The sequence below is a fragment of the Serratia sp. Ae19-1 genome (assembly GCF_059801225.1).
In genome coordinates this window covers 56,428-111,560 of sequence record NZ_JBCHWD010000010.1, presented here as the reverse complement: position 1 = coordinate 111,560, position 55,133 = coordinate 56,428, and the positions used below count along the sequence as shown (strand labels likewise).

The following is a 55,133-nucleotide window of genomic DNA, read 5'->3' as shown; positions in this document are numbered from 1 at the left end:
GTTATGCGCGTTAAGCACGCGGTAACTGAAGCATCTCCGATGGTTAAAGCGAAAGACGAACGTCGTGGCGATCGCCGCGAAGACTTCGCTAACGAAACCGCAGATGATGCAGATGCTGGGGATTCTGAAGAGTAATTGCCGCCGTGACGGCTAATCGTCTGGTTTTGTCGGGCACTGTGTGCAAGGCGCCGGTTCGAAAAGTGAGTCCTTCCGGGATACCACACTGCCAATTTGTGCTAGAGCACCGTTCGCAGCAGATGGAAGCCGGATTCAGCAGACAAGCATGGTGCCGAATGCCCGTGGTTGTCAGCGGACAACAGTCACAAGCACTAACTCAAAGATTAACGGTCGGCAGTCAGATTACCGTGCAAGGCTTTGTAAGCTGCCATCAAGGGCGCAACGGGCTGAGCAAATTGGTTCTGCATGCCGAGCAGATTGAATTGATAGATTCTGGAGACTAGCCAAATGGCACGTTATTTCCGTCGTCGCAAGTTCTGCCGTTTCACCGCGGAAGGCGTTCAAGAGATTGACTATAAAGACATCGCTACGCTGAAAAACTACATCACCGAAAGTGGTAAAATTGTACCGAGCCGTATCACCGGTACTCGTGCAAAATATCAGCGCCAGCTGGCCCGTGCTATCAAGCGCGCGCGCTACCTGTCTTTGTTGCCGTACACTGATCGTCATCAGTAATCGGCCACTGTCCATTAACGACTTTGAGAGGATAAGGTAATGCAAGTTATTCTGCTTGATAAAGTAGCAAACCTGGGCAGCCTGGGTGATCAAGTTAACGTTAAAGCGGGCTACGCTCGTAACTTCCTGGTACCACAGGGCAAAGCTGTTCCTGCTACCAAGAAAAACGTTGAGTTCTTCGAAGCACGCCGTGCTGAACTGGAAGCCAAACTGGCTGACGTTCTGGCTGCTGCTGAAGCTCGCGCAACCAAGATCAACGAACTGGGTTCAGTGACCATCGCTTCCAAATCTGGCGACGAAGGTAAACTGTTCGGCTCTATCGGCACCCGCGACATCGCTGACGCAGTGACTGCGGCAGGCGTTGAAGTTGCCAAGAGCGAAGTTCGTCTGCCGAACGGCGTTCTGCGTACCACTGGTGAGCACGAAGTGCACTTCCAGGTACACAGCGACGTGTTCGCACAGCTGAATGTAGTTGTGGTTGCAGAAGCGTAATTTACGCTGCTGTTAACCCGGTTAAAACGCCAGCCTCACGCTGGCGTTTTGCTTTTCTGCGCCCGGCAAAACGCGCTACGCTTGAACTCGGGATGAAAAGGAGAGCGTGCGATGGCAAAGATTACTCTGCAACGGGTTTACGACTTCAGCGCGCCGGCGCCGGCGCATTGTTATCTGATAGATCGGCTATGGCCGCGAGGCGTCAGCAAGGAAAGGCTGGCGGGCGTGCAGTGGCTGAAACAGGTGGCGCCGGATGACGAGCTGCGCAAGTGGTTCCATCAGCATACCGACCAGTGGGCGGTCTTTGAGGCGCGTTACCGCCAACAGCTGGTGGCCAACGATGCCTGGCGGCCGCTGGTGGCGCTGTTGCGGCAGGGGGAGGCGCTGACGCTGCTGTATGGCAGCAAGGATACCGAGCACAATCAGGGCGTGGTGCTGCGCGAGTTTCTGCTGGCGCAGCTGTAGGGATTAGCGTTCCCGGCGGTAGCTGCCGTCGGCCTGGCGGCGGAACAGCACCTGGCTGTTGTCTGCGGTGGTGACCGACAGCGCGTTAATCACGCCGTTGGCGTCGCGTTCGATACGCACTTCCTGGCCGGCTTTCATGTTGCTCAGCGGCTTGTCGCCGCCTTCCACCTGCGCCATGGCGAACACTTCATTCACCGGCAGGTTGTTGTCGCGAAACAGCTGGGCCAGCGTCTGGCCGGGCTGGATCTGATAACGCTGCCAGTTGCCCGCCGGCGCAGTTTCGTTGGCAGACGTGGTGCCGCCGTTTTGCAGTTCGGCCTGCAGCGGCACGCTGGTTTCCTGCTGAGATACCGGGAACGGCTGTCTTTCGGGCGAGTAAGGCCACAGCAACGCCAACAGCAGAATGATGCCGAAGATCAGCACCCAGCGGCGGTGGAAGTAGGGCAGCGGCTCCATCCAATGGAAACCGTCCGGCAGATGCCAGACTTTGGCCAGCAGCGCTTTGACCTGTTGCATTTTGTCGTTGGCCGACGGCGGTTCCGATGGCGGCTCCGCGCCTTCAGACGCTGGTGCGGCGCCCGGTTTCAGGCGCTGGCTGACGTTCAGCCAGGTGCGCAGCAGCGGCTGGTAGATGCGGGTGGTTTTCCTTCTCCTGGGCGCGATTCTGCCCATGGTGACCTCTCTTCGACGGCGTAATAATTAGCGCGGCGCGACAAACGCGTCGCCTGCCCGATATCCTGCTTTCAGTATAGTCCGCTAACTGATTGAAGTGAAAGGCGGCTGAGCGGCAGAGCCGAGGTTTGCGGCTGCGGGCGTTAACAGAAGGTTATTGTTTCTTTTTCTACGACAAAAGTCATCATTCTCCACACAAGATTTTACCCGGCATTGACGCGCTGTTATGCTGCGCTTTCGACTTTTTACAGACTTAAGGAAAACCCCATGACAACCCCTTCTTTTGACAGCGTTGAAGCGCAAGCAAGTTACGGGATTGGTTTACAGGTCGGCCAGCAGCTGCAAGAGTCCGGGCTGGAAGGTTTGCAACCGGAAGCTTTGCTGGCGGGTCTGCGTGACGCGCTGGAAGGGAATGCCCCGGCGGTTCCGGTAGACGTGGTGCACCGTGCGCTGCGTGAAATCCATGAGCGTGCAGACGCGGTGCGCCGCGAGCGCCAGCAGGCGATGGCCGTTGAAGGCCAGAAGTTCCTGGACGACAACGCCAAACGCGACGACGTGACGCTGACCGAGTCCGGCCTGCAGTTCTCCGTGCTGGAGCAGGGCAACGGCCCAATCCCGTCCCGTCAGGATCGCGTGCGTGTGCACTACACCGGTCGTCTGATCAACGGCGACGTGTTCGACAGCTCGGTTGAGCGCGGCCAGCCGGCGGAATTCCCGGTCAGCGGCGTGATCCCAGGCTGGATCGAAGCGCTGACCCTAATGCCGGTCGGCTCCAAATGGCAGCTGTATATCCCGCACAACCTGGCCTATGGCGAGCGTGGTGCTGGCGCGTCCATCCCGCCGTTCAGCGCGCTGGTGTTCGACGTCGAGCTGCTGGAAATCCTGTAATCCCACCGAGGATTGCTCTGGGCGCCTTCGCGGCGCCCTTGTTTTATGCGCCGCGCAGCGCGCGCGGGAACAGCAGATTGTTCTCCAGACTGATGTGTTCCATCAGATCGCCGATGAACTCGTCGATGCCGTTGTACAGCGCTCGCCAGGTGGTGCAGGCGCCCTCCGGCGGCGTGACATTATCGGTGAGGAACTTCACCACCTCCAGTTGCTCGCCCGCCTCGTCATGTTCATGTTCCATCACCGAAATAGGTCCGGCGGCCTGTGGCCCCATCCCCTGTTTGATCAGCGGGAACAGGATCTGCTCCTCTTTCATCATGTGATTCTCCAGATCCAGGCGGATCAGGTTCAGCTGCTTCGCCAACCCGCGCGGGCAGGCGGGTTTGTCGCCGTGCACGCGTTCAACTTTTTCCGCCATCAGCACCAGTTCGGCCAGCTGTTCTCGGTGCCGCTGATGAAAGCGCGGCAGAATGTAGTCGATCACTTCATCGAGCGGGGCCGTGCGCCAGTCACGGTTTTGTACCGGCGTGGCGGCCAGAGCGGCCAGTTCGTTCTCCAATCTGTCGATATCCAGGCCTTTGCGCTCGGCGGCGCGTTCCAGCGACTGTCGGCCGCCGCAGCAGAAATCCAGCTGGTGTTGGCGAAAAAGACGGGATGCCCGGGGAATGGCGATAGCGAGCGCGCCAAGGGATTGGTTGCGGTAATCCATGGTAGTGCCTCTTTAAACGAAGGAATTTTATAACATGTATTTTAAATGCAATTTAAAGGGCGCGCCAGCGGGAAAATAGCGAAGATGGCCGGGGGATTGCCCCGGCCTGGCGATTATTTTGCGCTTAAATCGATGCGATAGACCGCGAATCCGATGCGGTCATTGCCTTCGGCGGTCATCGGGTATTGGGCGTGCTCTTTGATAAACGCCGTCGCTTTGTCCGATGGCGAGGTCTCGAAGCGGATATCCAGCGGCTGCTTGCTGCTGAAGGTCGCCAAACGCCAGTTGTTGTCTGCTTGCGGATGCACTGCGCCACGCCGTTTGGTTTCGGCGCTGATGTAGGCCGCCAGCACCGAACGATTCTCATCCGGCGAAGCGAAGGCGATATGTTGGTCGCCGGTACCGGCAAATTTGCCGCCGTAGGCGCGGTAGTTGTTGGTGGCGACCAGGAAGGTGGCGTTCGGATCGATCGGCTTGCCGTTGAAGGTCAGCTGCTTGATACGCTCCGCCTTATCGTTGATCAACTGGCATTCGCCGTCATAGCGCGCCGGCTGGCTGACGTCGATCTGGTAATTGACGCCGTCGATCACGTCGAAGTTATAGGTGCGGAAGCCGTCCCAGTTGATCAATCCTTGCGGCTTGGCGTTATTGACGTCTATCTGGTTGAACTGACCGGCGGAGCACTCCAGCCACTCTTTCACCTCTTTGCCGCTGGCCTTCACCACCACCAGCGTATTGGGATAGAGATAGAGATCGGCGGCGTTGCGGAAGGTGAGCTGGCCCTTTTCCACTTCGACGAAGCTGGCGGGATCGTTCTTGCGGCCGCCGACCTTGAACGGCGCCGCCGCCGACAACACCGGCAGATCGGCAAGATCCGGGTCGCCCTGGATGTAATGTTCGACGTAGGCCTTCTGCGCATTGTTGACGATTTGCACCGTCGGATCGCCCTGCACCAGCGCCAGATAGCTGTACATGTTGCCGTCGGATTTGCCGATCGGCTGGCTGACGAACTCGCGCGTGCCCTTGTGATCGTCCGCCAATACTTTCACCAGCGCGGCGTCTTCAGCCGCCAGCGATTTCTTGTTCTCTTTGTCGTAGATCGGCCGCGCTTCCGCTTTGGCGGCGGTCACTTTCCAACTGCCGCCATCGTTGTTGAGCTGCAGGTCGACCACGCCGAGATGATCGCCCCACTGGCCCGGCATGACCGCCGGTATGCCGTTCAGCAGGCCCTTATCGATATCCGCGCCTTTGATGTTGGCGAAGTCCTTGCTCGGGAACACCGCATGGGCGTGACCGAACATGATGGCGTCGATGCCCGGCACCTGGCTGAGGTAATAGACCGAGTTTTCCGCCATCGCCTTGTAAGGCTCGCTAGACAGCCCGGAATGCGGGATCGCCACCACCAGATCGGCGCCCTGTTTACGCATTTCCGGCACATAGCGCTTGGCGGTGGCGGTGATGTCGTCCACCGTCACTTTGCCCTGCAGGTTAGCTTTGTCCCATACCAGGATCTGCGGCGGCACGAAGCCGATGTAGCCGATGCGCAGCGTATGCGCCTTGCCGTCGCGGTCTTTCACCGGCGTATCGACGATGATGTACGGCGTGAACAGCGGTTTTTGCGTTTTGGCGTCGAGGACGTTGGCGTTGATATACGGGAATTTGGCGCCGGCGATGGCGTTCTTCAGGTAATCCAGCCCGTAGTTGAACTCATGGTTGCCGATGTTGCCGACCACATAGTCCAGGGTGTTCATCGCCTTGTAGACCGGGTGCACGTCGCCCGGCTTCAACCCCTTGGCCGCCATGTAGTCGCCGAGCGGGCTGCCCTGAATGATGTCGCCGTTGTCCACTAACACCGCGTTGGTGGCCTGCTGGCGCGCCTGTTGGATCAGACTGGCGGTGCGCACCAGGCCGAATTTGTCGGTCGGGGTGTCCTTGTAGTAATCGAAGTCCATCATATTGCTGTGCAGATCGGTGGTTTCCAGCACGCGCAGATCGACGGTCGCCGCCTGCGCCGAGGCGCACACCAGCAGCGCAAGCGCGGACAGCCTCAGTGGATGCTTCATCATTGGGGGTCTCTCCATTCCATTATTCGAGTGTTATCGCAGAGGGAAATGTAATTAACATTGCTTGCCACAGCAAACTGTGAAGTTTGACAGAAAACGGCGGTAGGTAACGCGGGGAAGTTCACAGTTGCGCCCTACAAGATCTGAGCAATTCCCGAGGCTTAGGCGGTTGAGATGGATATTCGGCGCAAAAAAAACTAGTCTGCTAGCAGAGACAGAGGGAAATTTCCCACGGAGATGCGGAGTTGAGGTGCATGATGTTAGAGCGAATTTGCCAACTGTCCCGCGAGGCGGGGGCGGCGATCATGGCGGTGTACGATGGTGAACAACCGCTTGATGTCGCACAGAAAAAAGATGACTCACCGGTGACGGCGGCCGATCTGGCGGCGCACCATATCATCAAGCGCGGCCTGGCGGCGCTGACGCCGGAGGTGCCGCTGCTGTCGGAAGAGGATCCGCCGGCGTGGGAAGAGCGCCGCAACTGGACGCGCTACTGGCTGGTCGATCCGCTGGACGGCACCAAAGAGTTTTTGCATCGCAATGGCGAGTTCACGGTCAATATCGCCCTGATTGAAGACGGGCAGGCGGTGATGGGCGTGGTGTATGCCCCGGCGATCGACGTGTTGTATCTGGCGGAGCGCGGCAAGGCCTGGAAAGAAGAGAAGGGCGTGCGGCAGGCGATCGGCGTCAGCAACGCGCATCCGCCGCTGGTGGTGGTGAGCCGCTCGCATATCGACGACGAACTGAAAGACTATCTGCAGCAGCTGGGCGAGCACCAGACCGTGTCCGTCGGTTCTTCGCTGAAATTCTGCCTGGTGGCGGAAGGCAAGGCGCAGCTCTATCCGCGCTTCGGGCCGACCAACATTTGGGATACCGCCGCAGGGCATGCGGTGGCGGTGGCCGCCGGGGCGCAGATTCACGATTGGCAGGGCAAGCCGTTGCTTTACACCCCGCGTGAATCCTTCCTCAACCCCGGCTTCCGGGTTTCGCTGTTCTGAGTTAGTTCGCCAACAGCTGGTGCAGCTTGGACATCACCTGCTGCACCTCTTCCGGCGTCAGCGCGCCGTCTTTGGCGAACTGGATGCGCCCTTGCTTATCCAGCACCACAATAGCTGAGCCTTTCGGCTGCAGATCCCAGGCTTTGCGCACGTTGCCGTCGCTGTCGACGATAAACTGCGACCACGGGAACTCCTTCTTGCTGTCTTCAATGCTGCTGCGCACGAACATCGCGGTGCCCATCAGGGCATCGTCGGTGTTGACGATTGTCGTCGTTTGGTAACGATCGTGTGGTAGCTTCGCCTTCTTGATCGCTTCAATCAGTGGGTCGTTCATGTCTTTGGCGGAGCTGCGGCCGGCAATATGTTGTATCACCCGCACTTTTCCACTGAGCTGCGCGCTGTTCCAGTTTTGGTAGCTAAAATTACCGTCAGCGTAATTGAGTTCTCCTTTGTCGCTGACGCCGACCGGCGCCACGCGCTGCTGGAGCTGGAAGTTGTGTGCGGAAGCGAAAAGCGGGGCGAGCAGCAGGGATACCATCAGCATGCGACTTGTTTTCATGCTTTCTCCTTGTAATGGGGGGAATTTGTGCGACAGCACTTCGACAGCCTAAAGCATAGGATGTGATAAGAGGTCTGTCCTGTTAACCGGATCGCAGATTTTCCCTTGGTTCGCTAATCATCAGATTTTGAAGGGATATCCTGAAAACGTTATAAATTATCATATACAATTCTGTCAAAAAGTGTAAATCCAGCGTAGATCACCGGGCGAAAGTGAACGTTCTGGTCTTTACTGGGTCTACTACATGCAATCAAGTTGCGTTCTGAATTTCGAGGCTGCCACCTTTGGCGGCTCGCTGAGCGCATGGATCAACGGGAGGAGCGTAAAAGAATGAGAATCTTCCAGCGTTATAACCCTTTGAAAGTGGCAAAGTACGTTAAGACCCTGTTTCGCGGAAGGCTGTATATCAAGGACGTAGGCGCATTTGAATTCGACGAGGGGAAAATCCTGCCGCCGAAGATTCGCGACAAGCGCCATTTCAGTGTGATGTCTGAAGTGAACCGCCAGGTGCTGCTGTTGCAGGCCGAGTTCGGTTGAACACCATGCTGACAGCTGAAAAAAATGCGGCCCCGATGGGGCCGCTGATGTTTTTGCCGGCTGGCATCAAGCCGCCGGGGTGTCTTCCGGGGCTTTCGGCAGTACCGCCGCCGGTTTGTCGCTCAGCCGGGTGACCAGCAGCTGGTCTATCTTGTAGCTGTCGATATCCACCACTTCAAACTTGTAGCCGGCGTATTTGACGAAGTCGGTGCGTTTCGGGATCTTGCGCAGCATATACATCATAAAGCCGCCGATGGTCTCGTAGTTACCCGCCTGCGGGAATTCGTCGATATCCAGCACGCGCATCACGTCGTCGATCGGCGTGCCGCCTTCAATCAGCCATGAGCTTTCGTCACGCGCTACGATCTGCTCTTCCTGACCCTGGCCGACCAGGTCGCCCATCAGCGTGGTCATCACGTCGTTAAGGGTAATGATGCCCACCACCAACGCATATTCATTGAGGATCACCGCGAAGTCTTCACCGGCGGTCTTGAAGCTTTCCAGCGCTTCAGACAGCGTGAGGGTGTCCGGGACGATCAGCGCCGAACGGATCTGCACGCCGCTGCTCAGCACCAGGCTCTGGTTGCCCAGCACGCGGTTCAGCAGGTCTTTGGAGTCGACGTAGCCGACCACCTGATCGATATGGCCGTCGCACACCAGGAACTTGGAGTGCGGGTGGGTCGAGACTTTCTCCTTAATGCTCTCTTCGCTTTCGCGCAGATCGAAGTACACCACGCTTTCGCGCGAGGTCATCGAAGACGGCACGGTACGCGATTCCAGTTCGAACACGTTTTCAATCAGTTCGTGCTCCTGCTTGCGCAGCACGCCCGCCAGGGCGCCGGCTTCCACCACCGCGTAAATATCATCGGAAGTGATGTCGTCCTTGCGCACCATCGGCAGTTTGAACATGCGGAAGATCAGGTTGGCCATGCCGTTGAAGAACCACACCAGCGGGCGGAAGATCATGATGGAGAAACGCATCGGGTTGATGATCCGGACGGCGACCGTCTCTGGTGCAATCATACCGATGCGCTTCGGGGTCAAATCGGCGAACAGGATAAACAGGCTGGTCACCAGCACGAAGGAGCAGATGAAGCTGACCTGTTCCGCCAGTTCGGGGGACAGGAATTTAATAAAGAATTGTTGGAAGGTGCCGGAAAAAGCCGCGTCGCCGACGATACCGCCGAGGATGGCCACGGCGTTCAGGCCGATCTGCACCACGGTGAAGAAGATGCCCGGAGTTTCTTGCAGTTTAAGCACTCTGGCGGCGTTGACGTTGCCTTCGTCCGCCATCAGCTTCAGTTTGATCTTGCGCGAGGCGGCCAGAGAGATTTCCGACAGTGAGAAGAACGCACTCACCGCGATCAGAAAAAGAATCAGTAAAATACTGTTTAACATAATCTATCCATACGTGCCGACGGGATGCCGGCGCTCTTGAGGAAGGGTAGTACATAGTAAAAAAAGCAGCGATAACAACCAGAAGGGAAGCTATCGGGCCGCAGAAGCGGCCCGCATAGTATAGCAGTTGCCCCACAGGGGCCGCCAGCGGTTAAAAAAGTGCCGCCGGCCGGCATCGGATCAGCCCTGCGGCGGCAGGCAAACGCCGATGCCGCCCAGCCCGCAGTAGCCTTCCGGGTTCTTGAACAGGTACTGCTGGTGATCGTCTTCCGCGTAATAGAACGGCAGCGCCGGCGCGATCTCGGTGGTGATGACGCGCTTGTCGCCCGCCGCGTCCATCGCCTGCTGGAAGCGCTGCAGGCTGCTTTCGGCTTCGGCCTGCTGTTCCGGGCTCAGCGTATAGATCGCCGAGCGGTACTGCGTGCCGACGTCGCCGCCCTGGCGCATGCCCTGCGCCGGATCGTGATTTTCCCAGAACAGCTGCAGCAGCTGTTTGTAGCTGACGACCTGCGGATCGAACACCACGCGCACCACTTCGGCATGGCCGGTCTGGCCGCTGCATACTTCACGGTAGGTCGGGTTCGGCGTGTAGCCGCCGCTGTAGCCGGCGGCGGTGCTGTAGACGCCCGGCTGTTGCCAGAACAGGCGCTCTACGCCCCAGAAACAGCCCATGGCGAAGATCGCCACTTCCATGCCTGCCGGCACCTGGGTCATCGAGTGTTCGGTGACCACGTTGAGCGTTGCGACAGGCATTGGCGTGGTGCGGCCAGGCAGCGCGCTTGCCTTATCGACGGTTTGTGATTTATCAAAAAATGGCACCACGGTTGACTCCTGTTGTCACAGTAAGAATTGACCCTACATGGCGGCGGTTCGGTTGTATCTCACCGCGTCTTTGCCCACAATAAGTGGCAAGTTGGATTTTGTATAAGCTTAACGCAGTATTTTGAGCGCCAAAAGTGAAGAATTCGCCTGTTGCGCGGCGGTGGCAAAGCGCGGCGGGCGGCGTCCGGAACGAGGCTGAAGAGGGCTGCCGTCATGATAGCGCGGAGTCTGCCCTGGCCCCGGAGCGAACACCATAACAGGAAAGTAAAATCAATAAGGAGAACACGTGCCAAAGTACCCGGTCATGTGCTTGATAGCTGTGTTGCTTGCAACACCTGCAGCCTACGCGGCGAACGTGCGGTTGCAGGTGGAAGGGTTAAGCGGAGAATTGGAAAAAAACGTCCGGGTGCGGCTGTCGTCGATCACGCCTGAAGAAGTCGGCACCGACGGCCGTTTTCGCGCGCGGGTGGATGAGGCGGTGCGCCAGGGGCTGCGCGCGCTCGGCTATTACCAGCCGACCATCGAGTTTACGCTGGACGACAGGCCGGGGATGTCGCGCCCGGTGCTGCATGCCAAGGTCAATCCGGGCGAACCGGTGCGCATCGCCGGCGCCAACATCGTGCTGGAAGGCGGCGCAAAGACCGATGAGGACTACCTGGCGCTGGTAAAGAAGGACCGGCCGACCATCGGCGAGATCCTCAACCACGGCAAGTATGACAGTTTCAAAGGCTCGCTCACCGGCCTGGCGCTGCGCAAAGGCTACTTCGATGCCGACATGACCAAAAGCCAGCTCGGCGTGGCCGAAGATCTGCACAAGGCGTTTTGGGATATCGATTTCAACAGCGGCGAACGTTATCGCTTCGGCAAGGTGAAATTCACCGGTTCGCAAATCCGCGAAGACTATCTGCAAAATCTGGTGCCCTTTCATCAGGGGGATTACTACAGTTCGGAGGATTTGGCCGAGCTGAACCGCCGTTTGTCCGCCACCAACTGGTTTAACTCGGTGGTGGTGTCCCCTGATTTCAACGATGCCAAAGAGAACAAGATTTTGCCGTTGGACGCGCTGGTGACGCCGCGCACGCGCAACACCGTCGAAACCGGTATCGGTTACTCCACCGACGTCGGCCCGCGGGTGAAAGGCACCTGGAAAAAGCCCTGGCTCAACGATCGCGGGCATAGCCTGGAAACCAGCGCCAGCGTGTCGGCGCCGGAGCAGCAGCTGGATCTGACCTACAAGATCCCGCTGCTGAAGAATCCGCTGGAGCAGTATTACCTGCTGCAGGGCGGGCTCAAGAACGTCAATCTCAACGACACCAAATCCGTCACCTCCAAAGTGGTGGCCTCGCGCAACTGGGATCTCTCCAGCGGCTGGCAGCGGGCGATCAACCTGACCTGGCGCTGGGATAACTTTACCCAGGGTAACGTCAGCAACACCACCATGCTGTTGTATCCCGGCGTCAGCTTCAACCGCACCCGTTCGCGCGGCGGCCTGATGCCGACCTGGGGCGACAGCCAGCGCTACTCCATCGACGTCTCCGACACCACCTGGGGCTCCGGCGTGGACTTCGCGCTGATGCAGGCGCAGAACGTCTGGATCCGCACCCTGGCCGACAAGCACCGTTTCGTGGCGCGCGGGCAGGTGGGATGGATTGAAACCAACGATTTCGACAAGGTGCCGCCGGATCTGCGTTTCTTCGCCGGTGGTGACCGCAGCATTCGCGGCTACAAGTACAAAGACATTTCGCCGCGCGATGACGACGGCAAGCTGACCGGCGCCTCCAAGATGCTGACCGGATCGCTGGAGTACCAATACAACGTGACCGGCAAATGGTGGGGGGCGATGTTCGTCGACTCCGGTGAAGCGGTGAACGATATCAAGCAGAGCAACTTCAAAACCGGCGCCGGTGTCGGCGTGCGCTGGCAGTCGCCGGTGGGGCCGGTGAAGCTGGATATCGCCGCGCCCGTGGGGGACAAGGACACCCACGGGATGCAGTTCTACATCGGTTTGGGGCCTGAACTATGAGCCTGGTTAAAAAGATTTGTCTCGGATTTCTGGTCGTCTTGCTGTTGCTGATCGGCGGTCTGGCCTTCCTGGTGGGCACCACCACCGGTTTGCATATGGTCATCAACGGCGCGGCGCGCTGGGTGCCTGGGCTGGAGATCGCCGGCGTCAGCGGCGGTTGGCGCGATTTGACGCTGAAGGGCGTGAAGTATCAGATGCCGGGCGTGACGGTCAACGCCGGGCAGTTCCACCTCTCCCTCGATCTGTCCTGCTTTAAACGCAGTTCGCTGTGCGTCAACGCCTTGACCGCTCAGGACGTGGACGTGGCGGTGAACACCAAAGAGATGGCGCCTGCCGCGCCGGTGGAGGAGAGCAGTGAGCCGACCACCAATCTCAGCACGCCTTATCCGATCACGCTGCGCCTGTTGGCGCTGAATAACGTCAAGGTCACCGTCGACGACACCGCCATCTCTCTGGCCGAGTTCCGCACCGGTGCACACTGGCAGGAGCGCGCGCTGACGCTGATGCCCACCAAGATCGGCTCGCTGCTGATCGCGTTGCCGAAAACCCCGCAAAACCCGTTGCCGGAAGCGGTGCAACCGGCGGTAGAGGTGGCGAAAAAGGTCGGCGAGCAGGTTACCGACGCGGCGAAACCGGCGCCGCAGCCGGAAGAGAAGCCGCTCGGCGAAACGCTGAAGGAACTGTTCGCCAAACCGCTGTTGCCGGATCTGCCGGACATCCGCCTGCCGCTGGATATCACCGTCAAAGAGATCAGCGGCGAGCAGCTGCGCTTGACCGGCGATACCGACGTGCTGATCACGAGCCTGTTGCTGCAGGCCAGCACGCAGGACCAGCATATCCAGCTGGACAACTTCGACGTGAAATCGCCACAGGGCACGCTGTCGGTGCAGGGACAGGCGACCCTGACCGGCGACTGGCCGGTGGCCCTGACCGCCAACAGCGCGTTGAATATCGAGCCGCTGAAGGGCGAGAAAGTGAAGCTGAACATCGGCGGCGGACTGCGTGACGAGCTGAAGGTGGCGCTGAACCTGTCCGGCCCGGTCGGGGCCCAACTCGATGTGCAAACCCGGCTGGCCGAAGCCGGCCTGCCGCTGGCGCTGACGCTGCAGAGCAAGCAGCTGAAATGGCCGCTGAGCGGCGAGGCGCAGTATCAGGTCAACGATTTCCGCCTGCGCTTTAACGGCAAGGCGACCGACTACGCGCTGTCGACGCGCGCCAATCTGAAAGGCCAGGATCTGCCGCCGGCGGTGTTGACGCTGGACGGCAAAGGCAACGTCGAGCAGTTCAAGCTGGAGCGCCTGCGCCTGGCGGCGCTGCAGGGCAATACCGACCTCACCGCGCTGGTGGACTGGAGCAAGGCCATCAGTTGGAACTCGCAATTGACGCTGAGCGGCATCAATACCGCCAAGCAGTGGCCGGAATGGCCGGCGAAGCTCGACGGCAAGATAGCTACGCGCGGCAGCCTGCACGGCGGCAGCTGGCAGTTGCAGGTGCCGGTGTTGCAGCTGGACGGCAACGTGAAGCAGAACAAGGTCACGGCGCGCGGCACGCTGAGCGGCAACGCCGCCGGGCAGTGGAAAATCCCCGGCATCGATCTGACGCTGGGGCGTAACCAGCTGAACGTCAAAGGGCAGCTGGACGAGAAGAGCTGGAATCTGGACGCCAACATCGACGCGCCGCGTCTGGACGGCGCGCTGCCGGGCCTGGGCGGCACCGCCAAAGGGCTGCTGAAACTGCGCGGCAATCTGCAGGCACCGCAGCTGCTGGCGGATTTGACCGCCTCCGGCTTGCAGTGGCAGGCGCTGCGCATCAACCGCGTGAAGATCGATGGTGATGTGCGCTCCACGGATCAGATCCAGGGGCAGTTGGCGGTACGCGTCGAGCAGCTGAAGCAGGACGCGCTGGAGGTCAGCCTGCTGACCCTCGACGCCAAAGGCAGCGAGAAACAGCATCAGCTGCAGTTGAAGATCGACGGCAAACCGGTCTCCGGCCAGCTGGCGCTGCAGGGCAGCTTCGATCGTCAACAGCAGCGCTGGCGCGGCAATCTGAACAACACCCGCTTCGATACGCCGGTCGGGGAGTGGCGCCTGACGCGCGCCATCGCGCTGGACTACCTGAACACCGAGCAGAAGATCAGCGTCGGGCCGCACTGCTGGCAGAACCCGAATGCCGAACTGTGTGTGCCGAAGACCATTGAAGCAGGCCAGAGCGGCCAGGCCAGCGTGGTGCTTAACCGGTTCGACCTGGCGATGATCAAACCGTTCCTCGGTCCGGAAACCGCCCTCAGCGGCGTGTTCACCGGCCGTGCCGACGTCAGCTGGAAACCGGGCGGCGCGCTGCCGGAGGCGAAAGTCACGCTGGCCGGCAACGGCGTCAAGGTGGTGCAGCAGGTACAGGGCAACGCGCTGCCGATCGCCTTCGATACGCTGACCCTCAACGCCGGGCTGAACAACGGCCGCGCGCAGGCCGACTGGCGGATCAAACTGACCAACAACGGCCAGTTCGACGGCAACATCCAGGTGGCGGATCCGCAGGTGCGGCGCACCATCAGCGGCAACGTCAATATCACCAACATCTCGCTGGCGCTGATCAACCCGGCGCTGATGAAGGGCGAAAGCGCGGCGGGCATGCTGAACGCCAACCTGCGCCTGGGCGGCAGCGCGCAGAAGCCGCTGGTGTTCGGCCGCCTGGCGTTGGATCGGGCGAAGGTGCAGGGGCACTGGATGCCGTTCGACATGACCGATGCGCGGCTGGCGGTGAATTTCAACGGCATGACCTCGACGCTCGAGGGGCTGCTCAGCACCACGCGCGGCCAGCTGAATCTGGCGGGCGACGCCGACTGGCGTGACATCAATGCCTGGCGTGCGCGCATCGCCGCCAAGGGCGACAAGCTGCGGGTGACGGTGCCGCCGATGATCCGCATCGACGTGTCGCCGGATCTGGTGTTCGAAGCCACGCCGCAGCTGTTCTCGCTCAACGGCAAGGTCGATATTCCCTGGGCGCGCATCACGGTGCAGGAGCTGCCGGAAAGCGCGGTGGGCGTCTCTTCCGACGAAGTGATGCTGGACGACCAGCTGAAGCCGATTCAACCGAAGACCGCCTCGATTCCGATCAACAGCAACCTGATGATCCACGTCGGCAACGACGTGCGGCTGGACGCTTTCGGCCTCAAAGCCCGCCTGAAGGGCGACCTGAAGGTGGTGCAGGACAAGAAAGGGCTGGGCCTCAACGGCCAGATTGACATCCCTTCCGGTCGATTCCATGCTTATGGTCAGGATTTGATCGTGCGTAAAGGGCAGCTGATGTTCTCCGGTCCGCCGGATCAGCCGCTGCTCAACATCGAGGCGATCCGCAACCCGGAATCCACCGAGGACGACGTGACCGCCGGCGTGCGCGTGACCGGCCTGGCGGATGCGCCGAAGCTGGAAGTGTTCTCCGATCCGGCCAAATCGCAGCAGGAAGCCTTGTCTTATCTGCTGCGCGGCCAGGGTTTGAGCAGTTCCGGCGCCGACGGCAACGCCATGACGTCGATGTTAATCGGCATGGGGGTTGCACAAAGTGGTCAACTTGTGGGTAAAATCGGCGAGGCATTCGGCGTGAGTAATTTGGCCCTGGACACTCAGGGGGTTGGCGACAATTCCCAGGTTGTCGTGAGCGGCTATGTCCTCCCAGGCTTACAAGTAAAATATGGGGTGGGCATTTTCGACTCGCTGGCCACGCTGACGTTGCGTTATCGCCTGATGCCTAAGTTGTATCTTGAAGCGGTGTCTGGTCTCGACCAGGCATTAGATTTGCTCTATCAGTTTGAGTTTTAGCGATGCGAATAATTGTCTACGGCAGTTTACGACGCAAACAGGGAAACAGCCATTGGATGACCAACGCCCAATGGCTCGGCGAGCACGAGCTCGAAGGCTATCAGATTTATAATCTGGGCCATTACCCGGCGGCGATCCCTGGAGAGGGCACGATACATTGCGAGGTGTATCGTATTAACTCATCGATTCTGGCAGAGCTGGACGAACTGAAAAGCAACACCAAGGACTATAAGCGCGAGCTGATTCAGACGCCTTATGGGAGTGCGTGGATCTACCTGTACAAACACAGCGTGGACGGTTACCCGCGAATTACCAGCGGTGACTGGCTGAAGCGTCTCGAAGAACAGTAAGAAAAAAAACACCGCTCATTGAGCGGTGTTTTTTCATCGGACGGCGGCGAGAATTACTTCTTGGCGGCGCGTTCGAAGGAGGCGATGATTTCCGCTTTAGCCGCAGCAGCGTCTGCCCAGCCTTCCACTTTCACCCATTTGCCTTTTTCCAGATCTTTGTAGTGCTCGAAGAAGTGAGCGATCTGAGCTTTCAGCAGCTCCGGCAGGTCGTTCACGTCTTTCACGTGATCGTACTCTTTAGTCAGCTTGCTGTGCGGTACCGCAACCAGCTTGGCGTCTTCACCGGCTTCGTCGGTCATCTTCAGCACGCCAACCGGACGGCAGCGGATCACGGAACCCGGCTGCAGCGGATATGGCGTTGGGACCAGCACGTCAACCGGGTCGCCGTCCAGAGACAGGGTGTGGTTGATGTAGCCGTAGTTGCACGGGTAGAACATTGCGGTGGACATGAAACGGTCAACGAACAGCGCGCCGGTTTCTTTGTCGATTTCGTATTTGATTGGATCGGCGTTGGCCGGGATTTCGATTACTACGTAGATGTCTTCCGGCAGGTCTTTGCCAGCAGGGACCAGATTCAAGCTCATGTCGGTTTCCTTTAATCATCAAACCAGAAATGGAGTGGCGGCTATTATAGCGGACTCTTTTGCGATTTCCTGCCCTTTTCATCGTCGAAAACCCAGTGTCTCTGCGCGCGGAGAATTTCCAGATTAATCCCGCCACGGCATGAAGTTTTGCCTGCGGCTGCCGATAACTTCAACAAACAATAATGAGCCAGCAAAGCTGGCTCCGCGTTTTGCCACCCCTACTACGTCTGATCTCACTATTCTGAAGCCGGGAAGAACTCATGCTAAAAAAGATTACGGTGAAGGCTGGGCTGATCGCCCTGCTGAGCCTGATGACCATGCTGCTGATCATGGTCAGCGTTATTGGCGTCAACGCGATTAACGAAGGATCGCGCTCGATCCATACCTTAAACCAGATCCTTGGCGAAGAGCTGGGCTCGCTGGCCAACAGCTCCAACCTGACGCTGCGCGCCCGAACCGCTGCCTCGCTGGCGGTGCGCCAACGGGAGATCGGCCAGACTGATGTCTCCGACGCGACCGTCGGCCGCATCTACGGCTACCTCGAGCAGTCGAACAAGGAAATGGCGCGCTTTGTCGGCGTCGGCACCGTGACCGATCGCGGCCGCGAACTCTCCAACCGCCTGCAAAACAGCTATCGCGCCTATCTGGAACAGGGCGTGAAGCCGATGGCCGCCGCCATCAAGGCCGGCAAGATCGATGAGTATTACCATATCCAGGAGACGCGCATCTCCGCATTGAGCATCGCGTTTGAAAAGGATCTCACCGATTTCCGCAGCTTCGCCATGAAGCTCGGCGCCCAGCAGGTGCATGACGCGGAAAGCAACGCCAGCACCAAGATCTCGCTGATCGTGGTGGCGGGCCTGCTGAGTGTGCTGCTGGCGGTGCTGGCCTGGTTCGCGCTGCGCGTGATCATTCTGCGCCCGTTGGACGAGTCCATCGCGCAGCTGGAACACATCGCCGGCGGCGATCTGACCCATGAGATCCGCGGCGAGGGCGATACCGAAATGGGGCGCCTGATACGCGCGATGCAGCGCATGCAGCGGGCGTTGGCCAGTTCGGTCAGCAAAGTGCGCGACGCCAGCAGCCAGATCGACACCGGTTCACGCGAACTGGCGGCCGGCAACCTGCACCTGGCGCAGCGCACCGAAGAATCGGCCGCCTCGCTGGAAGAGACCGCCGCCAGCATGGAGCAACTGACCTCGACGGTGAAAATGAACGCCGAGAACTGCGAACAGGCCAACCAACTGGCGCTGAGCGTGTCCGATATCGCCAACCAGGGCAGCGACGTGGTCAGCCAGGTGATGAGCAAGATGCAGGCGATCACCGACAGTTCACGCCGCATCGCCGATATCATCAGCGTGATGGACGGCATCGCCTTCCAGACCAATATCCTGGCGCTGAATGCGGCGGTGGAAGCGGCGCGCGCCGGTGAACAGGGCCGTGGCTTCGCGGTGGTGGCCGGCGAAGTGCGCAATCTGGCGCAGCGCAGCGCCCAGTCGGCGAAAGAGATCAAAGGGCTGATCGAAGCGTCGCAGAACCGGGTGCAGGAAGGCGAGCAGATGGTGGAGTCGGCGGCGCAGACCATGAGCGGCATCACCGGCGAAGTGGGCCGGGTGACGGCGTTGATGCGTGAGATCTCGGCGGCGACGCGCGAACAAAGCAGCGGTATCGAACAGGTGAACCTGGCGGTGGCGCAGATGGATCAGGTGGCGCAACAGAATGCGGCGCTGGTGGAGGAGTCTGCGGCGGCGACGCGCTCGCTGGAAGATCAGGCTCAGCTGCTGGCGCAGAGCATGGCGGCGTTCAAGCTGTAAGGTGATAAGGGTTCGGCAAGGCGCCGAACCCTGGCAAAAAACGCGTTACTCGTCCGGGTTTTCGGCGATGAAGCGTTCTGCGTCTTCTACCATCGACTTGGTGCCGACGAAGAATGGCGCGCGCTGGTGCAGTTTCACCGGCGTGATGTCCAGAATGCGGTTTTTACCGTCGCTGGCCTTACCGCCGGCCTGTTCGGCCAGGAACGCCATCGGGTTGCATTCGTACAGCAGGCGCAGCTTGCCCTGTGGGTGGCTGGCGGTGCTTGGGTAGATGTAGATGCCGCCTTTCAGCAGGTTGCGGTGGAAGTCCGCCACCAGAGAACCGATGTAGCGCGAGGTATAAGGGCGCTGCGTCGCTTCGTCCTGCTCCTGGCAGTACTTGATGTATTTCTTCACGCCGAGAGGGAACTTGATGTAGTTGCCTTCGTTGATGGAATACATGTTGCCGCTCGCCGGGAAGCGCACTTTCTCGTGAGAGAGACAGAACACGCCCAGAGACGGGTCGTAAGTGAAGGCGTGGACGCCGTAACCGGTGGTGTACACCAGCATGGTGGACGAACCGTAAACCACATAACCCGCTGCGACCTGGGCGCTGCCCGGCTGCAGGAAGTCTTCTTCGGTCACCGGCGTGCCGACCGGCGTGATGCGACGGTAGATAGAGAAAATCGTACCGACCGAGACGTTGACATCGATGTTGGACGAACCGTCCAACGGATCCATCAATACGACATACTTGGCATTTTCAGCACGCTCGCCGTCGAATATCACGATTTCATCTTCTTCTTCGGAAGCGATACCCGCAACTTCACCGCGCGCTTTCAACGCCGCTTTCAGTTTTTCGTTCGCGTACAGGTCCAGTTTCATCTGAACTTCGCCCTGTACGTTGGACACCCCGCTGGTTCCCAGAATATCAACCAGGCCGGCCTTGTTGATGTCGCGGTGGATGATTTTGGCGCCCAGTTTAATGGCAGAAAGTAACGCGGTCAGCTCGCCGGTGGCGTGCGAGAAGTCGTGCTGTTTCTCGACGATAAATTCGCCTAACGTTTTCATGACACAATCCCTGAATCTACGGATGGATAGCGGCCTGTTAACAAACCGCCAACGTTTTCGCGTGCAGTGTAGCCCAAAGATGCGCGCCATTCATAGGCAAATCCATTTCTTCTGGACGATTCTGAGCGTTAGAATATGCCGACATTCGATGCACTCACATGAGAAACCTATGCGCATTCACATTCTTGGGATCTGTGGCACCTTTATGGGCGGGTTGGCGATGCTGGCGCGCTCACTGGGGCATGACGTCACCGGTTCGGACGCCAACGTCTATCCGCCGATGAGCACGCTGCTGGAGAACCAGGGGATCGATCTTATTCAGGGTTATGATCCAGCCCAGCTGGATCCGGCGCCGGATCTGGTGATCATCGGCAACGCCATGACGCGCGGCAACCCGTGCGTGGAGGCGGTGCTGGAGCGTGGCATCCCTTACGTTTCCGGTCCGCAGTGGCTGCACGACGCCGTGTTGCGCGATCGCTGGGTATTGGCGGTCGCCGGCACCCACGGCAAAACCACCACCGCCGGCATGGCGACCTGGATCCTCGAGGCCTGCGGCTACCAGCCCGGCTTCGTCATCGGCGGCGTGCCGGGCAACTTCGACGTTTCGGCCCGCCTCGGCGGCAGCCCGTTCTTCGTCATTGAAGCCGACGAGTATGACTGCGCGTTCTTCGACAAGCGCTCCAAATTCGTGCATTACAGCCCGCGCACGCTGATCATGAATAACCTGGAGTTCGACCATGCCGACATCTTCGACGATCTGAAAGCCATCCAGAAACAGTTCCACCATCTGGTGCGTCTGGTGCCGGGCAAAGGCAAGATCATTCTGCCGGACAACGACAGCCACCTGAAACAGGTGATGGCGATGGGCTGCTGGAGCGAGCAGGAGCTGGTGGGGGAAGAGGGCACCTGGCGCGCGCAGAAGCTGACGCCGGACGCCAGCCATTACGCGGTGTTCCTCGACGGCGAGCAGGTCGGCGAAGTGAACTGGGCGCTGGTGGGCGAGCACAACATGCATAACGGCCTGATGGCCATCGCCGCTACCCGCCACGTCGGCGTGCAGCCGGCGGACGCCTGCCGCGCATTGGGCGATTTCATCAATGCCCGCCGCCGCCTGGAGCTGCGCGGCGAAGCCAACGGCGTCACCGTTTACGACGACTTCGCGCACCACCCGACGGCGATCCTGGCCACCCTGGCCGCGCTGCGCGGCAAGGTAGGCGGCACGGCGCGCATTCTGGCGGTGCTGGAACCGCGCTCCAACACCATGAAAATGGGCATCAGCAAAAACGATCTGGCGCCTTCGCTCGGCCGCGCCGACGAGGTGTTCCTGTTCCAGCCGCATCACATTCCGTGGCAGGTGGCGGAAGTGGCGGATGCCTGTGTGCAACCGGCGCACTGGAGTGCGGATCTCGACACGCTGGTGGACATGGTGGTGAAAACCGCACAGCCGGGCGATCACATTCTGGTGATGAGCAACGGCGGTTTTGGCGGCATTCACGATCGCCTGCTGGACGCGCTGGCGAAAAAGCAGGAACCGAAGGTGACCTACTGATCGCTTAGCCGCATCAGCCAACACAGGGGCCGCATTCGCGGCCTTTTTTTTACACCCATAAAAAAGCCCTCGCGAGCGAGGGCAACGGGGTTCGTCGGATAGGACGACGAGAGGGTCTCTGGGAAATCGGCGTTTGCGTCAGAACTCGGCAGTGGCAGTGACGAGGGTAATCAGCTCTGCAAAGCCGTTCCCAGAGTTGTTATTTGTAAATCTCGGCGGTGGCGTGGTAGTTGCCTTCGTTACGCGCTTCGATTACGCGGTAGGCGGTCGCGCCTTTCGCGTCGGCTTTCTCCGACAACGCCTGGCGAATGTCGGTCGGCGCGCCGTCGATGCCGCTGACGGTAATGGTGCCGATAGATTGCAGATTGGCGGTCTGATCGTTAGTCACCAACTGGGCGGCGGAGGCGCCGAAGGAGATGACGGACAGCAAACCGAGTGCAGCAACAGTAGTTTTCATGTTCATGATAGCGATCCTTGGTCATAACAGCCTGGAAGGGCTTGGCAGCGATTTTTATTCTTGAAGGCCGTTATGACAGCGTTTGGTTCCAGAGATGTATTGCCCGTTGCCGGGTAATGCCGGTACTTATTTGTAGATTTCAGCGGTTGCGTGGAAGTTGCCGTCGTTACGCGCTTCAATCACGCGGTAAGCGGTCGCCCCTTTGGCGTCGGCTTTATCGGACAGCGCCTGACGAATGTCGGAAGGTGCAGCGGCGACGCCGCTCACAGTGATCACGCCGGCGGGCTGCAGTTTTGCGGCCTGGGTTGCATCAACAGATTGTGCTGCGAATGCGCCGAAGGAAAGCATGGACAGAACGCTCAGGGTTGCAACGGTAGCTTTAATTTTCATCATCTCACCTCATCGTATTCTTTTATCAGTTCTAACGAACTGTGACTTAGTTCACGGAAATGAGTATACAGCTAGTAACGCGAAAAATTAATAGTTCGCTAACAGTTGCTAGTGAAACTTTAAACCGATGAACCTTCTTTTTTATAACCGTAAGGAATAAAAAACGCTTATAAAACGATCTTTCGATGTTAATTTTATGTAATTTCAATGAGGTAAGTGCTTTTGACCAAAAGTGCGGAAGATCACAGTGGGTACTGCTGGCTACATGGATATGTCATGGAAATGTGTTGTGGCGGGATAAAAAAGCAGTGTTAAACGCGGTTGAGGGCCGAGAAGGTAACGCAGGGGTTAAAGAAGCGCTAACAAAATGCGGACGGTAGCCGCACTTTGTTAGCGCCAGGTTTCACAGCTCTTGCTCGAACACGCCCAGGATCGCTTCATGCAGCTTCTGAGCGGTAAAGCCGCTGGACGGGGTGACGAAAATCGTGTCGTCGCCGGCGATAGTGCCAAGGATGCCCTGGGATTTGCCCAATGAGTCGAGCAGGCGGGCGATCAGCTGTGCGGCGCCGGGGCTGGTGTGGATCACCACGACGGCGTCGTTATGGTCGACGTCCAGCACCAGGTTCTTTAGCGGGCTGGTAGTGGTCGGCACGCCGAGTTCGGCCGGAAGGCAATACACCATTTCCATTTTGGCATTACGCGTACGTACCGCACCGAACTTGGTCAGCATGCGCGATACTTTGGATTGGTTAATGTTTTCGAAGCCTTCTTCTTGCAGCGCCAAAACGATCTCGCCTTGAGAACTGAATTTTTCTTCTTTCAATAACGCTTTGAACGTCTTGATCAGATCTTCCTGTTTTGCGGGATTACGCATTTTGCACCGTGGAAAGTTGATAGTGGAAGTCATGATTATGCATATAGATGAATTTTTATGCAATAGAGGCCGACCCAAAGAAAATAAACATGACCGGGCGGCGAGGAAAGGGCGGCATTTTAACAAAATCCGGCCGCGATGAATATGCCCTTTTGATGACGGAAAATCGGCCCGCAGTAGTAAATAAAATGTTATTAAAATGATGTTGTTCTGATGTTGCGTAAGGGTGTAATGTAACGGCCGGTTAACTTGCTCGTGAATAACCTCGCATTATTTTTGATTAGTGTGCGCTATGCCCTTCATGCGTAAGCGATTTAATCTAAAATGGGCGCGACAGCGGCCATTTTATTACACTGGCAGGCAAGAATTGGCTAATTTATTGTTTTTAAAGGTGTAATAATTTAAGGTCCGTAACCAACACATTCACGGCGCTTTATATATTTAAGATAATAAAGGAGTATAGGATGAAAGTTGCAGTTCTCGGTGCTGCTGGCGGTATCGGCCAGGCCCTCGCCCTTCTACTCAAAACCCAGCTTCCTTCAGGTTCTGAACTCTCTCTCTACGACATTGCCCCCGTTACCCCAGGCGTTGCCGTCGACTTAAGCCACATCCCAACCGCAGTTAAAATCAAAGGCTTCAGCGGCGAAGACGCGACCCCGGCTCTGCACGGCGCGGACGTGGTGCTGATTTCCGCCGGCGTGGCCCGTAAGCCAGGCATGGATCGCTCCGACCTGTTCAACGTTAACGCCGGCATCGTGCGTAACCTGATTGAGCAAGTGGCGAAAACCTGCCCGAAAGCCTGCATCGGCATCATCACCAACCCGGTAAACACCACGGTCGCCATCGCGGCGGAAGTGCTGAAAAAAGCCGGCGTTTACGACAAAAACAAACTGTTCGGCGTGACCTCGCTGGATATCATTCGTTCCAACACCTTCGTGGCCGAGCTGAAAGGCAAGCAGCCTGAAGAACTGAACGTGCCGGTGATCGGCGGCCACTCTGGCGTGACCATCCTGCCTCTGCTGTCGCAGATCCCAGGCGTGAGCTTCACCGATCAGGAAGTGGCGGATCTGACCAAACGCATTCAGAACGCCGGCACCGAAGTGGTGGAAGCCAAAGCCGGTGGCGGATCTGCAACGCTGTCCATGGGCCAGGCGGCTGCACGTTTCGGCCTGTCTCTGGTGCGTGCGCTGCAGGGTGAGAAAGGCGTGGTGGAATGCGCTTACGTTGAAGGCGACGGCAAATACGCTCGCTTCTTCGCGCAGCCGCTGGTGCTGGGCAAAAACGGCGTTGAAGAACGCAAAGATATCGGCACCCTGAGCGCCTTTGAACAAAAAGCGCTGAATGAGATGCTGGACGTGCTGCACAAAGATATCGAGCTGGGCGAGAAGTTCATCAATAACTGATCGTCGCCGCGAGTCAGCCGATAAACGCCGCCGGACGCTGTTCCGGCGGTTTTTTTTGCCCTGCGTTCACGACTTGATGCGCGCTTTGCGATCCAGCAGGCAATCGCTGTGCGGATCATAATAGCGGCTTGGCCAGATCTCCGAGGGGTGAACGCCTATCGCTTCGGCGATCAGCCATTCTCCTTTCGGCCATGGGCGCGACAGCGCGTTGGCCAGCGTTGATGAGCTTAATCCTGCCTTGCGTGATACCGCCGCCAGCGTGGTGCCCTGCTTGCGTAACGCCGCGATGATGTCTGCCGTGTGCCAGTCCTGCTTCCTTGAATTCATGTTTACATTCCTTTTCTGATTAGCCAAAGTTGCGTTAGTGGTATAACTAACGGGTCGAGGTTAGGCGTTTGAACAACGTGAAACGCTTATTCGGAAATCAGAATACCATTAAATTTCCCAAAAATGACCCAATCAGTTTCCAAATAAATGACTTTGCCCACTATTGCCCAGAGATAATGGCTATGAAAAACGAGTGGTTTGCCGCCAAGGAGCTGACAGGCATCGCAGGATTACCTTCCTCACCACAGGGAATCAATCTGATGGCCCGGCGCGAAGGCTGGACCAGCCGCAGGCGCCAAGGCGTGCAGGGAAAAGCGTTGGAGTATCATATCGACAGCCTGCCGGCAGGCGCGCGCAATCTGCTGATGCTGAGGGAAGACGGGGCGGCATATGACCTGGAGCGCCAGGATCCGTTGTCGGTTTGGATCGAGTATTACTACCATCTGACGGAAAGCGAGCGCGAAAAAATGGTGGCTTTCCTGATGCGGGAAGGGATCGGCGGCCTGCTGGCGCGCATCGACGAAGAAAACGAGAGGTAGTCAGGCCCGTGGGCGCGGGCCTGATGAGAACGTTAAGAAACCCAGGTTTCTTAAAATTCGCGCTGTACCGCCAGATGGGCCAGGCCTTCCAGCGCCGTGCGGTGCTCCGAGGCCGGCAAGACCTGCAGCGCGGCGATCGCCTTGTCGGCTTCCTCTTCGGCGCGTTGGCGGGTGTATTCCAGCGAACCGCATTGCTGCATCGCCTGCAATACCGGCTCCAGCAGGTGGCGGCCGTTGCCTTGCTCAATCGCGCCTCGGATCATCTCACGCTGCGCGTCGTCGCCGTTGTGCATCGCGTGCAGCAGCGGCAGGGTCGGTTTCCCTTCGTTCAGATCGTCGCCGGTGTTTTTACCGAGGGTGCTGCCGTCGGCGCTGTAATCGAGCAGATCGTCGATCAGCTGGAAAGCGGTGCCGAGGTAGCGGCCATAATCTTGCAGCGCCTGCTCTTGCTCGGCGCTGGCGCCGGACAGGATCGCCGACGATTGCGCCGCCGCTTCAAACAGACGGGCGGTTTTGCTGTAGATCACCCGCATATAGTTTTCTTCGCTGATGTCAGGATCGTGCACGTTCATCAACTGCAGCACTTCACCTTCGGCGATGACGTTGACCGCCTCCGACATCAACGCCAGCACGCGCAGTGATTCCAGGCTGGTCATCATCTGGAAGGCGCGGGTATAGATAAAGTCGCCGACCAGCACGCTGGCCGCATTGCCGAACGCGGCGTTGGCGGTGGCTTTGCCGCGGCGCATGTCCGATTCGTCGACGACGTCGTCATGCAGCAGCGTGGCGGTATGAATGAACTCGATCAGGGCGGCGACGGTGACGTGCTTGTTGCCTTCATACCCCAACGCTCGCGCCGCCAGGACGGCGATCATCGGCCGGATGCGCTTACCGCCACCGCTGATAATGTAATAGCCAAGCTGATTGATGAGCGTGACATCGGAATTCAGCTGTTCGAGAATTGTTGCGTTCACGGCCGCCATATCTTGCGCGGTTAACTCGGTAATTTGCTCTAGGTTCATTGTATTTTTTTCAGCTGTGTTTCTCTTCACCGCGTTGAGATCGCTGCTCACATCGGTACATGGCGGTAACTGTCCCTATGATTGTACTTGAAAAACGGTTCAGATAAACGCCACGAAAGAAACTGTGTTTTTTTTCTTCTTTTTTGTTCATCTGGTCTTATTCTGCTCTTGTCATGCGCCGCTTTTTTGCGTAGAATTCGCGCCCTATTGTGAATATTTATAGCGCGCTCTGAACTAACACAGTCGGGCACGCGGAAAGCGGAGTTTTATATGTACGCGGTTTTCCAAAGTGGTGGTAAACAACACCGAGTAAGCGAAGGTCAGACCGTTCGCTTGGAAAAGCTGGACATCGCAACTGGTGAAGCGGTTGAGTTTGACCAGATTCTGATGATCGCTAATGGCGAAGATATCAAAATCGGCGTTCCTTTCGTCGATGGCGGCAAGATCAAAGCTGAAGTCGTTGCTCACGGTCGTGGCGAGAAAATTAAGATTGTTAAGTTTCGTCGTCGTAAACACCACCGTAAGCAGCAGGGCCACCGTCAGTGGTTCACTGACGTTAAAATCACCGGCATCAGCGCTTAAGTTAGGAGAGCGGATTAATGGCACACAAAAAGGCTGGCGGCTCGACTCGTAACGGTCGCGATTCAGAAGCTAAACGTCTGGGCGTAAAACGCTTTGGCGGCGAAGCAGTACTGGCAGGCAGCATCATCGTTCGTCAGCGCGGCACCAAATTCCACGCTGGTACCAACGTGGGTTGCGGCAAAGACCACACTCTGTTTGCTTTGAAAGACGGTAAAGTCAAATTCGAAGTTAAAGGCCCGAGCAATCGTAAATTCATCAGCATCGAAGCTGAATAATTTTTCGAGCCTTACGAAATAGATGTAAGCCCCGCAATTCGTTGCGGGGCTTTTTACATTTATGGGCTGCTCAGGTGCGGCCCCGTCAGCGTTGGCGAAGGTGATATGGATACGAAGCAGCAGGTCGGCGTTGGCATTTCCCTGGCGTTAACCACGGCGGTTTGCTGGGGCGCGTTGCCGATCGCGATGAAAGAAGTGCTGGCGGTAATGGAGCCGTTTACCGTCGTCTGGTACCGCTTTACCATGGCCGCGATCGGTTTGGGCGTCATCCTCGCGGTGCGCGGCAAGCTGCCGCCGCTGACGATGTTCCGCCAGCCGCGCTGGCTGCTGCTGTTGGCGATCGCCACGGCAGGGCTGCTGGGCAACTTCGTGTTGTTCAGTTCATCGCTGCAATACCTGAGCCCGACGGCGTCGCAGGTGATTGGCCAGCTGTCGCCGGTCGGCATGATGTTCGCCAGCGTGCTGATCTTAAAAGAGCGCATGCGGGTTACCCAGGCGATCGGCGCGCTGATGCTGATCGGCGGCTTGATGCTGTTTTTCAACGTCAGCCTGGTTGAGATCTTCACCCGGCTGACGGACTATACGCTCGGCGTCATGCTGGGCGTGTGCGCGGCGATGGTCTGGGTGAGCTACGGCGTGGCGCAGAAGGTGTTGTTGCGCCGGCTGGCGTCGCCGCAGATCCTGGTTATGTTGTACACTTTATGTGCGATAGCGTTGTTTCCTCTGGCCAAGCCCGAGGTGATTTTCCAGCTTAGCGGCTGGCAATTGGCGTGCCTGCTGTTTTGCGGCGCCAATACGCTGATCGGCTATGGCGCGCTGGCGGAAGCGATGGCGCGATGGCAGGCGGCGCAGGTGAGCGCATTGGTGACGCTGACCCCGCTGTTTACCCTGCTGTTTTCAGATTTATTGGCGCTGGCCTGGCCTCAGGCGTTCGCCGCGCCGACGCTGAACCTCGTCGGCTATGTTGGCGCGTTTGTGGTTGTGGCGGGCGCTATGTTTTCCGCAATTGGTCACCGGTGGTGGCCGCGACGGGCAGAACCCCCCCAGGTTGCTCCTTTGAAGCAGCCCGGTGAATGATTTACGGAGACGGTAAATGAAGTTTGTAGATGAAGCAGCGATTTTGGTCGTTGCAGGCGACGGCGGCAACGGATGCGTCAGCTTCCGCCGCGAAAAATATATCCCCAACGGTGGGCCTGACGGCGGCGACGGCGGCGACGGCGGCGACGTCTACCTGCTGGCGGACGAAAACCTCAACACCCTGATCGACTACCGTTTTGAGAAGTCTTTCCGCGCCGAGCGTGGCCAGAACGGCCAGAGCCGCGACTGTACCGGTAAACGCGGTAAAGACGTCATCATCAAGGTGCCGGTCGGCACGCGCGTGAAGGATCAGGGCACCGGCGAGATCCTCGGCGACATGACCCGTCACGAGCAGAAGCTGATGGTCGCCAAGGGCGGCTGGCACGGTCTGGGCAACACCCGTTTCAAATCTTCGGTCAACCGTGCGCCGCGTCAGAAGACGCTGGGCACCGCCGGCGAAGCGCGCGATCTGCTGCTGGAACTGTTGCTGCTGGCCGACGTGGGCATGCTGGGTCTGCCGAACGCCGGCAAATCGACCTTCATCCGCGCGGTGTCCGCCGCCAAACCGAAGGTGGCCGACTATCCGTTCACCACCCTGGTGCCGAGCCTGGGCGTGGTGCGCATGGACCACGAGCAGAGCTTTGTGGTCGCCGACATCCCGGGGCTGATCGAGGGCGCATCCGAAGGCGCGGGCCTGGGCATTCGCTTCCTGAAACACCTGGAGCGTTGCCGCGTGCTGCTGCACCTGGTGGACATCGCGCCGATCGACGAATCCGATCCGGTGGAAAACGCCAAAGTCATCATCAACGAGTTGAACCAATACAGCGAAAATCTGGCGCAGAAGCCACGCTGGCTGGTGTTCAACAAAATTGATGTGATTGGTGAGGAAGAAGCCGCCGAACGCGCCAAGGCGATTGTGGAAGGCATGGGCTGGGAAGGGAAGTACTACATGATCTCCGCTGCCAACCGCGAAGGCGTCAACGCGCTGTGCTGGGACGTGATGAACTTCATCAACACCCAGCCGAAAGCGATGGCGATCGAAGAAAGCGCGCCGGAAAAAGTCGAATTCATGTGGGATGACTACCACCGCGAGCAAATCGCGGAAGTGGAAGCCGAAGCGGAAGATGACTGGGATGACGACTGGGATGAGGACGACGACGAAGGCGTCGAAATCATTTACCAGAAGTAATTCGGTGATCAAGGGCTCAGCAACGCTGGGCCCTTGTTATTTGAGCGCTTTTTCCGGCAGCCAGCACTGGGCGTTCAGGCCGCGTGCATCGCGGCGGTTTTCCAGCGTCAAACGCCCCTGGTGCAGCTGCACGATGCGGATCACGATATTCAACCCCAGCCCGCTGCCGCCGTAGCGTTGATCCATGCGGCGAAACGCCTGCGTCAGTTCCCCGACCATCTCTTCCTTGATCCCCGGGCCATCGTCGATGACCTGCAGCAGATAGCCGTTGTCCTGTGGCGTTAACTGTACCAGTATCGCGCCGCCTTCCGGGCCGTAGCGGTGGGCGTTTTCGACCAGGTTGCGCAGCAGCAGCCGCAGCAGCACCGGATCGCCGTTCACCGCCGCGGCGGCCGGCAATCGCCAGTCCAACGTCTGCCCGCGTTGAGCGGTCATTTCGCCGAGCTCTTCGCGCAGCGGCTGGATCACATCGGCCACCCAATCGAAATGCTGGTAATGGCCGCTGGCGAAGTCTTGCCCGGCGCGCGACAGCATCAACAGTTGCTCGACGGTGTGCATCAGCAGATCGATGCGGGCGATCAGCGCCTGGCTGCCCTTGACCCCCTGTTTTTCCATCAGTTCCAGATGCAGGCGAATGCCGGCCAGCGGCGTGCGCAGCTCATGGGCTGCGTCGGCGGTAAACAGGCGTTCCTGTTGAATGGTGTTGTCCAGCCGTGAGAACAGCTGATTGAGCGCATTGGTGACCGCCACCATCTCCAGACTGTCGCTGTTGATCGGCAGCGGCGTCAGGTTATCGGCAGAGCGCTTTTCCAGCCGCTGCTGCAATTGGTTGAGCGGACGGGTGATCCAGCTGATGGCCCAGAACGACGCCAGCAGCGTGACGATCATCATGATCAGCGAAGGCGCCAACAGCGACGCGATGGCCTCGGCGATCTCGGTATCGACGCGTTCGCTGCGCACTTTGGCGGATAGGGTTTCGTCCACCAGGAAACTGATCTGTTCCTGGCTTTCGTGCCACAGCCAGAAGGCGCTGATGAGTTGCGTGACCAGCAGGATCAGCGCCAGCATCAACAGCAGGCGGCGGCGCATGCTGATCATGACGAAGGTTCCAAACGGTAGCCGATGCCGCGCACGGTGCGGATGCGATCCTTGCCCAGTTTGCGGCGCAGGTTGTGGATGTGCACTTCCAGCGTGTTGGAACCCAAATCGTCTTGCCAGGTGTAGAGATCTTGCTGCAGGAGCTCACGGTTAACCGTCTGCCCGGCGCGCATGATCAGGCGCGCCAGGATGGCGAACTCTTTCGGCGTGACCTCCACCGGCTGCTGTTGCAGGTAGACTTGCTGGCTGGACAGGTTCAGCTGCAGGTCGTCCACCTGCATCAGATTGTCGCTGTGGCCCTGGTAGCGGCGCAGGAGGGCGCGCACGCGTGCCTGCAGCTCAACCAATGCGAAGGGTTTGACCAGGTAGTCGTCGGCGCCGGCGTCCAGCCCGTCGACCCGGTCTTCCAAGGCGTCGCGGGCGGTCAGGATCAGCACCGGCAGATCGATCTGCTGGCGGCGCCACTGCCGCAGCAGTGCGGCGCCGTCCATGTCCGGCAGGCCGAGATCCAGGATCACCATGCTGTATTGGCTGGTGATGAGCAGGCTGTTGGCCTCCGCCGCCGTGGCGGCGCAGTCGCAGACATAGCCTTCGCCGGTCAGCGCCAGCGCCAGCCCCTGTTGCAGCAGTTCATCATCCTCAACGACCAGCAGCTTCATGACGATCCTCAGTTGTTTTGGTAAATATCCCGATACAGGCGGCTTTCGAAGCGCACCAGCGGTGCGCGGCGCTGCTTCTGATCTTCCGGCGGCACGGCGTAGCCGGAGAGATACTGCACGAAGGCCATGCGCTGGCCGCTGGCGGTGGTGATGAAGCCTGCCAGGTTGTACACGCCCTGCAGCGCGCCGGTCTTGGCCGACACCTTGCCGTCGACGCCGGCTTCGTGCAGGCCGCCGCGGTAGCGCAGCGTGCCGTCATAACCGGACAGCGGCAGCATCGAGATGAAGTTCAGCTCGTTGTCGTGCTGCGCGATGTACTGCAGCGCCTGCATCATGGTCGCCGGCGCCAGCAGGTTGTGGCGCGACAGGCCGGAGCCGTCGGCGATGATGGTGTTGCCCAGATCGATACCGGCCTTCTGGCGCAGCACCTGCCGAACCGCGTCGGACCCCGCTCGCCAGGTGCCCGGCACGCCGAAGCGTTCGTGGCCGATGGTGCGGAAGACGGTATCGGCGATCATGTTGTCCGATTTCTTCAACATGATCTTCAACAGATCGTGCAGCGGCGCCGACTGGGTTTGCGCGATCACCGTGCCGGTGATACCGGGACGCGTCTGGCGTTTCAAATGCCCGTCGATCTGGATGCCGGCCTGCGTCAGTTCGTCTTTCAGGATCGCGCCCGCATAGCTGGCGCCGTCCTGGATGGCGAAGGCCAACGGCAGCGGTTCGCTGCGCTGCGTCAGGCAGCCGGTCAGGGTAAAGCGGTTCAGTTCGCCCGGCACCACGTCCAGCTCGCAGTACTGCGCGTCTGCGGAACCGCGCGCCAGAGTGCGCACCTGGCTGAACATATTGACCGGATAATAGGAGGCGACGCGGATAAACGCCATGTCGCCCGGGTTCGGCGCGCTGTACAGCGAGACCGAGAAACAGTTGCGATCGACGATGGCGGCGGCCGGTGGCGCGCTGAAGCACTGCGTCAGATCGTTCCACGGCCAGCCGGGCGCTTTGTCATGGCTGGCGAAGACCGAGGTATCGACCAGCACGTCGCCGCTGATTTGGCGCACGCCCTGTTTCTTCAGGACGGCCACCATATTGCGCAGGCTCTGACGTTTGAAGGTCGGATCGCCGCTGAAGCGGGCGATCAGGTTGCCGCGCAGCACGCCGTCGCGGATATCGCCCTGGCTCTCCAGCGTGGTGGTGAAACGGTAATCGGGCCCGAGCTGCAGCAATGCCGCCAGCGCCGTCAGCACTTTTTGGGTACTGGCCGGCAGCGCCATTTGCTGAGAGTGGTAATCGATCGTCGGCGAGCCGGCGCCGATCTTCTGAACGACCAGGGCAAGGTTGGCCCCATCAGGCAGATATTGTGTGTACTCTTCAACCGGGGCCGCATTCGCATTCAGAACAAATGCGCAAGCCAATGCACTGACAATTCGTGAAAAACGCATAATCTCGGGATAACAGCTGGATAACGTGCCGTCATACTACGGTGCAATCAGGGAAAAAGTAAACGATGACCCTCAAGGAACTCTAGGCTAAAATGCGTATCAAAATGCAAAACCAATCTTGGCTTGGGCCCCGTTCCGAGTCAGGTTTCTTTTGTTTGTCGCCTGGAGGCGGGTGGCGCTATGCCAACCGTGTTTTCATACGAATACGTCAGGATGACGGTTATTTGAACAGGAAAGATTTAGAGGTATTTATACGATGAACCAAATTCCGATGACCTTGTTTGGCGCTGAAAAACTGCGCGAAGAGCTCGAATATCTGAAAAGCGTGCGCCGCCCGAAAATCATTGCGGATATCGCTGAAGCGCGCGAACACGGCGATCTGAAAGAGAACGCCGAGTACCACGCCGCCCGCGAACAGCAGGGTTTCTGCGAAGGCCGCATTCAGGAAATCGAAGCCAAGCTGTCCAATGCTCAGGTGATCGACATCACCAAAATGCCGAACACCGGCCGGGTGATCTTCGGCGCCACCGTATCGGTGATGAATCTGGACAGTGAAGAAGAAGTGACTTACCGCATCGTTGGCGACGATGAGGCCGATTTCAAGAAAAATCTGATTTCGGTAAACTCGCCGATGGCGCGCGGACTGATCGGCAAAGAGCAAGACGATGTGGTGGTGATCAAAACCCCAGGCGGCGACGTCGAGTATGAGATCCTGAAGGTTGAGTATCTCTGATCGAGGCCGTTGGTCATTAATGCGCCAACGTTTTGTAAAGATAGGAAAAAGGCCGCAAGCGGCCTTTTATCTTCGTCAGGCGCATGGCACCTTTTCTTTAACCTGATGGTTATTAACGCGGTAGACTGATCTTGCGCTCTTTCGAAGGGCGGTAAAGAATAAGCGTACTGCCGATAACCTGCACATTGCAGGCGCCCGTTTCGCGCACGATAGCGTCGGCGATCAGGGTCTTGGTTTCGCGATCTTCAGCGGCGATTTTTACCTTGATCAGCTCATGATGCTCCAGAGCCTGTTCAATTTCAGCCAGCACCCCTTCGGTAAGACCGTTATTGCCCAGCATCACCACCGGTTTTAACGGATGCGCCAGGCCTTTCAGGTGCTGTTTTTGTTTATTATTCAGATTCATTGTCTTTTTTGCTTAAGTTGGGATTGAAAACGGTACATTCTACCGCCATCTCATGTATATCACCAAATCGGTCTTCACCGGTGTGAGTCTACGTGAGCAGCGACCCTGACATAAGACTCTTTTTATGATAGTTGGAAAACGAGATGGCTAATAAAAAGCGTTCGGCTAGCTCCAGTCGCTGGTTACAAGAACACTTTAGCGATAAATATGTGCAGCAGGCGCAGAAAAAGGGACTGCGATCCCGCGCCTGGTTTAAACTTGATGAAATACAGCAGAGCGACAAACTGTTCAAGCCGGGCATGACCGTGGTTGACCTGGGCGCCGCGCCGGGCGGTTGGTCGCAGTATGTGGTCACCCAAATCGGCGGTACCGGTCGCATCATCGCCTGTGATATTTTGCCAATGGATCCTATCGTTGGCGTCGATTTCCTTCAGGGCGATTTTCGTGATGAACTGGTGCTGAAGGCACTGTTGGAACGAGTAGGCGAGAGTAAGGTTCAGGTGGTCATGTCCGATATGGCCCCGAATATGAGTGGCACCCCGGCCGTCGATATTCCAAGGTCGATGTATCTGGTGGAATTGGCGCTGGATATGTGTCGTGATGTCCTCGCACCAGGCGGAAGTTTCCTGGTGAAGGTGTTCCAGGGAGATGGCTTTGACGAGTACCTACGGGAAATTCGCTCCCTGTTTACGAAGGTTAAGATTCGTAAGCCAGACGCTTCCCGCGCCCGTTCGCGCGAAGTGTACATTGTAGCGACAGGGCGCAAACTGTAGTACCCTAACGCTGTTTGTTAACACAGTTGTAAGATGAGGTTAATCCCTTGAGTGACATGGCGAAAAACCTAATTCTCTGGTTAGTCATCGCGGTAGTGTTGATGTCTGTATTCCAGAGCTTTGGGCCCAGCGAGTCGAATGGCCGTAGGGTGGATTACTCTACCTTCATGTCCGAACTGACCCAGGACCAGGTTCGCGAAGCGCGAATCAACGGGCGTGAAATTAACGTTACCAAGAAAGACAGTAACAAATACACGACCTACATCCCTGTCAACGATCCGAAGTTGCTGGATACGTTGTTAACGAAGAACGTAAAAGTTGTCGGCGAGCCGCCTGAAGAGCCGAGCCTGCTGGCTTCTATCTTTATCTCGTGGTTCCCGATGCTGTTGCTGATCGGGGTCTGGATCTTCTTTATGCGGCAAATGCAGGGCGGCGGCGGCAAGGGCGCGATGTCCTTCGGCAAGAGCAAGGCCCGCATGCTGACGGAAGACCAAATCAAGACCACTTTCGCCGACGTTGCCGGTTGTGACGAAGCGAAAGAAGAGGTGAGCGAACTGGTGGAATACCTGCGCGAACCGAGCCGTTTCCAGAAGCTGGGCGGCAAGATCCCGAAAGGCGTGCTGATGGTTGGCCCGCCGGGGACCGGTAAAACGCTGTTGGCGAAAGCGATCGCCGGCGAAGCGAAGGTGCCGTTCTTCACCATTTCCGGTTCTGACTTCGTCGAAATGTTCGTCGGCGTGGGTGCATCCCGTGTGCGTGACATGTTCGAACAAGCGAAGAAAGCCGCGCCGTGCATCATCTTCATCGATGAAATCGACGCCGTCGGTCGCCAGCGTGGCGCCGGCCTGGGTGGCGGTCACGATGAGCGCGAGCAAACCCTGAACCAGATGCTGGTTGAGATGGACGGTTTCGAAGGCAACGAGGGCATCATCGTCATCGCGGCTACCAACCGTCCGGACGTGCTTGACCCTGCGCTGCTGCGTCCAGGGCGTTTCGACCGTCAGGTCGTGGTCGGGCTGCCGGATGTGCGTGGCCGCGAGCAGATTCTGAAGGTGCACATGCGCCGCGTGCCGTTGGCCGCCGACATCGACGCCTCCGTCATTGCGCGCGGTACGCCGGGCTTCTCCGGTGCTGACCTGGCTAACCTGGTCAACGAAGCGGCGCTGTTCGCCGCCCGCGGCAACAAGCGCGTGGTGTCGATGGTGGAGTTCGAGAAAGCCAAAGACAAGATCATGATGGGTGCGGAACGTCGCTCCATGGTGATGACCGAAGCGCAGAAAGAGTCGACCGCGTATCACGAAGCGGGCCACGCCATCATTGGTCGCCTGGTTCCTGAACACGATCCGGTGCACAAGGTCACCATCATTCCTCGTGGCCGTGCGCTTGGCGTGACCTTCTTCCTGCCGGAAGGGGATGCGATCAGCGCCAGCCGTCAGAAGCTGGAGAGCCAAATCTCCACCCTGTACGGCGGCCGTCTGGCGGAAGAGATCATCTACGGGCCGGAAAAAGTGTCTACCGGCGCGTCGAACGACATCAAAGTGGCGACCTCCATCGCCCGCAACATGGTGACCCAATGGGGCTTCTCCGAGAAGCTGGGGCCGCTGCTGTATGCGGAAGAAGAGGGTGAAGTGTTCCTGGGCCGTTCCGTGGCCAAGGCGAAGCACATGTCGGATGAGACCGCGCGTATCATCGACCAGGAAGTGAAGTCGCTGATCGAACGCAACTACACGCGTGCTCGCTCGCTGCTGATGGAAAACATGGACATCCTGCACTCGATGAAGGATGCGCTGATGAAGTATGAAACCATCGATGCGCCGCAGATCGACGATCTGATGAACCGCAAAGACGTGCGTCCGCCGGCAGGCTGGGACGATGCGAACAAAGGCAACAGCTCCGACAACGGTGGCACCCCGAAAGCCCCGACGCCGGTAGATGAGCCGCGCACCCCAACGCCGGGCAACACCATGTCCGAACAGCTCGACAAGTAACAACGGCTGTGTAATAACATCAAACCCCGGTACGCCGGGGTTTTTTTTTGCCCGGCGGGCAGTGAACCAGGCAACAGTAAGGTGGATCAACCATGCAGTTAACCGTGCGCGACATGACGCTCAATCTCTCCCATCCGCAGGTGATGGGTATCCTCAACGTGACGCCGGATTCGTTTTCAGACGGCGGCCGTCACAACACTCTGAACCAGGCTCTGCTGCACGCGCACGCGCTGATTTCAGTCGGCGCCACGATGATCGACGTCGGCGGCGAATCGACAAGGCCGGGGGCGGCGGAGGTGAGCGAAGAGGAAGAATTGGAACGGGTCGTGCCGGTGGTGGAAGCGCTGGCGCAGCGCTTCGAGGTCTTTATCTCGGTCGATACTTCGAAGGCGGGCGTGATCCGCGAATCGGCGCAGGCCGGCGCACATCTGATCAACGACATCCGTTCTCTGCAGGAGCCGGGCGCTCTGACGGCGGCGGCGGAAAGCGGCCTGCCGGTCTGCCTGATGCACATGCAGGGGCAGCCGCGCACCATGCAGCAGGCGCCGCACTACGACGATCTGATCGCCGATGTTCAGACGTTTTTTGAACACCATATCCGGCGCTGCAATGAGGCGGGGATAACAAATCAGAAATTGCTGCTCGACCCCGGCTTCGGTTTCGGTAAAAATTTGGCGCACAACTATCAGCTTCTGGCTCGGTTGTCGGAGTTTCATCGGTTCGGTTTGCCGCTGCTGGTCGGCATGTCGCGCAAATCGATGATTGGACAACTGCTGAACGTGCCGCCGGATCAACGGGTTATCGGCAGCGTGGCCTGTGCAGTGATCGCGGCAATGCAGGGTGCGCAGATTGTCAGAGTGCATGACGTTAAAGAAACCGTCGAGGCGATGCGTGTCGTCGAGGCAACACTTTCAGCAAAGGGACAGTAAGACATGAGCGAGCGCAAATATTTCGGCACCGACGGCATCCGCGGCAAAGTCGGGGACAGCCCCATCACCCCGGACTTCGTGCTGAAGCTGGGTTGGGCGGCCGGTAAGGTGCTGGCGCGCCACGGTTCGCGCAAGATCATCATCGGCAAGGACACGCGCATCTCCGGTTACATGCTGGAATCCGCGCTGGAAGCCGGCCTGGCAGCCGCGGGGCTTTCTGCCTCTTTCACCGGGCCGATGCCGACGCCGGCGGTAGCCTATCTGACGCGCACCTTCCGCGCCGAAGCGGGCATCGTCATCTCCGCCTCGCATAACCCGTTCTACGACAACGGTATCAAATTCTTCTCGATAGACGGCGCCAAACTGCCGGACAACGTCGAAGAGGCGATTGAAGCCGAGATGGAAAAACCGCTGACCTGCGTGGAGTCCGCCGAACTGGGTAAAGCCAGCCGCATCATCGACGCCGCCGGCCGCTATATCGAATTCTGTAAAGGCACCTTCCCGAGCGAGCTGAGCCTGAAAGGGCTGAAGATCGTGGTCGATTGCGCCAACGGCGCGACTTACCACATTGCGCCGAGCGTGCTGCGCGAGCTGGGCGCTACGGTGATCGCCATCGGCGTTGAGCCGGACGGGATGAACATCAACGAAAAATGCGGCGCTACCGATGTGCGTCAGCTGCAGGAGCGCGTGCTGCAGGAAAAAGCGCACGTCGGCCTGGCGTTCGACGGCGACGGCGATCGCGTGATGATGGTGGACCATTTGGGCAACAAGGTGGATGGCGATCAGATCCTGTACATCATCGCGCGTGAAGGCCTGCGTCAAGGCCAGCTGCGCGGCGGCGCGGTCGGCACCCTGATGAGCAACATGGGGCTGGAGCTGGCGCTGAAGCAGCTGGGCATTCCGTTCGCCCGCGCCAAGGTGGGTGACCGCTATGTGCTGGAGAAGCTGCAGGAGCTGGGCTGGCGCATCGGCGCGGAAAACTCCGGCCATGTGATCCTGCTGGACAAAACCACTACCGGCGACGGCATCGTGGCCGGGCTGCAGGTGCTGACCGCCATGGTGCGCAACCACATGAGCCTGCATGATCTGTGCAGCGGCATGAAGCTGTTGCCGCAGATCCTGGTCAATGTGCGCTTTACCGGTGAGCATAATCCGCTGGAGTCCGAAGCGGTGCGTAAAGTCACCGAGCAGGTGGAAGCCGAGCTGGGCGGTCGCGGCCGGGTGCTGCTGCGCAAATCGGGCACCGAACCGCTGATCCGCGTGATGGTGGAAGGCGAGGACGAGCAGCAGGTGACCGCGTTGGCGCATCGCATCGCCGACGCGGTGAAATCCGCAGGTTAAAACAGACAGTTAGCCACCGGGCTCGGCGACGCTGAGCCCGAACAGGCGATTGTTGGCGTTTTTTTCCGCAAACGCGCCGGCGGCTGCAAATTGCCCTTGCGCGGGTTGGCGGCTTTGGTTAGTATTCACACCCGCTTCAGTAGGCAGTTTGTAAAAGCGCCTGCTTGATGAGTGTGAAGCATTTGGCATGCGGTTAGGCCGCAAGGATACGGGTACTACTATGTACGAAGCTCTTCTGGTAATTTTCCTGCTGATCTCAATCGGGCTGGTTGCTCTGATTATGCTGCAGCAAGGTAAAGGCGCTGATATGGGAGCCTCTTTCGGAGCAGGTGCATCAGGCACGTTGTTCGGTTCGAGTGGTTCCGGTAACTTTATGACCCGCATGACTGCTGTGCTGGCGACGCTGTTCTTCGTCATCAGTCTGATTCTGGGCAACCTCAGCAGCAACCAAAGCAAGAAAGGCAGCGAGTGGGAAAACCTGGGTCAGCCAGTGAAAACTGAGCAGACAACCGCGCCGGCGGCACCAGCCAAACCGAGCAGCGATATCCCGCAGTAAGCCGCAACAAAGTTTGAAAACGGTGGTTGTGAACTCGAAAGAACAACGGCCGTTAGCAGTAAGAATCAGTACCGAGGTGGTGGAATTGGTAGACACGCTACCTTGAGGTGGTAGTGCCCTAACGGGCTTGTGGGTTCGAGTCCCATCCTCGGTACCAAATCCCAGAGATAACTTGCAATTTTGCGATTATCGGCGTAGTATTTGCCACGTTTTCGGACGCGGGGTGGAGCAGCCTGGTAGCTCGTCGGGCTCATAACCCGAAGGTCGTCGGTTCAAATCCGGCCCCCGCAACCACTTTCCTTTAAGTGTTTATTTTCAAATACACTTTTCGATTGAAACCCGCTTTTCTCGATCAACATTTGAAAATGACACTTGCTCGAAAGTTGTACCGAGGCCGCCTAGCGGCAAACAGGGTCCAGTTGCATAAAGCCCCGATTTTTCGGGGTTTTTTGTTATTTGGCAACAGAATCACTGGGCTATTTAGCCCTTTTTTTATGTCTTGGGGGTGGGCTTGTCCACATTAGAGCAACAGTTAACAGAGATGCTTTCGGCACCCGTAGAAGCGTTGGGCTTTGAGCTTGTAGGCATCGAATTCATTCGTGCGCGCCAATCGACGCTCCGCATCTATATTGATAGTGACAACGGCATCAATGTTGATGATTGCGCTGATGTCAGCCACCAGGTCAGCGCTGTATTGGACGTCGAAGATCCAATCACGGTCGCTTACAACTTGGAAGTCTCCTCTCCTGGCCTTGATCGCCCGATGTTCACCGCAGAACACTATACGCGTTACCTCGGTGAAGAAGTCAGCCTGGTCCTGCGCATGGCGGTACAGAACCGTCGCAAGTGGCAGGGTATTATCAAGTCTGTCGAAGGCGAGATGATCACGGTTACTGTGGAAGGGAAAGATGAAGTGTTCGCGCTGAGCAACATCCAGAAAGCGAACCTGGTACCCCACTTTTAAAGTTTGGAAGAGGCAACTAGGATGAACAAAGAGATTCTGGCTGTTGTTGAAGCAGTTTCCAATGAAAAATCCCTTCCGCGCGAGAAGATTTTCGAAGCGCTGGAAACTGCATTAGCCACCGCAACCAAGAAAAAATACGAGCAGGAAATCGACGTGCGCGTCAGCATTGACCGCAGAACCGGCGATTTCGATACCTTCCGCCGTTGGGTCGCCGTAGACGAAGTGACTCAGCCAACGCGTGAAATCACGCTGGAAGCCGCTCAGTTTGAAGATCCGAGCATCGAGCTCGGCGGCTACGTCGAAGATCAGATCGAATCCGTGACCTTCGACCGTATCACCACCCAAACCGCCAAGCAGGTTATCGTGCAGAAAGTGCGCGAAGCCGAGCGTGCGATGGTGGTCGACGCTTTCCGTGAACACGAAGGCGAGATCGTCACCGGCGTGGTGAAGAAAGTGAACCGCGACAGCATCGCGCTGGATCTGGGCAACAACGCCGAAGCGGTGATTGGCCGTGAAGACATGCTGCCGCGCGAAAACTTCCGTCCGGGCGACCGCATTCGCGGCGTACTGTACGCCGTGCGTCCTGAAGCTCGCGGCGCGCAGCTGTTCGTCAGCCGTTCCAGCTCGGAAATGCTGAAAGAACTGTTCCGCATCGAAGTGCCGGAAATCGGCGAAGAAGTGATTGAAATTAAAGCGGCAGCCCGCGATCCTGGCTCCCGCGCGAAAATTGCAGTGAAAACCAACGACAAGCGCATCGACCCGGTCGGCGCTTGCGTAGGCATGCGCGGTGCGCGCGTTCAGGCCGTGTCGAGCGAGCTCGGCGGCGAACGTATCGACATCATCCTGTGGGATGACAACCCTGCGCAATTCGTCATCAACGCCATGGCGCCGGCCGACGTCGCGTCGATCGTGGTAGACGAAGATAACTGCACCATGGATATCGCCGTTGAAGCCAGCAACCTGGCGCAGGCGATCGGCCGTAACGGCCAAAACGTGCGTTTGGCTTCCCAGCTGCTGAAACAACACCGCGGCGACGATCGTTGGGAACTGAACGTGATGACGGCGGACGACCTGCAGGCCAAGCACCAGGCCGAGGCTCATGCCGCTATTGATACCTTCACCAAGTATCTTGATATCGACGAAGATTTCGCCACCGTACTGGTTGAAGAAGGCTTCTCCACGCTGGAAGAGCTGGCCTACGTGCCGATCAAAGAGCTGTTGGAAATCGACGGTCTGGATGAAGATACGGTTGAAGCATTGCGCGAACGCGCCAAAGCTGCATTGACCACGCTGGCCCTGGCACAAGAAGAAAGCCTGGGCGACAACAAACCGGCCGACGATTTGCTCAACCTGCCGGGTCTTGAGCGCAGCATGGCCTTTAAACTGGCCGCGCGTGGGGTTTGTACGCTGGAAGATCTTGCCGAGCAGGGTGTTGACGATCTGGCTGATATTGAAGGGCTTAGCGATGAGCAAGCCGGCGAGCTGATCATGGCTGCACGCAATATCTGTTGGTTTGGCGACAACGCGTAATAACTGTAGCAGGAAGGAACAGCATGACGACAGATGTAACCGTAAAATCGCTGGCAGCAGAGATTCAGACTCCGGTTGATCGCCTGGTACAGCAGTTTGCTGATGCAGGGATCAACAAGTCCGAGTCGGACTCTGTTACCCAGCAAGAAAAAGAAACATTGCTGGCGCACCTGAACCGTGAACACGGCAGCGCGCCGGGTAAACTCACTTTGCAGCGCAAAACGCGCAGCACCTTGAATATCCCGAGCACCGGCGGTAAAAGTAAATCGGTGCAAATTGAGGTCCGCAAGAAACGCACTTATGTAAATCGCGATACGCAGGAAGCCCAGTTGGCTGAAGCGGCAGAGCAGGCACAGCGTGAAGCGGAAGAGCAGGCACGGCGCGAAGCGGAAGAGCTCGCAAAACGCGAAGCGGAAGCGAAGCGCGCAGCCGAAGAGCAAGCCAAACGTGAGGCCGCGGAGATTGCTAAGCGTAATTCAGCGGAAAAAGAAAAAGTGACCAATCAACATACCGACGAAATGACCAAGCCAGCTCAGGCGGAAAAAGCACGCCGTGAAGCCGAAGCCGCTGAACTGAAACGTAAAGCGGAAGAGGAAGTGCGCCGCAAGGTTGAAGAGGAAGCCAAGCGCGTGGCGGAAGAAGCCCGTCGCATGGCCGAAGAGAACGGCGAGAAGTGGGCCCAGGCCGACGCGGCAAGCGCTGCGGTTGAAAGCGCCGACTATCACGTGACCACCTCTCAGCACGCCCGTGCCGCTGAAGACGAAAACGACGCCAAAGTTGAAGGCGATCGTCGCAGCCGCACCCGCGGCGGCAAAGCCACCAAGCAGAAGAAAGGCAACAAGCTGTCCGAATCCAAAGCGGATCGCGAAGAAGCGCGCGCCGTTACCCGTGGCGGTAAAGGCGGCAAACGCAAGCCTAGCGCTCTGCAGCAGGGCTTCAACAAGCCGGCGCAGGTGGTTAACCGCGACGTGGTGATCGGTGAAACCATCACCGTAGCCGAGCTGGCCAACAAGATGGCGGTAAAAGGTTCTCAGGTCATCAAAGTGATGATGAAGCTGGGCGCCATGGCCACCATCAACCAGGTTATCGACCAGGAAACCGCACAGCTGGTTGCCGAAGAGATGGGCCACAAAGTTATCCTGCGTCGTGAAAACGAGCTGGAAGAAGCGCTGATGAGTGACCGTGATACGGGCGCTGCGGCTGAACCGCGTGCGCCGGTCGTGACCATCATGGGCCACGTTGACCACGGTAAAACCTCTCTGCTGGACTACATCCGCTCCACTAAAGTGGCGGCGGGCGAAGCCGGCGGCATTACCCAGCACATCGGTGCCTACCACGTAGAAACCGAGAACGGCATGATCACCTTCCTGGATACCCCGGGCCACGCCGCGTTTACCTCGATGCGTGCTCGCGGTGCTCAGGCGACTGACATCGTGGTTCTGGTGGTGGCGGCTGATGACGGCGTGATGCCACAGACCATCGAAGCTATCCAGCACGCGAAAGCGGCGCAGGTGCCATTGGTGGTTGCGGTTAACAAAATCGACAAACCGGAAGCCGATCCGGACCGCGTTAAGCAGGAACTGTCTCAGTACGGCGTTATGCCGGAAGAGTGGGGCGGTGAAGCGCAGTTCGTACACGTGTCCGCGAAAGCCGGTACCGGTATCGACGAACTGCTGCAGGCTATCCTGCTGCAGGCCGAAGTTCTGGAACTGAAAGCGGTACGCAGCGGCATGGCGAGCGGCGTAGTGATCGAGTCCTTCCTGGATAAAGGCCGTGGCCCAGTGGCTACCGTGCTGGTTCAGGAAGGTACGCTGAACAAGGGCGACATCGTCCTGTGTGGCTTCGAATACGGCCGTGTGCGTGCGATGCGCGACGAATTGGGCCGTGAAGTGACCTCCGCCGGTCCGTCCATCCCTGTGGAAATCCTGGGTCTGTCCAGCGTGCCTGCAGCGGGTGACGAAGCGACCGTGGTGCGTGACGAGAAGAAAGCGCGTGAAGTGGCGCTGTATCGTCAGGGCAAGTTCCGCGAAGTCAAACTGGCGCGTCAGCAGAAGTCCAAGCTGGAAAACATGTTCGCCAACATGACCGACGGCGAAGTGTCCGAGCTGAACATCGTCCTGAAATCCGACGTTCAGGGTTCTTGCGAAGCGATCAGCGACTCGCTGCTGAAACTCTCCACCGACGAAGTGAAGGTGAAGATTGTCGGCTCCGGCGTAGGTGGGATCACCGAAACCGACGCGACGCTGGCTGCGGCTTCCAACGCCATCATCCTGGGCTTCAACGTGCGTGCCGACGCTTCTGCGCGCCGCGTGATCGAAGCGGAAAGCCTGGATCTGCGTTACTACTCCGTGATCTATAACCTGATCGACGAAGTGAAGCAGGCGATGAGCGGTATGCTGGCGCCGGAATACAAGCAGCAGATCATCGGCCTGGCCGAAGTGCGCGACGTGTTCAAATCGCCTAAGTTCGGCGCTATCGCCGGCTGTATGGTTACCGAAGGGACCATCAAGCGTCACAACCCAATCCGCGTACTGCGCGACAACGTGGTTATCTATGAAGGCGAGCTGGAATCCCTGCGCCGCTTCAAAGATGACGTTAACGAAGTCCGTAACGGCATGGAATGTGGTATCGGCGTTAAGAACTATAACGACGTGCGCGTCGGCGACATGATCGAAGTGTTCGAGATCATTGAGATCCAACGCACCATCGCTTAACGATTGCACATCTGCTTATATCTGTTTACGGGGGGCCTTTGTGCCCCCCGATTTGTCTGGAGAATCCAAAATGGCAAAAGAATTCAGCCGCGGTCAACGCGTGGCGCAAGAGATGCAGAAAGAGATTGCGATCATTCTGCAGCGTGAAGTGAAAGATCCGCGCGTCGGCATGGCGACCGTTTCCGGCGTGGAAGTGTCCCGTGATCTGGCGTACGCCAAGGTTTACGTCACCTTCCTGAACGTGCTGACCGAGAACCACGATCCGGATCTGGTCAACAACGGCATCAAAGCGTTGCAAGACGCTTCCGGTTACATCCGCACCCTGCTGGGCAAAGCGATGCGCCTGCGCGTGGTGCCGGAGCTGACCTTCGCCTACGATAACTCCCTGGTGGAAGGCATGCGCATGTCCAACCTGGTGACCAACGTGGTGAAGAACGACGCCGAGCGCCGTTCCGCCTCAGGCGATGACAAGGAGGACTGATGAGTCGCCCTCGTCGCCGCGGCCGTGATATCCACGGCGTGCTGTTGCTGGACAAGCCGCAGGGTTTGTCGTCCAACGATGCGCTGCAAAAAGTAAAGCGCCTGTACAACGCCAACCGGGCGGGTCACACCGGCGCGCTCGATCCGCTGGCGACCGGCATGCTGCCTATCTGCCTGGGTGAAGCGACCAAGTTTTCGCAATATCTGCTCGATTCCGACAAGCGCTATCGGGTGATCGCCAAGCTGGGGCAGCGTACCGATACCTCGGACGCCGACGGTCAGATCGTGCAGGAGCGCCCGGTGAACTTCACCCAGGCGCAGCTCGACGCGGCGCTGGACACCTTCCGCGGCGACATCCAGCAGGTGCCGTCGATGTATTCGGCGCTGAAATACCAAGGCAAGAAACTCTACGAGTATGCGCGCCAGGGGATTGAAGTGCCGCGCGAAGCGCGCAGCATCACGGTGTACGAGCTGCAGTTTATCCGCTGGGAAGGGGATGAGCTGGAGCTGGAGATCCACTGCTCGAAAGGCACTTACATCCGCACCATCACCGACGATCTCGGCGAGCTGCTGGGCTGCGGCGCGCACGTGATCTATCTGCGTCGCCTGCAGGTGGCGACTTACCCGATCGCGCGCATGGTGACGCTGGAACAGCTGAACGCCTTGCTGGCGCAGGCGCAGGAACAAGCGATCGCCCCCGGCGAGCTGCTCGATCCGCTGCTGATGCCGATGGACAGCCCGGTTGAGAACTATCCGGAAGTGAATTTGCTGCCGGTGGTGGCGGGCTACGTCAAGCAGGGGCAGCCGGTGCAGGTGGCCGGTGCGCCGGCCTCCGGTATGGTGCGTATCACCGAGGGTGAAGAGCGGAAATTCATCGGCGTTGGCGACATCGCCGAGGATGGTCGCGTGGCGCCGCGCCGCCTGGTGGTCGAACATTTCGACTGACGGCGGGGCACTGCGTCGCCTTGCGATCGCACTGCGCTAAGAGTAGAATGGCGCAGCTTATGCATCGGGTTGCTGAATTAGAGATCGGCGCCTGTTTTTATTATCTATAATCTGGAGTATTACAATGTCTCTAAGTGTTGAAGCTAAAGCTCAAATCGTAGCTGATTTCGGTCGTGGTACTAACGACAGCGGTTCTACCGAAGTTCAGGTTGCCCTGCTGACTGCGCAGATCAACCATCTGCAAGGCCACTTCTCCGAGCACAAAAAAGATCACCACAGCCGTCGTGGTCTGCTGCGTATGGTTTCTCAGCGTCGTAAGCTGCTGGACTACCTGAAGCGTAAAGATGTAGCACGTTACACCAGCCTGATCGAGCGTCTGGGTCTGCGTCGCTAATCTAGCAAGTTTCAGTGGAAAGGGGCCTATTTTGGCCCCTTTCTTCTAGGAAGCATAAGCAAATCAGGTTAATGTATTACTGATGTTTCCAAACAGGTTCTTCCGTTACAGAGGTTCGCGCGGCTAATGAGAGGCTTTATCTCCCGCCTGAGATAAGGATTGTCATTAGTCGCGAGGATGTAGTGAGAAGGCAAATCGAGTCACAGGCGTGTCGAGTCGTCAATGCGATTGCGCGCCGCTAATCAAGGATATAATTTTGCTGACACCGATCATTCGCAAATTCCAGTATGGCCAGCATACCGTCACCATCGAAACCGGTATGATGGCTCGTCAGGCCACTGCCGCCGTTATGGTGAGCATGGATGACACCGCCGTCTTCGTTACCGTTGTTGGCCAGAAGAAAGCCAAGCCGGGTCAGAGCTTCTTCCCGCTGACCGTTAACTACCAAGAGCGTACCTACGCCGCCGGCCGTATCCCGGGCAGCTTCTTCCGTCGCGAAGGCCGTCCGAGCGAAGGCGAGACCCTGACTTCCCGTCTGATTGACCGTCCGATCCGTCCACTGTTCCCGGACAACTTCCTGAACGAAGTTCAGGTGATCGCGACCGTGGTTTCCGTTAACCCGCAGGTGAACCCGGACATCGTTGCGATGATCGGTGCCTCTGCCGCCCTGAGCCTGTCCGGTATTCCGTTCAACGGCCCAATCGGCGCAGCGCGCGTAGGTTACATCAACGATCAGTACGTGCTGAACCCGACGACCGACGAGCTGAAAGAAAGCCGTCTGGACCTGGTGGTTGCCGGTACTGCCGGTGCGGTGCTGATGGTTGAATCCGAAGCGGACGTGCTGAGCGAAGATCAGATGCTGGGCGCCGTGGTATTCGGCCACGACCAGCAGCAAGTGGTTATCGAGAACATCAACGCTCTGGTTGCCGAAGCCGGCAAACCGAAGTGGGATTGGCAGGCGCCAGCGGTCAACGAAGCGCTGCACGCGCGCGTGGCTGAACTGGCCGAAGCTCGCCTGGGCGACGCTTACCACATCACCGAAAAACAAGAGCGTTACGCTCAGGTTGACGCGATCAAAGACAGCGTAGTTGAAACCCTGCTGGCGCAGGACGAAACGCTGGACGCCGGCGAAATCCAGGACATCCTGGGCAACGTCGAGAAGAACGTGGTGCGCAGCCGCGTACTGCGTGGCGAGCCGCGTATCGACGGCCGTGAAAAAGACATGATCCGTGGCCTGGACGTGCGCACCGGCGTACTGCCGCGCACCCACGGTTCCGCGCTGTTCACCCGTGGCGAAACTCAGGCGCTGGTTACCGCGACCCTGGGCACCGCGCGCGACGCCCAGAACCTGGACGAGCTGATGGGCGAGAAGACCGACAGCTTCCTGTTCCACTACAACTTCCCTCCGTACTCCGTAGGCGAAACCGGCATGGTCGGTTCTCCTAAGCGTCGTGAAATCGGTCACGGTCGCCTGGCGAAACGCGGCGTATTGGCTATGATGCCTAAACCGGAAGATTTCCCGTACACGGTTCGCGTGGTGTCTGAAATCACCGAATCCAACGGTTCTTCTTCCATGGCTTCCGTGTGCGGCGCGTCTCTGGCGCTGATGGACGCCGGTGTGCCAATCAAGGCCGCCGTTGCGGGTATCGCGATGGGCCTGGTGAAAGAAGCCGATAACTTTGTGGTTCTGTCCGACATTCTGGGTGACGAAGATCACCTGGGCGACATGGACTTCAAAGTGGCCGGTAGCCGCGACGGTATCACCGCGCTGCAGATGGACATCAAAATCGAAGGCATCACCCGCGAAATCATGCAGGTGGCTCTGAACCAGGCCAAGGGCGCGCGTCTGCACATCCTGGGCGTAATGGAACAGGCTATCAGCACCCCGCGCGGCGATATCTCCGAATTCGCACCGCGTATTCATACTATCCGCATCAACCCGGATAAGATTAAAGACGTGATCGGTAAGGGCGGTTCCGTTATCCGCGCGCTGACCGAAGAGACTGGCACTACCATCGAAATTGAAGATGATGGTACAGTTAAAATCGCAGCGACCGACGGTGAGAAGGCGAAATTCGCTATCCGTCGTATCGAAGAGATCACGGCAGAGATCGAAGTGGGCCGTATTTACCAGGGTAAAGTGACCCGTATCGTTGATTTCGGCGCGTTCGTCGCTATCGGCGGTGGTAAAGAAGGTCTGGTGCACATTTCTCAGATCGCCGACAAGCGCGTCGAGAAAGTGACCGACTATCTGCAGATGGGTCAGGAAGTGCCGGTTAAGGTACTGGAAGTTGACCGTCAGGGCCGCGTGCGTCTGAGCATCAAAGAAGCGATGGCGCCGGAAGCAGGTTCACCTGCGCCTGAAGCAGAATAACTGTATAGATAGTTTTACAGCTCCCCGCCATGGGGTTGGGAGCTGTTCGTATCGCGCGGGTAGGATGCCCGCGTTTTAGCAAACGGAGGACAGGACGTTCATCCAATGTTTGTCTTCGGGAGTGGGAAATGAAGCCTTTCTTGCGCTGGTGTTACGTTGCGACAGCACTCATGCTGGCAGGATGCAGCAACCATGATTGGCGTAAAGACGAAGTTTTGGCAATCCCGTTGCAGCCAACGTTGCAGCAGGAAGTGATCCTGGCGCGCATGGAACAAATTCTTGCCAGCCGGGCACTGACGGATGACGAACGCGCACAGCTTTTATATGAGCGCGGTGTGCTGTATGATAGCCTCGGGTTACGTGCATTAGCGCGCAATGATTTCTCGCAGGCGCTGGCGATACGTCCCGACATGCCGGAAGTTTTCAACTACCTGGGCATTTACTTAACGCAGGCAGGCAATTTTGATGCTGCCTATGAAGCGTTTGATTCTGTACTAGAGCTTGATCCAACTTACAATTACGCGCGTTTAAACCGGGGCATCGCACTGTATTATGGCGGCCGCTTCCCGTTGGCGCAGGATGATCTGCAGGCGTTTTATCAAGACGACCCAAACGATCCCTTCCGTTCGTTATGGCTGTATCTGGTGGAGCGAGAAATCGATCCCAAGAAGGCCGAGGTAGCGCTTCAGCAGCGCTATGACAAAGCGGACAGAGGGCAATGGGGATGGAATATTGTCGAATTCTACCTGGGCAAGATCAGCGAAAAAACGCTGATGGAACGCCTCAAGGCAGATGCAACGGATAACACTTCGCTCGCTGAGCATCTCAGTGAAACTGACTTCTATTTGGGTAAACACTACCTGAGTCTGGGGGACAAGGACACCGCTTCGGCGCTGTTCAAACTGACGGTGTCTAACAACGTTCACAACTTCGTTGAGCACCGCTATGCATTGTTGGAATTGGCGCTTTTGGGCCAAGAGCAAGACGACCTATCGGAATCGGACCAGCAATAGCTGACGAACACCTATCAGCCTGATGGACATTGGTTTTTAACCAAAGTTATCGCCTTAACGGGCGAGGGCTTTTTTGTTCGTTTTATAATCTAATTTGAGCCGGTTCACACTTTTCAATGAAAATGACTGAAAATTTTCTCGACGAGTTATGTAGACTGGCTGCCATTATTAATGAGGCACGTGTACATGACGACTGAGTTTGAAACCTCTTTTGCTGATCTGGGGCTGTCTGCTCCAATCATTTCCGCCCTGAACGATCTGGGCTATGAAAAACCATCTCCGATCCAGGCTGAGTGTATTCCTCACCTGTTGAACGGCCGCGACGTGCTGGGCATGGCACAGACCGGTAGTGGTAAAACTGCAGCGTTCTCGCTGCCGCTGCTGCACAACCTGCAGGCAGACCTGAAAGCACCTCAGATCCTGGTGCTGGCACCGACCCGCGAACTGGCGGTTCAGGTTGCTGAAGCGATGACCGATTTCTCCAAACACATGAACGGCGTCAACGTGGTAGCCCTGTACGGCGGCCAGCGTTACGACGTGCAGCTGCGCGCTCTGCGCCAGGGCCCGCAAATCGTTGTGGGTACCCCAGGCCGTCTGCTGGACCACCTGAAGCGCGGCACCCTGAACCTCTCTAACCTGAGCGGCCTGGTGCTGGATGAAGCCGACGAAATGCTGCGCATGGGCTTTATCGAAGACGTAGAAACCATCATGGCTGAGATCCCGGCTGAACATCAGACCGCGCTGTTCTCCGCCACCATGCCGGAAGCGATCCGTCGCATCACCCGCCGCTTCATGAAAGAGCCGCAGGAAGTGCGCATCCAGTCCAGCGTGACCACCCGTCCGGACATCAGCCAGAGCTACTGGTCGGTCTACGGCATGCGTAAAAACGAAGCGCTGGTGCGTTTCCTGGAAGCCGAAGACTTTGACGCGGCGATCATCTTCGTTCGTACCAAGAACGCGACCCTGGAAGTGGCCGAAGCGCTGGAACGCAGCGGTTACAGCAGCGCCGCGCTGAACGGCGACATGAACCAGGCGCTGCGTGAGCAGACTCTGGAGCGTCTGAAAGACGGTCGTCTGGATATCCTGATCGCGACCGACGTTGCGGCCCGTGGCCTGGACGTTGAGCGCATCAGCCTGGTTGTCAACTACGACATCCCGATGGACTCCGAGTCTTACGTTCACCGTATCGGCCGTACCGGTCGTGCGGGCCGCGCCGGCCGCGCGCTGCTGTTCGTGGAAAACCGCGAACGCCGCCTGCTGCGCAACATCGAACGCACCATGAAGCTGACCATCCCTGAAGTGGAACTGCCGAACGCAGAACTGCTGGGCGAGCGTCGTCTGGCCAAGTTCGCCGCGAAAGTTCAGCAGCAGCTGGAAAGCAGCGATCTGGACCTGTACCGCGCACTGCTGACCAAACTGCAGCCGGAAGAAGAGCTGGATATGGAAACTCTGGCCGCAGCGCTGCTGAAAATGGCACAGGGCGAACGTCCGCTGATCCTGCCGCCGGATCCGGTCTTCAAGCCGCGTCAGCGCCGCGAGTTCAACGACCGTGACGATCGTCGCGGTGATCGTGGCGACCGTCGTGACAGCCGTGACGGCGATCGTCCGCGTCGCGAACGTCGTGACGTTGGCGAAATGCAGCTGTACCGCATCGAAGTGGGCCGTGACGATGGCGTTGAAGTTCGTCACATCGTTGGCGCTATCGCTAACGAAGGCGACATCAGCAGCCGTTACATCGGTAACATCAAGCTGTTCGCTTCCCACTCCACCATCGAGCTGCCAAAAGGCATGCCGGGCGAGATCCTGAATCACTTCACTCGCACTCGCATCCTGAACAAGCCGATGAACATGCAGCTGCTGGGCGATGCACAGCCGTTCGAACGTCGCGAGCGTCGTGACGGTGGCAACGGTGGCGAGCGTCGCGGCAACGGTCGTCCGTTCAACGGTGAACGTCGCGAAGGCGGCCCACGTCGCTCCTTCGGTGAACGTCGTGAAGGCGGTAACGGCGGCGAGCGTCGTGGCGGTAACTACAACCGCGACGGCAAGCCGGCGCCACGCCGTGATGACGGCGCACCGGCAGCACCACGTCGTCGTTTCGGCGACGCGTAATCGCTGATTCGCCGTTCGCGGTGAAGCGCTCTGAAAAACCAGCCTGCGGGCTGGTTTTTTTATGCCTGAAAGTTGCCGTCAAACGCCCCTGAATGGCGTATCATTCATAAGGTTTTTTCTTACGGATGATATGCACGGGAGATGCCATGAGTTGGCAGCAGTTTAAATCTCAATACCTGGTGCGCTTTTGGGCGCCGCTGCCGGCGGTGATCGCCGCCGGGATCCTTTCTACCTACTACTTCGGCATGACCGGCACCTTCTGGGCGGTGACCGGCGAGTTCACCCGCTGGGGCGGCCATGTGCTGCAGTGGTTCGGCCTGCACCCCGAGCAGTGGGGCTATTTCAAGGTCATCGGCCTGCAGGGCACGCCGCTGGAGCGCATCGACGGGCGGATGATCATCGGCATGTTCGCCGGCTGCATCGCCGCCGCGCTGTGGGCCAACAACATCAAACTGCGTCAGCCGCAGCACCGCATTCGCATCGTGCAGGCGCTGCTGGGCGGCATCATCGCCGGCTTCGGCGCACGCCTGGCAATGGGCTGCAACCTGGCGGCGTTTTTCACCGGCATTCCGCAGTTCTCGTTACACGCCTGGTTCTTCGCGCTGGCGACCGCCGCCGGCTCCTACTTCGGCGCCAAATTCACGCTGCTGCCGATGTTCCGCATTCCGGTCAAGTTGCAAAAGGTGAAGGCCGCCGCGCCGCTGACGCAGAAGCCTGAGCAGGCGCGTCGCCGTTTCCGGCTGGGCATGGCGATCTTCGGCCTGGCGGTGGCCTGGTCGTTGTGGACGCTGTTCGATGCGCCGAAGCTCGGCATCGCCATGTTGTTCGGCATCGGCTTTGGCTTGCTGATCGAGCGCGCGCAGATCTGCTTCACTTCGGCGTTCCGCGATCTGTGGATCACCGGCCGCACCCACATGGCGAAAGCCATCATCATCGGCATGGCGGTGAGCGCCATCGGTATCTTCAGCTATGTGCAGCTGGGCGTGGCGCCGAAGATCATGTGGGCCGGCCCGAATGCGGTACTCGGCGGTTTGTTGTTCGGCTTCGGCATCGTGCTGGCCGGCGGTTGCGAGACCGGTTGGATGTACCGCGCCGTGGAAGGGCAGGTGCACTACTGGTGGGTGGGGCTGGGCAACATCATCGGCGCTACGCTGCTGGCCTATTACTGGGACGACCTGGCGCCGGCGCTGGCGACCGACTACGACAAGATTAACCTGCTCGATACCTTCGGCCCGATCGGCGGCCTGCTGGTGACTTACCTGCTGCTGGCGCTGGCCTTCGCCGCCATGCTGTGGTGGGAGAAACGCTTTTTCCGCGCCCGGCCTGAGGCGCAGGTGGTGAATTTGAGGAGCATGCCATGAAAGAGACGACGATAGTGCCGGACTACCGGCTGGACATGTTGGGCGAGCCTTGCCCGTACCCGGCGGTGGCGACGCTGGAGGCGATGCCGCAGTTGAAGCCGGGGGAGATCCTGGAGGTGATCAGCGATTGCCCGCAGTCGATCAACAACATCCCGCTCGATGCGCGCAACCACGGCTACAAGGTGCTGGATATTCAGCAGGACGGGCCGACCATCCGCTATCTGATTCAGCGTTAACGCCAAGGCGGTGGGGTTTCCACCGCCTTTTCGCTTTTTAGCCCTTCACGATGTCGCCTTTTACCCCGGCGGCAATCTCGAACGAACGCAGCCGCGCCTGATGATCGAAAATCTGGCCGTTGACCATGATCTCGTCGGCATCGGTTTCACGCAGCAGCGTTTGCAGCCCGTGGCGCACCGTATTTTCGTCGCCGACGATCGACATCCGCAGCGCCTGCTCGACGCCGTATTGCTCACCTGCGGTCCACAGCGCGTGGATGTTATCCACCGGCGGCGGCAGCGGGCCGGGCGAACCGCGGCGCAGATTGATGAACTGCTGTTGCATCGAGCTGAACAGGAAGCGCGCGTCGCGGTCGCTGTCGGCGGCGATCACGTTGACGCACACCATGGCGTGCGGTTGCGCCAGCTGTTTGGAGGGTTTGAAGTTCTCGCGGTACAGCTGCAGCGCCTGGAACAGCATATCCGGGGCGAAGTGCGAAGCGAAGGCGAACGGCAGGCCGAGCTGTGCCGCCAGCTGCGCGCTGTAGAGGCTGGAGCCGAGCAGCCAGAGCGGCACATGCAGCCCCTGGCCCGGCACCGCCTGCACCGGCTGGCCGGGCTGCGCATCGCAGAAGTAGTTTTGCAGTTCCTGCACGTCGCGCGGGAAGGTATCCACGTCGCCGGACAGGTGGCGGCGCAAGGCCATCATGGTGCGCTGATCGGTGCCAGGCGCGCGGCCCAGCCCCAGATCGATGCGGCCGGGGTAGAGCGATTCCAGCGTGCCGAACTGCTCGGCGATCACCAGCGGCGCATGGTTCGGCAGCATTACGCCGCCGGAGCCGAGGCGAATGCTTTGGGTGCCGGCGGCCAGATAGCCCAGCAGCACCGAGGTGGCGGCGCTGCCGATGCCGGTCATGTTGTGGTGCTCGGCCAGCCAGTAGCGCTGGTAGCCCCAGCGTTCAGCGTGTTGCGCCAGATCCAGCGAACAGTGGAAAGCGTCGCGCGCTTTAGCCCCTTGCGGGATTGGCGATAAATCCAGTACCGACAGCGGTACGGCAGTGTTTTCAGTCATGACATCGTCCATCAGAGAGTGGATCGCTTAAAGGGCGATTGCAGAGGTCTGCATACCAAAAAGCCGAAAATGATGCTTTTTAGTGTTAAAAGCATAATCCAATTTATAGTTATAAAAGAGGAGATATGTGCTTGTGATATCCTCATGAGAGCAATGGTGTTTTTTGGAGCAATTTGAAATATGGAAATGATGATACTCGCCCGCCGCTTACCGTTCCGGGAACTGACATAATGAAAAAAAAGACGTTGTTTACCCTATTGCTGATGATGGTGGCGATCGCATTGGCGATCCTGTTCCGCGCGCACAACCAGGATTTGTTGCTGCAGGGTGAAGTGGATGCACCTGAAGTGATCGTCGCTTCCAAAGCGAAAGGCCGGGTGGTTGAACGCCTGATTGAGCGCGGCGACGACGTGAAAAGCGG

The 55,133-nt window shown here is 58.5% G+C and carries 56 protein-coding genes and 2 tRNA genes (2 of these 58 only partly in view); 40 read left to right on the top strand and 18 right to left on the bottom strand.

Annotation, left to right across the window (positions count from 1 at the left end; translation table 11 throughout):
- The 5 genes from rpsF to AAIE04_RS22875 all read left to right on the top strand — a co-directional run.
- Window positions 1-135: the 3' end of a 30S ribosomal protein S6 gene (rpsF, locus tag AAIE04_RS22895; protein WP_004933634.1), read on the top strand. Its footprint begins 264 nt before the window's first position; only the last 135 of its 399 coding nucleotides appear in the window; its start codon lies beyond the left edge, outside the window; its stop codon occupies window positions 133-135.
- An 8-nt stretch (window positions 136-143) separates the two neighbouring features.
- Window positions 144-461: a primosomal replication protein N gene (priB, locus tag AAIE04_RS22890; RefSeq protein ID WP_049233092.1), complete on the top strand. Its 318-nt coding sequence runs from the start codon at window positions 144-146 to the stop codon at window positions 459-461.
- A 4-nt stretch (window positions 462-465) separates the two neighbouring features.
- On the top strand, window positions 466-693 hold the full coding sequence (gene rpsR / locus AAIE04_RS22885; RefSeq protein ID WP_000135199.1) for a 30S ribosomal protein S18: 228 nt from the start codon (window positions 466-468) through the stop codon (window positions 691-693).
- A gap of 39 nt (window positions 694-732) precedes the next feature.
- On the top strand, window positions 733-1,185 hold the full coding sequence (gene rplI, locus AAIE04_RS22880; RefSeq protein ID WP_004933629.1) for a 50S ribosomal protein L9: 453 nt from the start codon (window positions 733-735) through the stop codon (window positions 1,183-1,185).
- Window positions 1,186-1,296: 111 nt separating this feature from the next.
- Window positions 1,297-1,650: a DUF488 domain-containing protein gene (locus tag AAIE04_RS22875; RefSeq protein WP_019453369.1), complete on the top strand. Its 354-nt coding sequence runs from the start codon at window positions 1,297-1,299 to the stop codon at window positions 1,648-1,650.
- A 3-nt stretch (window positions 1,651-1,653) separates the two neighbouring features.
- Here AAIE04_RS22875 and AAIE04_RS22870 read toward each other — a convergent pair whose 3' ends face one another.
- Window positions 1,654-2,322 (bottom strand): OapA family protein, encoded by a 669-nt coding sequence (locus AAIE04_RS22870; RefSeq protein WP_154747207.1) that lies wholly within the window; start codon window positions 2,320-2,322, stop codon window positions 1,654-1,656.
- A gap of 267 nt (window positions 2,323-2,589) precedes the next feature.
- Here AAIE04_RS22870 and bamJ point away from each other — a divergent pair, with 267 nt between their 5' ends.
- Window positions 2,590-3,210, top strand: coding sequence for a BamJ family beta-barrel-assembly machinery protein (gene bamJ / locus AAIE04_RS22865; protein WP_004933618.1), 621 nt, complete (start codon window positions 2,590-2,592; stop codon window positions 3,208-3,210).
- A gap of 43 nt (window positions 3,211-3,253) precedes the next feature.
- On the opposite strand, the gene ytfE is transcribed toward bamJ, so the two are convergent.
- Both ytfE and AAIE04_RS22855 read right to left on the bottom strand, forming a co-directional pair.
- The gene (ytfE, locus tag AAIE04_RS22860; RefSeq protein ID WP_019453367.1) at window positions 3,254-3,919 is read right to left on the bottom strand and encodes an iron-sulfur cluster repair protein YtfE; all 666 of its coding nucleotides are present in this window, start codon (window positions 3,917-3,919) and stop codon (window positions 3,254-3,256) included.
- A gap of 113 nt (window positions 3,920-4,032) precedes the next feature.
- Window positions 4,033-5,985 (bottom strand): bifunctional 2',3'-cyclic-nucleotide 2'-phosphodiesterase/3'-nucleotidase, encoded by a 1,953-nt coding sequence (locus AAIE04_RS22855; RefSeq protein ID WP_498577721.1) that lies wholly within the window; start codon window positions 5,983-5,985, stop codon window positions 4,033-4,035.
- Window positions 5,986-6,239: 254 nt separating this feature from the next.
- Between AAIE04_RS22855 and cysQ the strand changes: the two genes are divergently transcribed.
- Window positions 6,240-6,980, top strand: coding sequence for a 3'(2'),5'-bisphosphate nucleotidase CysQ (gene cysQ, locus AAIE04_RS22850; protein ID WP_033644177.1), 741 nt, complete (start codon window positions 6,240-6,242; stop codon window positions 6,978-6,980).
- Between the two features lies 1 nt (window position 6,981).
- On the opposite strand, the gene AAIE04_RS22845 is transcribed toward cysQ, so the two are convergent.
- A complete protein-coding gene (locus tag AAIE04_RS22845) occupies window positions 6,982-7,539 on the bottom strand; it encodes a YtfJ family protein (protein WP_025159587.1) in 558 nt (185 codons plus the stop codon).
- 330 nt (window positions 7,540-7,869) lie between these two features.
- Here AAIE04_RS22845 and AAIE04_RS22840 point away from each other — a divergent pair, with 330 nt between their 5' ends.
- Window positions 7,870-8,076 (top strand): DUF1107 domain-containing protein, encoded by a 207-nt coding sequence (locus AAIE04_RS22840; RefSeq protein ID WP_019453363.1) that lies wholly within the window; start codon window positions 7,870-7,872, stop codon window positions 8,074-8,076.
- A 66-nt stretch (window positions 8,077-8,142) separates the two neighbouring features.
- Here AAIE04_RS22840 and paeA read toward each other — a convergent pair whose 3' ends face one another.
- Complete coding sequence (gene paeA, locus AAIE04_RS22835; protein ID WP_038879165.1) at window positions 8,143-9,474, bottom strand: polyamine export protein PaeA; 1,332 nt, start codon at window positions 9,472-9,474, stop codon at window positions 8,143-8,145.
- A gap of 180 nt (window positions 9,475-9,654) precedes the next feature.
- A complete protein-coding gene (msrA, locus tag AAIE04_RS22830; protein ID WP_086012758.1) occupies window positions 9,655-10,293 on the bottom strand; it encodes a peptide-methionine (S)-S-oxide reductase MsrA in 639 nt (212 codons plus the stop codon).
- Between the two features lie 307 nt (window positions 10,294-10,600).
- On the opposite strand from msrA, the gene tamA reads away from it, so the two are divergent.
- Genes tamA through AAIE04_RS22815 form a run of 3 tightly spaced genes read left to right on the top strand, consistent with a single transcriptional unit; the run spans window position 10,601 to window position 16,484 of the window.
- Window positions 10,601-12,319, top strand: coding sequence for an autotransporter assembly complex protein TamA (gene tamA, locus AAIE04_RS22825; protein WP_198635868.1), 1,719 nt, complete (start codon window positions 10,601-10,603; stop codon window positions 12,317-12,319).
- Window positions 12,316-16,134, top strand: a complete 3,819-nt coding sequence (gene tamB / locus AAIE04_RS22820) for an autotransporter assembly complex protein TamB (RefSeq protein WP_198635723.1) — start codon at window positions 12,316-12,318, stop codon at window positions 16,132-16,134. Before tamA ends, tamB begins: the two co-directional genes overlap by 4 nt.
- 2 nt (window positions 16,135-16,136) lie before the next feature.
- Window positions 16,137-16,484 (top strand): gamma-glutamylcyclotransferase family protein, encoded by a 348-nt coding sequence (locus tag AAIE04_RS22815; RefSeq protein WP_025159589.1) that lies wholly within the window; start codon window positions 16,137-16,139, stop codon window positions 16,482-16,484.
- Between the two features lie 53 nt (window positions 16,485-16,537).
- Here the strand turns inward: AAIE04_RS22815 and ppa are convergent, their stop codons facing one another.
- A complete protein-coding gene (gene ppa, locus AAIE04_RS22810; protein ID WP_004933594.1) occupies window positions 16,538-17,068 on the bottom strand; it encodes an inorganic diphosphatase in 531 nt (176 codons plus the stop codon).
- Window positions 17,069-17,328: 260 nt separating this feature from the next.
- Here ppa and AAIE04_RS22805 point away from each other — a divergent pair, with 260 nt between their 5' ends.
- A complete protein-coding gene (locus AAIE04_RS22805) occupies window positions 17,329-18,882 on the top strand; it encodes a methyl-accepting chemotaxis protein (RefSeq protein ID WP_019453357.1) in 1,554 nt (517 codons plus the stop codon).
- Between the two features lie 45 nt (window positions 18,883-18,927).
- Here the strand turns inward: AAIE04_RS22805 and fbp are convergent, their stop codons facing one another.
- On the bottom strand, window positions 18,928-19,932 hold the full coding sequence (gene fbp, locus AAIE04_RS22800) for a class 1 fructose-bisphosphatase (RefSeq protein WP_004933587.1): 1,005 nt from the start codon (window positions 19,930-19,932) through the stop codon (window positions 18,928-18,930).
- 169 nt (window positions 19,933-20,101) lie between these two features.
- On the opposite strand from fbp, the gene mpl reads away from it, so the two are divergent.
- Window positions 20,102-21,481 carry a UDP-N-acetylmuramate:L-alanyl-gamma-D-glutamyl-meso-diaminopimelate ligase gene (mpl, locus tag AAIE04_RS22795; protein ID WP_033636810.1) on the top strand — a complete coding sequence of 460 codons (1,380 nt, stop codon included), beginning with the start codon at window positions 20,102-20,104 and terminating at the stop codon, window positions 21,479-21,481.
- Between the two features lie 199 nt (window positions 21,482-21,680).
- On the opposite strand, the gene yhcN (AAIE04_RS22790) is transcribed toward mpl, so the two are convergent.
- From yhcN (AAIE04_RS22790) to argR, 3 genes are all read right to left on the bottom strand, one after another.
- The gene (yhcN, locus tag AAIE04_RS22790) at window positions 21,681-21,944 is read right to left on the bottom strand and encodes a peroxide/acid stress response protein YhcN (RefSeq protein WP_004933578.1); all 264 of its coding nucleotides are present in this window, start codon (window positions 21,942-21,944) and stop codon (window positions 21,681-21,683) included.
- A 120-nt stretch (window positions 21,945-22,064) separates the two neighbouring features.
- Window positions 22,065-22,328 (bottom strand): peroxide/acid stress response protein YhcN, encoded by a 264-nt coding sequence (gene yhcN / locus AAIE04_RS22785; protein ID WP_004933574.1) that lies wholly within the window; start codon window positions 22,326-22,328, stop codon window positions 22,065-22,067.
- A gap of 403 nt (window positions 22,329-22,731) precedes the next feature.
- Window positions 22,732-23,202 carry a transcriptional regulator ArgR gene (gene argR, locus AAIE04_RS22780; RefSeq protein ID WP_016929335.1) on the bottom strand — a complete coding sequence of 157 codons (471 nt, stop codon included), beginning with the start codon at window positions 23,200-23,202 and terminating at the stop codon, window positions 22,732-22,734.
- Between the two features lie 464 nt (window positions 23,203-23,666).
- Between argR and mdh the strand changes: the two genes are divergently transcribed.
- Window positions 23,667-24,605: a malate dehydrogenase gene (gene mdh, locus AAIE04_RS22775; protein WP_004933569.1), complete on the top strand. Its 939-nt coding sequence runs from the start codon at window positions 23,667-23,669 to the stop codon at window positions 24,603-24,605.
- 66 nt (window positions 24,606-24,671) lie between these two features.
- Here mdh and AAIE04_RS22770 read toward each other — a convergent pair whose 3' ends face one another.
- A complete protein-coding gene (locus tag AAIE04_RS22770; RefSeq protein WP_019453353.1) occupies window positions 24,672-24,932 on the bottom strand; it encodes a helix-turn-helix domain-containing protein in 261 nt (86 codons plus the stop codon).
- A gap of 182 nt (window positions 24,933-25,114) precedes the next feature.
- Here AAIE04_RS22770 and AAIE04_RS22765 point away from each other — a divergent pair, with 182 nt between their 5' ends.
- Entirely contained in the window at window positions 25,115-25,471 is a 357-nt protein-coding gene (locus AAIE04_RS22765; RefSeq protein WP_498577736.1) for a DNA-binding protein, read from the top strand.
- A 50-nt stretch (window positions 25,472-25,521) separates the two neighbouring features.
- Here AAIE04_RS22765 and ispB read toward each other — a convergent pair whose 3' ends face one another.
- On the bottom strand, window positions 25,522-26,493 hold the full coding sequence (gene ispB, locus AAIE04_RS22760) for an octaprenyl diphosphate synthase (RefSeq protein WP_019453351.1): 972 nt from the start codon (window positions 26,491-26,493) through the stop codon (window positions 25,522-25,524).
- A gap of 270 nt (window positions 26,494-26,763) precedes the next feature.
- Here ispB and rplU point away from each other — a divergent pair, with 270 nt between their 5' ends.
- From rplU to cgtA, 4 genes are all read left to right on the top strand, one after another.
- Window positions 26,764-27,075, top strand: a complete 312-nt coding sequence (gene rplU, locus AAIE04_RS22755; protein ID WP_004933561.1) for a 50S ribosomal protein L21 — start codon at window positions 26,764-26,766, stop codon at window positions 27,073-27,075.
- A gap of 17 nt (window positions 27,076-27,092) precedes the next feature.
- The gene (rpmA, locus tag AAIE04_RS22750; protein ID WP_004933559.1) at window positions 27,093-27,350 is read left to right on the top strand and encodes a 50S ribosomal protein L27; all 258 of its coding nucleotides are present in this window, start codon (window positions 27,093-27,095) and stop codon (window positions 27,348-27,350) included.
- 105 nt (window positions 27,351-27,455) lie between these two features.
- Window positions 27,456-28,427 (top strand): DMT family transporter, encoded by a 972-nt coding sequence (locus AAIE04_RS22745; RefSeq protein ID WP_063918024.1) that lies wholly within the window; start codon window positions 27,456-27,458, stop codon window positions 28,425-28,427.
- 16 nt (window positions 28,428-28,443) lie between these two features.
- Window positions 28,444-29,616 (top strand): Obg family GTPase CgtA, encoded by a 1,173-nt coding sequence (cgtA, locus tag AAIE04_RS22740; protein WP_004933553.1) that lies wholly within the window; start codon window positions 28,444-28,446, stop codon window positions 29,614-29,616.
- 36 nt (window positions 29,617-29,652) lie between these two features.
- Here the strand turns inward: cgtA and pmrB are convergent, their stop codons facing one another.
- From pmrB to dacB, 3 genes are read right to left on the bottom strand one after another with little or no spacing between them, the layout of a single operon-like run.
- Entirely contained in the window at window positions 29,653-30,714 is a 1,062-nt protein-coding gene (gene pmrB / locus AAIE04_RS22735) for a two-component system sensor histidine kinase PmrB (RefSeq protein WP_019453349.1), read from the bottom strand.
- Window positions 30,711-31,373 carry a two-component system response regulator PmrA gene (gene pmrA / locus AAIE04_RS22730; protein ID WP_019453348.1) on the bottom strand — a complete coding sequence of 221 codons (663 nt, stop codon included), beginning with the start codon at window positions 31,371-31,373 and terminating at the stop codon, window positions 30,711-30,713. The genes pmrB and pmrA overlap by 4 nt, the downstream gene beginning before the upstream one ends.
- Window positions 31,374-31,381: 8 nt before the next feature.
- Window positions 31,382-32,815, bottom strand: a complete 1,434-nt coding sequence (gene dacB, locus AAIE04_RS22725) for a serine-type D-Ala-D-Ala carboxypeptidase (protein WP_025159591.1) — start codon at window positions 32,813-32,815, stop codon at window positions 31,382-31,384.
- Between the two features lie 256 nt (window positions 32,816-33,071).
- Between dacB and greA the strand changes: the two genes are divergently transcribed.
- Entirely contained in the window at window positions 33,072-33,548 is a 477-nt protein-coding gene (greA, locus tag AAIE04_RS22720; protein WP_004933539.1) for a transcription elongation factor GreA, read from the top strand.
- Between the two features lie 112 nt (window positions 33,549-33,660).
- On the opposite strand, the gene yhbY is transcribed toward greA, so the two are convergent.
- Entirely contained in the window at window positions 33,661-33,954 is a 294-nt protein-coding gene (gene yhbY, locus AAIE04_RS22715; protein WP_004933536.1) for a ribosome assembly RNA-binding protein YhbY, read from the bottom strand.
- A 143-nt stretch (window positions 33,955-34,097) separates the two neighbouring features.
- Here yhbY and rlmE point away from each other — a divergent pair, with 143 nt between their 5' ends.
- The 19 genes from rlmE to yedF all read left to right on the top strand — a co-directional run bounded on the left by rlmE (window position 34,098) and on the right by yedF (window position 53,661).
- Window positions 34,098-34,727: a 23S rRNA (uridine(2552)-2'-O)-methyltransferase RlmE gene (gene rlmE / locus AAIE04_RS22710; RefSeq protein WP_004933533.1), complete on the top strand. Its 630-nt coding sequence runs from the start codon at window positions 34,098-34,100 to the stop codon at window positions 34,725-34,727.
- Between the two features lie 56 nt (window positions 34,728-34,783).
- Window positions 34,784-36,715, top strand: coding sequence for an ATP-dependent zinc metalloprotease FtsH (gene ftsH, locus AAIE04_RS22705; protein ID WP_004933529.1), 1,932 nt, complete (start codon window positions 34,784-34,786; stop codon window positions 36,713-36,715).
- A 92-nt stretch (window positions 36,716-36,807) separates the two neighbouring features.
- On the top strand, window positions 36,808-37,644 hold the full coding sequence (folP, locus tag AAIE04_RS22700; RefSeq protein ID WP_498577720.1) for a dihydropteroate synthase: 837 nt from the start codon (window positions 36,808-36,810) through the stop codon (window positions 37,642-37,644).
- A 3-nt stretch (window positions 37,645-37,647) separates the two neighbouring features.
- The gene (glmM, locus tag AAIE04_RS22695) at window positions 37,648-38,985 is read left to right on the top strand and encodes a phosphoglucosamine mutase (protein WP_074055405.1); all 1,338 of its coding nucleotides are present in this window, start codon (window positions 37,648-37,650) and stop codon (window positions 38,983-38,985) included.
- A gap of 220 nt (window positions 38,986-39,205) precedes the next feature.
- A complete protein-coding gene (secG, locus tag AAIE04_RS22690; protein ID WP_004933519.1) occupies window positions 39,206-39,541 on the top strand; it encodes a preprotein translocase subunit SecG in 336 nt (111 codons plus the stop codon).
- Between the two features lie 70 nt (window positions 39,542-39,611).
- Window positions 39,612-39,698: transfer RNA gene (locus AAIE04_RS22685), tRNA-Leu, on the top strand.
- A 60-nt stretch (window positions 39,699-39,758) separates the two neighbouring features.
- Window positions 39,759-39,835: transfer RNA gene (locus AAIE04_RS22680), tRNA-Met, on the top strand.
- 217 nt (window positions 39,836-40,052) lie between these two features.
- On the top strand, window positions 40,053-40,505 hold the full coding sequence (rimP, locus tag AAIE04_RS22675) for a ribosome maturation factor RimP (RefSeq protein WP_004933515.1): 453 nt from the start codon (window positions 40,053-40,055) through the stop codon (window positions 40,503-40,505).
- A gap of 21 nt (window positions 40,506-40,526) precedes the next feature.
- Window positions 40,527-42,035 (top strand): transcription termination factor NusA, encoded by a 1,509-nt coding sequence (gene nusA, locus AAIE04_RS22670; RefSeq protein ID WP_019453340.1) that lies wholly within the window; start codon window positions 40,527-40,529, stop codon window positions 42,033-42,035.
- Between the two features lie 23 nt (window positions 42,036-42,058).
- Window positions 42,059-44,749, top strand: coding sequence for a translation initiation factor IF-2 (gene infB / locus AAIE04_RS22665; protein ID WP_019453339.1), 2,691 nt, complete (start codon window positions 42,059-42,061; stop codon window positions 44,747-44,749).
- Window positions 44,750-44,819: 70 nt separating this feature from the next.
- Window positions 44,820-45,230: a 30S ribosome-binding factor RbfA gene (rbfA, locus tag AAIE04_RS22660; protein WP_019453338.1), complete on the top strand. Its 411-nt coding sequence runs from the start codon at window positions 44,820-44,822 to the stop codon at window positions 45,228-45,230.
- On the top strand, window positions 45,230-46,174 hold the full coding sequence (gene truB / locus AAIE04_RS22655; protein WP_004933505.1) for a tRNA pseudouridine(55) synthase TruB: 945 nt from the start codon (window positions 45,230-45,232) through the stop codon (window positions 46,172-46,174). Before rbfA ends, truB begins: the two co-directional genes overlap by 1 nt.
- A gap of 124 nt (window positions 46,175-46,298) precedes the next feature.
- Window positions 46,299-46,568: a 30S ribosomal protein S15 gene (rpsO, locus tag AAIE04_RS22650; protein WP_004933502.1), complete on the top strand. Its 270-nt coding sequence runs from the start codon at window positions 46,299-46,301 to the stop codon at window positions 46,566-46,568.
- 256 nt (window positions 46,569-46,824) lie between these two features.
- The gene (gene pnp, locus AAIE04_RS22645; protein WP_019453336.1) at window positions 46,825-48,942 is read left to right on the top strand and encodes a polyribonucleotide nucleotidyltransferase; all 2,118 of its coding nucleotides are present in this window, start codon (window positions 46,825-46,827) and stop codon (window positions 48,940-48,942) included.
- A 128-nt stretch (window positions 48,943-49,070) separates the two neighbouring features.
- Window positions 49,071-49,955, top strand: coding sequence for a lipoprotein NlpI (gene nlpI / locus AAIE04_RS22640; protein WP_004933495.1), 885 nt, complete (start codon window positions 49,071-49,073; stop codon window positions 49,953-49,955).
- A 116-nt stretch (window positions 49,956-50,071) separates the two neighbouring features.
- On the top strand, window positions 50,072-50,152 hold the full coding sequence (gene yrbN / locus AAIE04_RS22635; protein WP_099032700.1) for a protein YrbN: 81 nt from the start codon (window positions 50,072-50,074) through the stop codon (window positions 50,150-50,152).
- A complete protein-coding gene (locus AAIE04_RS22630; protein ID WP_004933492.1) occupies window positions 50,142-52,064 on the top strand; it encodes a DEAD/DEAH family ATP-dependent RNA helicase in 1,923 nt (640 codons plus the stop codon). The genes yrbN and AAIE04_RS22630 overlap by 11 nt, the downstream gene beginning before the upstream one ends.
- A 146-nt stretch (window positions 52,065-52,210) precedes the next feature.
- On the top strand, window positions 52,211-53,425 hold the full coding sequence (gene yedE, locus AAIE04_RS22625) for a selenium metabolism membrane protein YedE/FdhT (RefSeq protein ID WP_004933488.1): 1,215 nt from the start codon (window positions 52,211-52,213) through the stop codon (window positions 53,423-53,425).
- On the top strand, window positions 53,422-53,661 hold the full coding sequence (gene yedF / locus AAIE04_RS22620; protein WP_004933486.1) for a sulfurtransferase-like selenium metabolism protein YedF: 240 nt from the start codon (window positions 53,422-53,424) through the stop codon (window positions 53,659-53,661). The genes yedE and yedF overlap by 4 nt, the downstream gene beginning before the upstream one ends.
- Window positions 53,662-53,698: 37 nt before the next feature.
- Here the strand turns inward: yedF and AAIE04_RS22615 are convergent, their stop codons facing one another.
- A complete protein-coding gene (locus tag AAIE04_RS22615; RefSeq protein WP_498577719.1) occupies window positions 53,699-54,712 on the bottom strand; it encodes a luciferase-like monooxygenase in 1,014 nt (337 codons plus the stop codon).
- A gap of 230 nt (window positions 54,713-54,942) precedes the next feature.
- Between AAIE04_RS22615 and AAIE04_RS22610 the strand changes: the two genes are divergently transcribed.
- Window positions 54,943-55,133, top strand: the start of a protein-coding gene (locus AAIE04_RS22610; protein WP_019453332.1) for an HlyD family secretion protein. 781 nt of this gene lie beyond the right edge of the window; only the first 191 of its 972 coding nucleotides appear in the window; the start codon lies at window positions 54,943-54,945; its stop codon lies beyond the right edge, outside the window.

Excerpts from the sequence above, each read along its gene's own strand:
- rpsR (WP_000135199.1), top strand. The coding sequence starts at position 466 with ATGGCACGTTATTTCCGTCGTCGCAAGTTCTGCCGTTTCACCGCGGAA.
- rplI (WP_004933629.1), top strand. The coding sequence starts at position 733 with ATGCAAGTTATTCTGCTTGATAAAGTAGCAAACCTGGGCAGCCTGGGT.
- AAIE04_RS22875 (WP_019453369.1), top strand. The coding sequence starts at position 1,297 with ATGGCAAAGATTACTCTGCAACGGGTTTACGACTTCAGCGCGCCGGCG.
- AAIE04_RS22870 (WP_154747207.1), bottom strand. The coding sequence starts at position 2,322 with ATGGGCAGAATCGCGCCCAGGAGAAGGAAAACCACCCGCATCTACCAG.
- bamJ (WP_004933618.1), top strand. The coding sequence starts at position 2,590 with ATGACAACCCCTTCTTTTGACAGCGTTGAAGCGCAAGCAAGTTACGGG.
- ytfE (WP_019453367.1), bottom strand. The coding sequence starts at position 3,919 with ATGGATTACCGCAACCAATCCCTTGGCGCGCTCGCTATCGCCATTCCC.
- AAIE04_RS22855 (WP_498577721.1), bottom strand. The coding sequence starts at position 5,985 with ATGATGAAGCATCCACTGAGGCTGTCCGCGCTTGCGCTGCTGGTGTGC.
- cysQ (WP_033644177.1), top strand. The coding sequence starts at position 6,240 with ATGTTAGAGCGAATTTGCCAACTGTCCCGCGAGGCGGGGGCGGCGATC.
- AAIE04_RS22845 (WP_025159587.1), bottom strand. The coding sequence starts at position 7,539 with ATGAAAACAAGTCGCATGCTGATGGTATCCCTGCTGCTCGCCCCGCTT.
- AAIE04_RS22840 (WP_019453363.1), top strand. The coding sequence starts at position 7,870 with ATGAGAATCTTCCAGCGTTATAACCCTTTGAAAGTGGCAAAGTACGTT.
- paeA (WP_038879165.1), bottom strand. The coding sequence starts at position 9,474 with ATGTTAAACAGTATTTTACTGATTCTTTTTCTGATCGCGGTGAGTGCG.
- tamA (WP_198635868.1), top strand. The coding sequence starts at position 10,601 with ATGTGCTTGATAGCTGTGTTGCTTGCAACACCTGCAGCCTACGCGGCG.
- tamB (WP_198635723.1), top strand. The coding sequence starts at position 12,316 with ATGAGCCTGGTTAAAAAGATTTGTCTCGGATTTCTGGTCGTCTTGCTG.
- AAIE04_RS22815 (WP_025159589.1), top strand. The coding sequence starts at position 16,137 with ATGCGAATAATTGTCTACGGCAGTTTACGACGCAAACAGGGAAACAGC.
- ppa (WP_004933594.1), bottom strand. The coding sequence starts at position 17,068 with ATGAGCTTGAATCTGGTCCCTGCTGGCAAAGACCTGCCGGAAGACATC.
- AAIE04_RS22805 (WP_019453357.1), top strand. The coding sequence starts at position 17,329 with ATGCTAAAAAAGATTACGGTGAAGGCTGGGCTGATCGCCCTGCTGAGC.
- fbp (WP_004933587.1), bottom strand. The coding sequence starts at position 19,932 with ATGAAAACGTTAGGCGAATTTATCGTCGAGAAACAGCACGACTTCTCG.
- mpl (WP_033636810.1), top strand. The coding sequence starts at position 20,102 with ATGCGCATTCACATTCTTGGGATCTGTGGCACCTTTATGGGCGGGTTG.
- yhcN (WP_004933578.1), bottom strand. The coding sequence starts at position 21,944 with ATGAACATGAAAACTACTGTTGCTGCACTCGGTTTGCTGTCCGTCATC.
- yhcN (WP_004933574.1), bottom strand. The coding sequence starts at position 22,328 with ATGAAAATTAAAGCTACCGTTGCAACCCTGAGCGTTCTGTCCATGCTT.
- argR (WP_016929335.1), bottom strand. The coding sequence starts at position 23,202 with ATGCGTAATCCCGCAAAACAGGAAGATCTGATCAAGACGTTCAAAGCG.
- mdh (WP_004933569.1), top strand. The coding sequence starts at position 23,667 with ATGAAAGTTGCAGTTCTCGGTGCTGCTGGCGGTATCGGCCAGGCCCTC.
- AAIE04_RS22770 (WP_019453353.1), bottom strand. The coding sequence starts at position 24,932 with ATGAATTCAAGGAAGCAGGACTGGCACACGGCAGACATCATCGCGGCG.
- AAIE04_RS22765 (WP_498577736.1), top strand. The coding sequence starts at position 25,115 with ATGAAAAACGAGTGGTTTGCCGCCAAGGAGCTGACAGGCATCGCAGGA.
- ispB (WP_019453351.1), bottom strand. The coding sequence starts at position 26,493 with ATGAACCTAGAGCAAATTACCGAGTTAACCGCGCAAGATATGGCGGCC.
- rplU (WP_004933561.1), top strand. The coding sequence starts at position 26,764 with ATGTACGCGGTTTTCCAAAGTGGTGGTAAACAACACCGAGTAAGCGAA.
- rpmA (WP_004933559.1), top strand. The coding sequence starts at position 27,093 with ATGGCACACAAAAAGGCTGGCGGCTCGACTCGTAACGGTCGCGATTCA.
- AAIE04_RS22745 (WP_063918024.1), top strand. The coding sequence starts at position 27,456 with ATGGATACGAAGCAGCAGGTCGGCGTTGGCATTTCCCTGGCGTTAACC.
- cgtA (WP_004933553.1), top strand. The coding sequence starts at position 28,444 with ATGAAGTTTGTAGATGAAGCAGCGATTTTGGTCGTTGCAGGCGACGGC.
- pmrB (WP_019453349.1), bottom strand. The coding sequence starts at position 30,714 with ATGATCAGCATGCGCCGCCGCCTGCTGTTGATGCTGGCGCTGATCCTG.
- pmrA (WP_019453348.1), bottom strand. The coding sequence starts at position 31,373 with ATGAAGCTGCTGGTCGTTGAGGATGATGAACTGCTGCAACAGGGGCTG.
- dacB (WP_025159591.1), bottom strand. The coding sequence starts at position 32,815 with ATGCGTTTTTCACGAATTGTCAGTGCATTGGCTTGCGCATTTGTTCTG.
- greA (WP_004933539.1), top strand. The coding sequence starts at position 33,072 with ATGAACCAAATTCCGATGACCTTGTTTGGCGCTGAAAAACTGCGCGAA.
- yhbY (WP_004933536.1), bottom strand. The coding sequence starts at position 33,954 with ATGAATCTGAATAATAAACAAAAACAGCACCTGAAAGGCCTGGCGCAT.
- rlmE (WP_004933533.1), top strand. The coding sequence starts at position 34,098 with ATGGCTAATAAAAAGCGTTCGGCTAGCTCCAGTCGCTGGTTACAAGAA.
- ftsH (WP_004933529.1), top strand. The coding sequence starts at position 34,784 with ATGGCGAAAAACCTAATTCTCTGGTTAGTCATCGCGGTAGTGTTGATG.
- folP (WP_498577720.1), top strand. The coding sequence starts at position 36,808 with ATGCAGTTAACCGTGCGCGACATGACGCTCAATCTCTCCCATCCGCAG.
- glmM (WP_074055405.1), top strand. The coding sequence starts at position 37,648 with ATGAGCGAGCGCAAATATTTCGGCACCGACGGCATCCGCGGCAAAGTC.
- secG (WP_004933519.1), top strand. The coding sequence starts at position 39,206 with ATGTACGAAGCTCTTCTGGTAATTTTCCTGCTGATCTCAATCGGGCTG.
- nusA (WP_019453340.1), top strand. The coding sequence starts at position 40,527 with ATGAACAAAGAGATTCTGGCTGTTGTTGAAGCAGTTTCCAATGAAAAA.
- infB (WP_019453339.1), top strand. The coding sequence starts at position 42,059 with ATGACGACAGATGTAACCGTAAAATCGCTGGCAGCAGAGATTCAGACT.
- rbfA (WP_019453338.1), top strand. The coding sequence starts at position 44,820 with ATGGCAAAAGAATTCAGCCGCGGTCAACGCGTGGCGCAAGAGATGCAG.
- truB (WP_004933505.1), top strand. The coding sequence starts at position 45,230 with ATGAGTCGCCCTCGTCGCCGCGGCCGTGATATCCACGGCGTGCTGTTG.
- rpsO (WP_004933502.1), top strand. The coding sequence starts at position 46,299 with ATGTCTCTAAGTGTTGAAGCTAAAGCTCAAATCGTAGCTGATTTCGGT.
- nlpI (WP_004933495.1), top strand. The coding sequence starts at position 49,071 with ATGAAGCCTTTCTTGCGCTGGTGTTACGTTGCGACAGCACTCATGCTG.
- yrbN (WP_099032700.1), top strand. The coding sequence starts at position 50,072 with ATGAAAATGACTGAAAATTTTCTCGACGAGTTATGTAGACTGGCTGCC.
- AAIE04_RS22630 (WP_004933492.1), top strand. The coding sequence starts at position 50,142 with ATGACGACTGAGTTTGAAACCTCTTTTGCTGATCTGGGGCTGTCTGCT.
- yedE (WP_004933488.1), top strand. The coding sequence starts at position 52,211 with ATGAGTTGGCAGCAGTTTAAATCTCAATACCTGGTGCGCTTTTGGGCG.
- yedF (WP_004933486.1), top strand. The coding sequence starts at position 53,422 with ATGAAAGAGACGACGATAGTGCCGGACTACCGGCTGGACATGTTGGGC.
- AAIE04_RS22615 (WP_498577719.1), bottom strand. The coding sequence starts at position 54,712 with ATGACTGAAAACACTGCCGTACCGCTGTCGGTACTGGATTTATCGCCA.